Here is a 57671-nt window from a genome sequence, read left to right as displayed (position 1 = left end):
GATTAATGAGTATGGTTCAAAAGAAGCCTTCACAAAAAAAATAACTGAACTTTGTAACACTGAACCACGCTTTGATGTGCTTGGTTATGGTTTTGAAATTCATGAAATGAGCGAAATGGCTGCTGTGGATTATGGACAAGTTGCGATTTCAAATCAACCAAGCTTCCATATTCCTTATCTCTTTAACTATGCAGGTGAGCCCGCTTCTACACAGGTAGTAGTCAAACAAATTATGTCCCGCTTATTTAATAGTGGTTTTGATGGCTATCCAGGAGATGAAGATAATGGTAGTATGGCTGGTTGGTTTGTCTTTAGCTCAATGGGCTTTTACCCAGTGACTCCTGGTAGTGGTGAATATGTTAGAGGAATCCCGTTATTTGACTCTGTTGAAATCCAGTTAGCTAACGGAAAAAAAGTTAGCATTACGACGGAAAATAACAATCCACAATCGAATTTTGTGGCTGATTTTAAATTAAATCAGTCTGAGTATCAAAAATTATTTATTACTCATGACGATTTAATGGCTGGAGCAACTCTTGATATTAAACTTGGCTTAGCTCCTGTTTATCGCGAGTATTCAAAAGATGAGTTGCCTTTTTCTATTCAGAAATAAAAGACGGGCTAGTTCTATACTTTTTGTTTAACATAAAGCCGTATAAAATCTACTTTTCTCAATGCAGATTTTATACGGCTTTATTTATTTAGTTTTAAATTAGTAAAAGATATGCGCTATGCTTAGAATACGAACTGAAAGCCATTCAAAATAATAAAAAACATAAAATCGCTATTTATGAAAATGGATTTCATGCTATTTTGTCCATTTTAAAGATTTTGTCCTAGCCTCTTCTTGAATTCAGTCATTCATTTATCGAGAACGATAATTATTTTATTCGAAAACTTAACCAATTGCAGGATGTTTTTCTTTAAATACAGCCACTGCACCGACTAAGTTGGCATCATTCTTATGCGTACACGGTACAATTACTGGTAAAAAGTCCTTTAATTCTTTTTCCTCAAATCGAGTTTGAATGCGTTGGTTAATTTCTTTAAACAACTCTTCTTTTTCAGAAATCCCACCGCCAATCACAATCATTTCAGGATCTAACGTAAATTGAAGATTGAATAAACCTAAACTTAAATAATGGTAAAATTCATGGACGGCTTCAACCGCATCTGTCTCACCTTTTTCAGCTAAATCAAAAACTTCTTTGCCTGTAAAAATGGAACCTTTATGTTCAGAATAACGTTTTGCCATATTGGCTGCTGTTCCTAAATCACTGAAGCTGCGCCCATCATCCAACACCATAATGCCAAATTCACCACCATACAAATGTTTGCCTTTATGAAGTTTTCCATCAACAATCACTGCGCCGCCAATTCCTGTACCAATCACAACAAATAAAATATCCTTTTTGCCTTTTGCTGCTCCTTGCCAAATCTCTGCTAAAGCCGCACAATTCGCATCATTTTCGATTGTAACAGGCAACTCCAATAGTTCTTCAAAAGCAAGTTGGATTGGAAAATGATGAATATATGGGATAGCACTAATTCCGCCTATTTCCCCTTTCTCCGTATCTACTGACCCAGGTGCGCTAATGCCTACACCTGTCAGTGTAAATTCATTCCGTAATGTATTTTTCACCTCTATTAATTTTGCTTGTAATTGTTCCCAAGTATCTGGTGTTGGAAAATTACTTTGTGCCATTAACTCCCCATCCGACCACACACCGTATTTAACTGCTGTTCCACCCATATCAAATGCTAAAATAGCCATGTTCGAAACCTCCTTCGTTTATTCAACAAGTTCTTTTTAATTATAGCTTTTTTATAGTGAATGCGCTATCTTTTAGTAGATAAATAAATGAAACTATTTTCAAAGTTCTTTACCTATAATCAAGAAAATACAAAACAACTAATCAATTTAAGAAATCAAATTGGATATTTGACAAAAATTCTAGGCAACTTTATATTCGTTGCCTAGAATTTATTTTGCTACTCTTCTATTCAGGTTTAACCTTATTTCCAACGATAACTAATAATCTCATACGGCAAGGCTGTTGACTTCACCTCACCGGTGATTGGTTCTTCTAACAAATTACATAATTCAGCTATTTGATTAGCAATTGCTAATCTAAACTCAGCAGGTTCACCGGTTAAATTATATACCCGTGTGACAATATCTGTCCCATTTTCTTTGCGTTTAAAGGCAGTTAATGCTACATCCTCACCGGCTACAACAGCATACTGATGATTTGTTGGTAAGTCACCTGTATGCAACGTTGTTTGATAGCTACTAAATGGAACTTGTGCTGCCATCGCTTCGTGGTAAGTTCTTGTACTATCTTTGGCACCATGGAAAGAAACCCCATATTGAACAACTGATTCTCCCAAACATTGGGCTTCTGGCGTTGGGAAGTAGCCCCAATCACCTAATTCTCCAACGGCTCTTAGCAGTGTCACTGCAATAGTTGTTCTGTCATTTAAAATTTCATATTCATTTAGACCAAAGTTTGCAACTGTGACACCAGTATTTTCATTATGAACATTAACAAAAGCATGTTGATGTTGTGGATTGGTAGGATTTTGCCAAGCTGGATCTACTTTATTTGGTCGTTCTGCCACTTCGTATATACTATCAGCATAATGAACAGCGGTCTCAATACCCGTTGGAAATAAAACACGTAAACGGTGGTCACGCATTTGGTTATCAAAGCTTGTTGTAAATTTTAATTGCTGACTTCCTTTTTCTAATAACACTTTAGTTTTCAGCTGAAGTGTCGCCGTTTCTTTTGAACGTTCTGCTTGGCGGTATCTAAACTCAATCACCGCTTTTTGTTCCTCAAGTAGCAAATCTTCCATTGCTACAGGGATTTCTAGCTCATGGATGATTTCAATTTCTCCATAATTAGCCGAATTATGCAAGATGTTTACTTTTGCTTGGCCATCTTTAGAGAAAATCCCTTGATCATTGTTCGGTTTTTTAAAGATATATTCATTGCCTAGGTCCCCCACATCTTCAAAGTTCAATAAATCAACGTAGGTTTCTTCTGTCACTTTGTCAAGAACGGTTAGTAAACCATTTTTAGCAACTTTAACGTCTAAATAGTCATTTTCTAATTGATAACCATTGTCAGAAATGATTGGTTTTTCAGTTGTATCGGATGTTTCGCCATAAACTAGTGCGAAGGTTTCCCATGATAGTGGCGCCATCTGCTCCATTATTAACTGTACGGTTACGTATCGAGCCATGAAAGGTTGTCTGAATTTATCTTTTGGTAAATCGTAGCCGAATTCTACTCCTTCATCAATGATTTCTGCTGAAACCTCTTCGCCAGCAGCATTTTTCACGATAAAGTTTGGTAGTGTCTCTGTTTTTAATTGGTGATAGAGTTCATCTGGCTTTCCTTCACTAAAAGGCAGGCGTTTAATTTCTAAACGGACTTCCATCAAACCGGTCTTCTTAGAGCCACTTGTATTAAAGACTACAAATGGAATAGCTTCTTTGTCTGAAAATTCGGCTGTTTGGATTGAACGAACTAATTTTTCAGCGGCTTCGGCAGCCACATATTTTCCAACTTCATGGGCTTTCTCAAATCGTGTCACCATTTCACGATGGACTTCATCGACACTGCAACCACAGATACTATCATGAGGATGGTTCTGCATCAATGTTTTCCAGGCATAATTTAATGTATCATGAGGATACTCTCCGGTGGATTCATATGCCATCGTAGCCAAAGGTTCAGCAATATTTTCTAGTTGGCGTGAAACTAAGGTGTTCCATTGTTTTAAATAAATGCGTGCAGATGCCGTATTCGCTAGTGTGTACCAACCTTCTGTTTCTTGTGAGGTAAGTTCTCCAGTTACGGTACTTAAATCTGCTGGTAAATCAGCACGCATTGCTGATATATATTCGTCAAAACCAGTTTGGACAAATTCAATATCTGGATAAAGTTCATTAGCAGTTCGGATTGCTGCAGATAGATTTTTTTGCACAGGCTGATGATCGCATCCGTTCATCATCAATAGATGATCGGTGGAGGCATAGGTTTCGGCATCTTTTAACTTCCAATCCCAGAATTTTTTAGCGGCTTCTTTTTCAACTGGGATTTCATTACCATTACTGTACCAATTAGCAAATAATAATCCTAGAATTTTAGAGCCATCTGGACCTTCCCACCACATTTCTGAATATTGTGAAGCATATTTTTCATCATTGATCACGACATTATTGAAGCCTGTTGGTTTAACACCGCGTCCAAAGGCTGCCACATCAAAGCCAGCTTGTAACATCATTTGTGGTGTTTGTCCCATATTGCCAAAGGTATCTGGGAAGTAACCTAATTGAACTGGCACACCCCATTTTTTACTTTCTTCCATCCCGACTAACATATTGCGGGTATTAGATTCACTACTAGTTAAGAAAGAATCTTGTAGAATGTAAAATGGTCCGATACGCAATTTACCTGCTGTAATATATTTTTGTAAAAGATCACGTTTTTCAGGGCGAACTTGTAAATAATCGTCTAAAATAATCGTTTGACCATCTAAATGAAAGCTATCAAAATCTGGATCTGTTTCAAATAATTCTAGCAAATCATCCATCAATTCCACTAAACGCATGTGGTGTTGCTCGTAGGCCATATACCATTCACGATCCCAATGGCTATGGGCAATAATACTTACTTTTTTCATTTTATTACTCCTCCACTATTTTTCTATTTTTATATCAAAGTAGTCCATAACTAATTCACAAAACATCATGTTCGCCCAAGAAAACCATTCTCTAGTATAATTGTCTGGATTATTCACATCAAAGCCTTCGTGCATCAAGTTTGTGCCTGCATCAGTTGCCACTAGTGTATTTAAAATGCGCTCTTTAGTCGCTTTATCATTAGTCGTTAAGCCTTCCATTGCCATAGCAATTGGCCAAACATAGTTTTCTGGTGTATGTGAACTTCCAATTCCCTTCGCAAATTCACCTTCATAGTAGAACGGATTTTCTTTGCTTAACAAGGTCTTTCTAGTCGCTAAATAGGTTTCTTCTTCTTTCGAACAGTAGCCTAAATACGGTGCTGCAATTAGGTTAGGCACATTAGAATCGTCCATAATACTATAATTTCCTAGTCCATCTACTTCATAGGCATAAATTGTTTCACCAGCTTTATTTTTAACTAGCGCGTATTTTTCAATGCCTGCCTGTATTTCTGCTCTTAGTTTTTCAATTCTCGGAACTAGCGTTTCTTCTTTTAAAATGTCGGTGTAAATTTCTTTTAAATAGTCTAATACAACGACCGCAAACATATTTGATGGAACTAAATAGTGATAAATACAACGGTCATCGCTTGGTCTAAATCCTGACCAGGTCATACCTGTGACCGCAATTGGCGAACCCTGACCCTCACGAACAAGTGTATCTTCTTCACGAGTTGTATCTCGTACAAATTGATAGTCAGACTGTTCATGGTTTTGTTCTGTTTCCCAAACTTCTAAGACATTTTTAACGGCTTCGTCAAAGGTTTGATTAAATTGTTCTGTCCGTCCAGTCGCTTTCCATAATAGGTAGCTTAATTGAAGCGGATAGCACAGAGAATCAATTTCATATTTTCGTTCCCAAATCCAAGGATTCATTTTTGTATGATCGTCTTGGTGCCCAGCATTATTGGCTTCTTCATTAAATGCATTTGCATAGGGATCTAAATTGATATAACTCAATTGTTTTTCAACTAAGCCAGCAATCATGTCGCCGATGTCACTATCTTCTTTAGCAACAACTAAGTAAGGTCGCACTTGTGCAGTTGAATCTCGTAGCCACATAGCCGGAATATCTCCTGTTAAAACAAAAGTTGTTCCATCTTGATGACGGTTGACGGTTGTTAACAATGTATTGGCAAAGCAGGCATTGAAATTTTCAGCCCAACGTGGATAAGTCTCGCACTTTTCTGTAATCGTATTCATTAATTTTTGGACGGATGTTGGTATTTCTGTATAAACCATAGTATTCGCTCCCCTAAATAATTATTTTTAATAGCTCATTTTAAATTACAAAGCAATTATATGATATACCATTTTGAAATGCTATACTTTTTTCTTTTTTCTATTTTTTATCCTTATTTACCTCTAATTTGTTACTACCTAGACTAAATACATCCGCGATATTTACTGAATTTAATGTCTATATCACTTTTAATCATTCGGAATAAATGGTATATTTAAATATATAACTATATCATTTGAACAGGCCAATTCTTTTGAGCCAACTCCTCGAGAAAAAGATAAAAATTCGAGAGGACAAAAAGCGTCCTATCAATTTTTCCTATTTTCTTATCGGAGCTAAATGGCTCAACAAACTTTTTATTAAGGAGTCGAATGAAATGAAAAAAGAACCACTTTATCAACTTATATATGAGCATTTGAAACAAGATATTCTTAATCAACGATACCCATTTGGGAGTCAAGTTCCAACAGAAAAAGAATTAACGTCTACCTATCAAGTCAGCCGAATCACTGCGAAAAGAGCCTTAACTGAATTAGAAAGTGATGGGTTTATTCAAAGAACGCCTGGTAAAGGGAGTTTTGTCAGCTATCAAAACCAGCTCATTCCGACAACCTATGAGATTGCCTTTATGTTGCCTTTCTCTCAAGCTGCGGGTCTCGAGCGCTATGTACAAGGAGCAACGGATTATTTAGATAGCACACCTTATAGATTAACCATTCATTCAACTGAAGGAAATCGACAACGACAACGCGAATTACTCGCTAGTTTAACCAAAGAAAAATGGGATGGTTTAATTATTTATCCTGAAAATCTTGGAAATTCACTTGATTTAGTCGTTCAATTACAATTAGATGCATTTCCGATTGTCCTATTGGATAAAAAATTAGAAGGAACGACCATTCCTACTGTGACTTCAGATAACTTTTCTGGTGGTTTTTTAGCGGCACAACATGCAATTGCCTTAGGACATACAAAGATTACGTATTTATCCACAGTGGATTTATTAGAAAACACCTCTGTTCGAGACCGTTATTTGGGCTATTTAAACGCCTTACATGAACAGCGTTTACAAGATTATTCGGCTAATTTTGGTGGTCAACCGCTGTTACGTTCGCTTGAGACTGTTGCTGTTCAAGAATATTTAAAAGAAGTAAAGCGATCTGGCGTTACTTGTATTATTGCCGAAAATGATGTTGTTGCTTTGCGCCTTTTATCTGAAGCAAAGAAATTAAAGGTGAACATTCCTGAGGATATTTCGCTGATTGGGTTTGATAATATTCAAATGACGGATTTGGTTTCTCCACAGCTAACTACTATTCAACAAGATTTTTATCAAATCGGCTATTTAGCAGCTGAGTCCTTGTTGACTCAAATAAATCAACAACAAAATAGTGGAAAACATTTATCTAAAATTGTACCTATTGAGTTGATTATTCGTGAATCGGTTAAGGACTGTCTGTGAATATTGCTTCCATACATTTATATCGCGTGTTTTTATCTTCAAATAGGTCTAAATAAAAATAGGATCAATCTATGTATTCACATAGTTGATCCTATTATTTGTTTCTATCGAGAGATATTTATCTACCCCTCTTAAATTATCCTTCGTACTATTAATAATTCTTCTAGTACATATAATTGAATACCTTGTATAACTTCATATCACTTACTACAGTTCCACTCAATCCTATGATTTCATAAATAGATTTATACACTTCTTCTTGAGCATCATTAAATAAAAGAGTACACTTGAGAAATTACAGAACCTTATTAAATTTATAATTCAATTCTGCTATTATAAATGCTTTTTAAATAAAACCTGAAACATCATTTCAAAAACTTCATATAAATTAATTTTTTGGGAAAATTACTAAGAAGATAAAATAATACTATTAACAAAAGTCCAACACTCAAAGATAGTAGTAAAATTCCATTGTTAAAAGTAATAGAAGGATTAGTAATTGGGTAAAATCCATTTCCTCCCATTATAATAAGAGATATATCAATATAACTTAAAATTATGAAAGGTTTTACATTCTCACTTAAAAAAGTATTCAATAAATCATACTGTCCTAATATCAACGGAAGAATTATTAAAGAAATATTTAATATTAAATTGCTTGACAATAATGATACAAAAAGAGCTAGCAACCCAATGAAAATTAAAAACAAAAAAAGAAAGGTAAAAACTTTAAGTAAAAAATCACTAGTAGAAATAATACTAACATCACTATTATTTTGTATAGTTGCGATTGGATATCGGCTTGCACCTAGTCCATTTTTCACTCCTACAATAGAAAGTACAAGTGTAAAAACACTAGCCATATTCACTATTACTGACAGCATATTCGCTGAAAATTTAGTGAAAAAAATTTGTAAATATGATTTAGGAGAACTGTTATAGACCATGAAATTATTTTTTCTGTAATCAAGATTAAAGATGTAAACTATATCCTGAATAATTCATACTTTTAATTAAAACCATGTGAAACTGCCTCACGGCAGCTTACAATTACTTTTTCATCTTCACCCGTTAAGTGATGAAAAAAGAACCCCTTTCTGCTATGGTTAAAGTGACTAAACCAACCAAAAGAAAGGAGTTCTTCTAATGACTAGCTTACACAAAAACCAAGTAAAATTCAATTCAAATATCACTATTTCTCATACAGGTGGTCAATTATCGAGTGATTCGGGTCTCGTCCTAGTGAAAGAGCTGATGAACACCTTCGGTTTTTCTGAACTGGCTAAGCAACACATTCACATTGAAGACGAACGAGCATATTTTACTCATGACAACTTATCCATACTTGAGCAGTTCATTATGCAATTAATTGCTGGTTACTCAGCTGATTCTGCAGCTAATCTCCTGAGACAAGATCCTGTGTTTAAAGCTGTTTTAGATAGGAAAGAACTCGCTTCTCAATCTTCACTTTCTCGATTTTTAGATCGACTATCTGAGGAGAATATCCATGAACTTCAAGCTTTGAACCAAGAACTTATTGATAAAGCACGCCTCATCCGTAATGATACGGAATTAATCATTGATTTAGATTCGACCCATTCAGATACATTTGGTCACCAAGAACAAACGGATTATAATACCCACTACCAAACCTATGGTTATCATCCATTGGTAGCTTTTGACGGATTGACTGGTGACTTCTTAAAAGCTGAACTACGTTCAGGAAATCAATATACATCAAAAGGCGTAAAGGAGTTTCTCACACCTTTATTAGAGCACTATAATCACTCTCTACCAAACACTGACATCTTGGTTCGTGGAGACAGCGGGTTCGCTACACCTGGTGTGTATGATTCGTGTGAATCAAAAAAGAGTCATTATGTTATTCGACTGAAGAATAATCGTAGACTAGGTCAAATAGCTGAGAAATCAGTACTTTATGGCGATAATCAAAAGTGGGAAGAACGAGAAGTTCAGTACTTCTCCACCACTTATCAAGCACAATCCTGGTCACAAAGTCGTCGCGTGTGTATACGCTCAACACGTGAAGCGGGCGAACTACTCTTTCGACATGAGTTTATCGTGACGAATCTATCAGAAAATGTTTCTCCTGATACCATCTTTTCTCTCTATGCCAAACGTGGCACAATGGAGAACTTCATTAAAGAAGCGAAAGCTGGCTTTTACTTTGACAAGACAGACAGTCCTCGCTTTTTGGAGAATCATGTCCGAATGATGCTCAGCTTGATAGCTTACAACTTAGTCAACTTCTTAAGAACGATTGGCTTTGAGGAAGTCCAAAAGGGAATGACCATTCATTCTATTCGATTGAAGTTTCTGAAAGTTGCTGGGAAATTAGTCCAAACGGGTAGACGAGTCTATCTCAAATTATCTAGTTATCATGTGTATCAGAATGAATTCTACAGGGTCTTTGCTCGCCTGAGGCGAGCCAGTCAATGGATCTAATCCAACAATCTAACGATTTTTTTACTGGGAAGTTATCCAGGGAGAAGTATGCTCAAAATGCCTTACACCCAAAATTTATTCCTCAATATTTTTGAACAGTGAATGTTTGAAGTAACTTTTTAGTCAAAATCAGTTGATAGGGATATTAGTGATACATATTTCAATAAAATGTACCAAAGAATTAAAGCTATGAATTATTCAGGTATATGAAAACTAATTAAAATCAAAATTATTAATACAATCTGTGGTGTTGAAAATATCATGCTCAAATAATTAATACTTCCTATGTCTTTAACATTATTACTTATTTTTTTAATATTTTTATCATTCAAATATTGCAGTATCACAACTTTAGCTTTTTGATCTACTAAAGGACCAGCATCTAATTTTCCAGCTGTCATATCTTCTAAATTTTTATTTTCGTATTTTAATTCACTGTTTACATTTTCTTTATCATTTCCATTTTTTATTGCTTTAATCATTTCTCCAAGATAACCATTAACTTCTTTTATATCCTTTATAGTCCCTGCTGCTGTTGGATCATCTTTAATATCTTCAATGGTTGTAATATTTGCTTGATAATTATTTTCATAGTACTCTAAAATATCTAACTGAGAATTTCCTATCAGAAATGGAGCAAAAATTACTAAAGCTAATACAGCAGACAAGATATAAATTGTTTTTTCTCTATAAATTTTTAATAATTCAAATTTTAACATATATTACCTCCTAACTTTAAAAGCACTATTATATTGCTCTTTTAATATTTCGTAATCTAATGATGCCTCTTTAAGTGAACCTTCAACTAAAAAAAATATATTATCACATATTTTACTTGTTTCAAAAATATTATGTGAAGATAATAATAGCGTTTTTCCTTCTTTTTTTAGTTCTAAAAAAATATTCGATATATTTTCTATATTCTCTATATCCAAACCATTCAAAGGTTCATCAAATATAATAAAATCAGCTCCACTTGCTATAGAAGCCGCTATCAAAACTTTCTGCTTCATACCTAGAGACAAAAATTTCAATTTTTTATCTTTATATTTTGTAATCCCTACAAAATCTACTATTTTATTTATGTCACTTTGATCATTCCATAACTTTGAAATAAATTTCAAATTTTCATATGCAGTTAAATTTTGAAACAATTGTTCGGCATTTTCTAAAAAAAACAAACCTCGATTAAATTCCACCCTGTTTTCAAAAGATTTTGAATTAATAGTTATATTTCCATTTTTCATCGGTAAAACATTCGCTATCAATTTAAAAAATGTTGTCTTTCCTGTTCCATTTGGTGCAACAATACAGGTAATTGTCCCTTCTTTTAATTTTAAAGAAAGATTCTGTATTAAATTTTCTTTTTTTATACTTAATGATAAATCTTCAATAATGATTCGTTCTTTCAAAACTAGCCCTCCTTTTCCCGTTACATTAAATTCTGACCCCTTAGATTATAATAGCATTAAAATTTAGTTAAAAAAAGGCTTTCATTTTAAACTGATGCACGTTATAATTTTAATAGTTATATAAATAAAATAAAAAAGGGATGTTTATTATGAAAAAGAAACTAATTTTATCTATTACTTTAATCACATTGTTTGGATTCAGCTTTCTAAGTTCTCCAGTTAGTGCAAATGAAATTGAGAGGACACGAGTCAGTACAAATGAAATTGGAAATACACAAGCTAGTGTTAAACCTAGGGCATATATAGGTTGGGTAGTGAAATATTTCCACCAATATCAAACAAGAGCAACAGGAAACTGGGCTCTTAGCCTTCACGGATATGAGTATGGAAATATCAGCGTCCGTAATGGGTATGCAGAAAATGGATATACTCACCTTGGAACAACTAGTCGTTCAACTTGGTTTACTCTGGAACATAAATTTTCTCAAAATTACCGTTTTTGGTAAAAGTTTAAAACTGGACTTGGAAATTTTCGTACTCAATGACTCTTTCCAAGTTTTTTAATTCTCACTATTATATAAATAAAGGTCAGAATAAATAGTTCAATACATTTATTTTATATTTTTATTATTCACTTTATTCTTAAGCATAACCTATCGCCAAACTCACACAAGCCATTTGGATATTATATTTGTTTAATCTACAAGAGACTTGTTACAAAATTTCTCTTATGAAGATATCCTAAAAGGGGAATAGAAGAAAAAACCAGTTCCACACAGAACTGGTTTAGTAGTTAAAAATAGAATATACTTAACTTTCATTTAAAAGATTAAATTAATCTATACAATCTTACTAAAAAAATATTTTAGTCTACTAACCCCCACAGTAAAGCTGCGGTTAACGGTAGATTCGTTCCAATTCGAACCTTTGCGCCTTTTAATTCAGTTCCTAATTTTCTGACTAGTTCGTGATCTTCTGCTAAAATGGCTTGCCATAATTGATAATCTTGTTCCATACGTTTAAACCATGGCGCAATTTCTTTTTGAAAAGTCTTATTTGGGAGTGTTTTTAATTTTTCAACAGCTTGATTTAATCCAGTTAAACTTTGATTGAGATAGTTTTTGTCACGCATTTCTAAGGCCTTTTTCAACTCTAGAGGTAAGGGCTGAATCATTCTCTTATTTTCATTATGACTAGTGAATACTTCCAAGCTTTCTACATACTCACTACCTGCATAATCTGCTAACGTTTCTTGCCATGAAGTTGTTAAATCAAAACCTGGCGCATTCCACATAAATTGCGCCATATTGCCAATAGTTAATTTAGAAAGCTCCCATTGAGACATTGGATTCGCAACAATTCCAACTACACCAAACTGATTTAAACGGTACGAACGATTGTAGTAAGGAGATAAAAATAGACGTTCTTTGTCATCTTCAAAGTCATTAACTGGCGTATTATCCCAAATGATAGTTGGATGATGAAAGATTTCTGACATTTTTGCTATATCACTAGTTGGTATTTCATGAGCTAGTGTTTCTGGACCTGTCCAAAATATCTGAACCTCTGGGGGCAGATTATCTGATAGTTCATGTAAATAAACAGAATCATAGCGTGTATCATACTCGGTTGGGCAAATGACTAACTGACAATGAGCTAACTCGTTTTTTAAATAGCTATAACTTTGTTTGATTAGATACGCATGAGCTAAACCTGGTGTGCCAAATTTTTGCTTGGCTTCCCCTTTTAAATAATAATCAATATCGTCTAGCAATAAACCAAAATGGCTGACTCCAATTTCAATCATTTGCTTTAATTTTTGTTGTAAGACCCCTACTTCATCTTCTTTGGTATACACAATATCATTCCCAGGACTAATCATATAATAAAAATCCACCAATGCATTTTGGCTGGCTACTAAAAGTTCTTCAAAATCTTCTATTTTTTCTGCTGGGTATTTTTCACGCCATAATTTCCTTTGGAGTTCATCGTCTTTTGGTGCATACATGTAGGTATTCATCTGATGCTTTCCTAGGAAATGAATACAATCTAACCGACTATCATGAGTCCACGGAATTCCATAAAACCCTTCAATAACCCCACGAATCGGAAAACTAGGCTCATGATGTATCGTCAACTCTGGCACAACGACTTGTTGATTACTTGAGTAAATAGCTTTTTCTAAAGCTTCCATACCGTATTTAAGTCCTCGTTCATTACTAGCTGTTAACTCAACCCCGGTTCCTTTCGTTATAACTAAGTGAAAAGCATCTTTTTTTAAGTTGCGATCATAGCGATGTGTAATAGCTATATCCGTTTGCTCTACTGTATCTGATGGTAACAATTCCAACAACTCTCTCTTAGCAAAGCCGCCTCCTGCAACCTCATTCGGTTGTCCGTAGCGAGTGTATTGACTATGAAATTTACCTTTTATTTTTGATTTTTGGAAAACACTATTCTCTCCTAAGTAATAGACTTCTTGATAATTTTTCAATCGTTTAAAGACTGAATTCATTTTATTTTCTCCTCCTTTATTCTATTTAATAAAAAGCTCGTTGAGTCGGCCTCCTAGTAAACGCTTTCTTTCCACCTTTATCATACTATACTCTCTGATTCCCTAGCTAGGGAAAAGTTAAACGAATCTATGTACAAACTATAGTCAATTTTCATTCAAAAAAGCTGAAACCAACTAATCGAAAGTCGGTTCCAGCTTTTCTAAGTTATTTCATCGTAGCATGCATAAAAAATTCAGAATTTTCATAATGATAATAGAGCTTTGAATAATTGAAAAGAGCGCCATTGGAAAGATACGCTTCATCAATAATCACTAAAGTCGGATCATCTTTTTTTAATTCTAGTAATGTCGCTACTTCTTGAGTTAATTTTTCTGTTCGAATAATTTTATCTGCAAAGCCAAATTTCAGCTTAACGACTTCTTTTAAGTAATGGAAAATAGATTGCTCCACAATTTCATGATTTAAATATGGAACTAAACTTTTAATATAATAGGAATGCTCCACTACAAAAGGTTTGCCGTCTAACAAACGCAATCGTTTAACAAAATAAAGAATCGTTTCAGGTGACAGTGACAAACCTTCTGGCACAAAGGCTGCATCTTTAAATTGAATTTCTTCTAAACTGACAACTTTAGTTTCAACATTTTGATTGATACCACGGGACTCTGACGTAATGCCTTGGGTATCATCTAAATTAAAATAGCCTTTTTTGGCTCTGCGCCTTAAATAAATACCGCTACCTTGAACTTGATATAGCTGTCCTCGTTCAACTAAAAAAGCAATGGCTTTACGCAACGTGTAGCGTGTTACTTGATAGGATTCAATCAGCACATCCTCAGAAGGTAATTTGCCATCTTGATCGTATCGTCCATTATTTATATCCTGTTCAAGCAATTCCACAAAAGCTTCATACTTCATTTTAACGCATCCTTTTTTATCATTGCTTTCATTTTACCATACTCTTTAGTTGAAACAAATACTCCTTTACAACGGTAGTTTAGTTCTATTTTTAAAGTATTTCACCATTACTTGAAATGACTTTTTTATACCACTCGAAGGATTTTTTCTTGGTGCGTTTCAATGTTCCTTGACCTTGATTATCTTTATCCACATGAATAAAACCATACCGTTTTTCCATCTCGCCAGTTCCAAAGCTAACAATATCAATCACGCCCCAAGGGGTATAACCCAGTAAATCAACACCATCTTCATCCACCGCTTTTTTCATTTCAGTAATATGCGCTTTTAAATAGTCGATTCGATAATCATCATTTATTGTGCCATCTGCGGCAATTTTATCGTATGCACCAAAGCCATTTTCAACAATAAATAAAGGCAAATTGTAACGCTGATAGACCGTTGTTAAGACATAGCGCAAACCAATTGGATCGATTTGCCAGCCCCAATCACTTGCTTTCACATAGGGGTTTGTCACAATCTTTTCAGGTCCAGTTTCTGTTAATTTATGCCCTGCAATTTCTTCCAGCGTTGTAATAGCTGCAGACATATAATAACTAAAGCCAATATAATCAACAGTTCCTTCTTTTAAAGATTTTAAATCTTCTGGAGTGTACTCGATATGATAGCCTTTTGCTTCCCACTCTTTCAAAGTGTACGTTGGAATTTCTCCTCGAGCATGAATATCATTATAAAAATAACGTTGCTCCATACCTTTTACCGAAGCCATCATATCCGCTGGATTACAAGAATAAGAATAAATTGGCACATAAGCCATCATGCACCCAATTTTAAATTCGGGATTAATTTGATGCCCTAATTTGACAACTTTAGCGCTAGCAATCAATTCATAAAGAGCCGCTTGATAAATCACTTCTTCTGGATTTTCACCAGCTTCGATTTTCACAGCAGAATTGGTCCAGTTATGAATTTCTTCATGCCCACCTGCTTGATTATTAATCTCATTAAAAGTCATCCAATACGTCACTTTATCTTTATAACGATTCATCACAACATCTGCATACTTCACAAAAAAATCAATCAGCTTTTTATTTCTAAAACCACCATACTCTGTATATAAATGATAAGGAAATTCAAAATGAGACAGCGTGATAATCGGTTCAATATCATATTTTAAGAGCTCATCAATTAAGTCATCATAAAATTGTAACCCCGCTTCATTGGGCTCTAAATCATCTCCATTTGGAAAAATACGACTCCAAGCGATCGATGTTCTAAAACATTTCATGCCCATTTCTGCAAATAGCGCAATATCTTCCTTGTAATGATGATAAAAGTCAATTGCTTCATGATTTGGATAATTTTTCCCTGGAATAACGCCATTGGTAATTTCGCGAGGAACACCGTTGGCACCGGCTGTCATAACATCAGCGATACTGACACCTTTACCGCCTTGATCCCAACCACCTTCAATTTGATGAGCGGCAACAGCACCACCCCATAAAAAATCTTTTTTCATGTTTTCCCTCTCCTTATATAAAAAGTTTGTTGAGCCGGTTAGCTCCGGCAAGAAAATAGGAAAAATTGATAGGACGTTTTTTGTCCTTTCGAATTTTTATCTTTTTCTCGAGGAGTTGGCTCATAAGAACTAGCCTAATAAAAAGTTTGTTGAACCGGTTAGGCTCTGCAGAAAAATAGGAGAATTTGATGTGACGCTTTTTGTCACCTCAAAATTCCTTCTTTTTCTCGAAAAGTTGGCTTATAAGAACTAAGATTTACGTTTTATTGCTTACTTTTCTTCTGCTTCAGCTAGTAAGTTCTGTTGATCTTGCTTCTTCATAAATGGGAAGTAAATAACAACAGAAAGAACTAAAATAATGACTTGAATCAAAGCTCCCTTAAATCCACCTAAAATAAAGCCAGAAATAATCGGTGGTGTTGTCCAAGGAACTTGTACATTATTAAAAGGGGTTAAAAAACCAACTGTAATCGCCCCGTAAGTAATAATTAACCCGATCAAAGGGACAAGAATAAAGGGAATTAACATGATTGGATTAAACACAATCGGTAAACCGAAAATAACTGGTTCATTAATATTAAAGAAGCCTGGTACAATTGATAGCTTGGAGATTTCTTTCATTTGTTTTGATTTTGCAGCTAATAAAGCCGCAATCAGTAAGCCTAACGTAATCCCTGTGCCACCAAATTTAACAAAATTATCAATTAATTGTGGCGTCATCACTCTAGCACCATTGGCCATCGTCAATGCTTTTCCTGATTCAACAATGCCTTGATTGGCAATTGAGTTGGCTGTCAAAATCGGTGCCATTACCCCCATAATAATATTGGGTCCATGCAAACCAGCCCAGAATAAGACAGACATTAAAAGCACAATTAGAATACCACCTACCCATGTATCCGTTAAATTTTGCATAGGCGTTTGTAGAACTTTAAAGATTAATTCCGTTAAGGATAAGTTGGCAATCATCATGCAAAGTTGATAGACAACCATTGAAATAAGAATAATAACAAAACCTGGAATTAAAGCTGCAAATGAATTGGCGACACCGACTGGAACTCCAGCAGGCATTTTAATCGTGATGTTGCGCTTCATAAAGAAACAGAATATTTTCCCAACAAAAATCCCGACTAATATTGCTGCAATAACACCATTTCCGCCTGTCCAAGCACGAGGGATAATGCCTGTCACAATTTCATTAGACTCAGTAATAGTCGAAGAAGCCGAAACAATTAAAAAGGAAACAAAAGAAAGAATCCCACATGAAATCCCATCAACTTTTTCGTTAGTAGCATAAGCATAACCGATACCAATAGCAATAACCATCGCTAAAATATCAAAAGTATTCGCTGAAACTTGGTTTAACCCAATATTCCAATTTTCTCCAAAAGTTTTTGCCATAAACGAACCATAATTTTGAAACGGTAAATTAGCAATCAGTAAAAATAGTGAGCCAACTAATGTAATCGGCATCGTTAAAACAAACCCATCTTTCAATGCTGTTATGGTTTTTGTATTAGCAAATTTTAAAAATTTATTTAATAGATTATCTAACATTCCACTCATAAAACTCCTCCTAAATATACGCATAAATATAATTCATTCGAATGACTATACAAAATAGAATACTACATTTTTTTTAACTTGTAAACCGTTTTCAGATTTTATCCCCATTTTTCTACTCCTATGAGTATGATACAATAACAAGAGAATCGTTAATAGAAAGGACACTATAATGAAAAATAAACGAATTGGAATTGTTGGAGCCGGTATTGTTGGAGCAACAACAGCCTTTTACTTAGCAAAAGCAGGCTATTCAGTGACACTGTATGATGATGGAAATGGGCAAGCTACAGCGGCAGCCGCCGGAATTATTTGTCCCTGGCTTTCACAACGACGCAATAAAGAATGGTATCAACTGGCAGCATCTGGAGCAGCTTTTTATCCACAATTGATGCATGATTTAGGGGAAGATTACTCTGACTCTGAGATCTATCAACAAGTTGGCGCGTTAATTTTCAAAAAAAATCCAGCAACGCTACTTAAATTAGAAAAATTAGCACTAAAAAGACGTGAAACCGCACCTGAAATAGGCGAGTTACAAATTCTATCACCAAGTGAAATTGAAGCTAAAATACCGCTTTTAAAAACAACTGAATCAGCTCTGTTTGCTAGTGGTGGTGCTCGTGTGGATGGTCATTTGTTAACAAAAAAATTAATTGAGATGCTACTAGATAATGGTGGGACATTTATAGCTGGTAAAATAATGCTACAACAAGCAGAAGACCACTCATTTAAGATTCATGCTCCGACTGGCGTCGAAAATTATCAACAAATTATCCTAGCTGTAGGCGCTTGGTTGCCCGAATTACTCACACCCTTAGGTTATTCTGTGGATATTCGTCCACAAAAGGGTCAATTGGCTCATTTACACTTATCCACAGTGGATAACTCACAGCAATGGCCAGTGGTAATTCCACATGGCGAAAAAGATATCATTCCGTTCAGTCATGGACATATTTTAGTTGGAGCCACTCATGAGAACGATTTAGGCTATGATTTATCTCCAACTTCACCAGAAATTAAAGCCATGATTACGGAAGCTAGCGACTTGGCTCCAGAATTATCCACAGCTGATTTAATTGAAACAAAAGTCGGAACACGAGCTTATACATCTGACTTCGCACCTTTCTTTGGTCCAATACCCGATAATCCCCAGCTCTATGTTGCTAGTGGATTAGGATCTTCTGGTTTAACAACCGGACCTTTAATTGGAAAAATGCTAGCTCAACTTGTACTGGAACAAGAAACAGCTCTTGCTGTGGAAGACTACCCTGTAAAAAATTATGTAAAAAGATAAAAAGCCTGAGAACAAGGTAATTCCTATCCCTTGTTCTTAGGCTTAAAATAAATTCCAAAGGTTCAACCCAATCACAGCTACCACTACGAATTGATAGACTTGTAAGACTCTTTTATCTGATAGGATGCCACTTAATTGCGCCCCTAAAAATCCGCCAAAAATCGCAGCTGGAATAATAAAAGAAAGTAAGCTTAAATCAAAAATTTGATAGCCTGTGGATAAACCTGTTGCAATCAATTTGGAAAATTGAGAAAACAAGATTGTGACAATAGAATAAACGGTTGCTTCTTTGATTGGAAACCCAAAACAGAGCATGAGTAATGCCACATTAATCGGTCCACCGCCAATTCCCAATAACGTTGCTAAAAAACCTAAAAATAGTCCAGCACTAAAATACCAATGAATCTTTGTAAGTTGCCATGAAGACCATTTATAGTGGGTATATACGATGGCAAACAGCAAAGAAACAATTGTTAAACTAATTTGAATTTTTTGAACGACCTGTTCATCAGAATAGATCCTTAATAAGCCCTCAAAAGTCACATTCCCAATAATACCACCTAATACAGAACCTAGCGAAAGGAATAGGACCGTTTTTGGTTTGACTGTCACGCCGTTCTTCACCTGCTTAATAGTGGAGACAATGGCCATTGTGAACACAGCTATACTAGAATAAAAAGAAATTGTCCCGACAGAGTGGGCTCCAATTGCATCTAATACTGGTTTAATTATCACTCCACCACCCATACCAGATAATGAACCCACAGTATTTGCTAAAATAATCACGATAAAATAAAGCCAGCCAATCGACATTCTTCAATCACTTCACTTTCATCTTTGCCTATTACTTAACTGTCTCTAAAGTATAGCACAATCTATTGAATTTAAAAAAAATAGAAATACCCAAGATAGGATATTTCTACTTTTTGCACAACTATTTAAGTTAAAGCAACGTCGCGTTTTTTAAATAGATAAACAGTTAACATATAAATCAAGATGCTGTATAGAAGTAATCCAATCCCTGCAGCTACTAAACTAATATCTCCAGGGATAGAATTGCCACGTCCCAATTCATTAATATTTAACAAATTAAAAACAATCCATTTTAGTGGTTCCCATTTTGGTATTAGTAGGGATAAGAATGTATTGATAATCGAACTTGAAAAGACCATTAACATCGCAATTCCTACGGCAAGAGCTTGAGAACGGAAAACTGCCGAAATCATTAATGCAACACTGATGTAAAGAACCATTAATAGATAGTTGGTTCCGGCTAAAACAAATCCAGCTTTTAAGGCGGACATTGTCCCCAACATTGTCGAGGCAGGGAGCATAAAGGACTGAACAGGAAACAGGATTGCCCCAACAATTCCAGCAGCTACCATCGTAAATAGCGTCACAAAAGCAGCAAATAATAAACAAACGATTAGTTTAGACAGAAGAATTTGACTACGTTTATGAGGTCTAGTCAGCAATAATTTAATAGTTCCATCGCTAAACTCAGAAGCAACCATCATACTTGCAACAACTACAACTAACATATTTACAATACTTAAAATTCCACCTAAACTAGAAAAGAAACTTCCAGCTGATTCACCACCATTATTGGTCGTAATTGGAGTCACACCTTTTTTCAAATAGGCTTCATAATAATCCAATTCCTTTTGTGCATAAGCAATTTCATTTGGATAATCTTCTTTCTCTTTGGCTTGTGCTGCCAGTAGATTACTTCGACTAATTTTAACGGCTTCTTCAAGATTTGTGACAGGTTTTCCATCCTCAGAATAAGTGAAAACAGGAATCCCTTTTTTAATAGTTTTCTTAACAGGCTCGCCTTCATCTCCTGCTTTTTGCTCGAAATATTCATTAGAGTTCAGGCTGTAGGCGTATTTATTTATTCCCCCGACTAATGCAACTAAACCAAAAATAATAATCAAATACACAATAAATGAGCGTCTAAAAATTAATTTGCGACTTTCATTAATAACCAAATTTATCATCGTAAACTTCCTCCTTTAGTCAATTCCAGGAAGCGTTCTTCCAACGTTGAAACATGCGGTGTAATTCCATAAAAAGGAATCCCTTTTTGAACCCCATGCTCAATAAATGCTGGAATTTGATTTTTCTCAATTTCAATCGTTAATGAATTCGCACTATGAGCAATGACTGTTAACCCCATTAAAGCAACTTCCTTTTGTAGTAGACTTTGTTCAGGAGTTTCAATCGTGATGTGTAACAGACTATTTTCTGGTTTTTCATCTGCCTTTGTTAAATCTTCAATGTGAGTTAATTTACCTTCTTCAATAATAATGATTTTATCTGCTAATAACTCCATTTCTGAAAGTAAATGGCTAGAAATTAAAATACTGGTTCCATCTTGCACAATTTCACGCATTAATTGTCTAAAATCGTGCATTCCTTTAGGATCAACCCCATTTAAGGGTTCATCTAAAATCAGTAAAGAAGGATGGTGAATAATGGCTTGAGCAATTCCTAATCGTTGGCGCATGCCTAATGAGTAGGTTTTAACTTTGTTTTGAATGCTTTCAGTTAAACGAACACGTTCCACCACTTTTTTTATTTCTTCATCTGTAATTGTTTTGCGACTCATACGAGCAAACTGTTTTAAATTCTCCCAGCCGCTAAGATACTTATAAAATTCAGGGTTTTCAATAATCGCCCCGACATCTTCCATGCATCCTTCAAAATTTCCATCTAAATCATTGGAATTAATTTTAACAGTCCCAGAATTTCTAGAAATCAGACCTGTCAGCATGCGAATAATTGTCGTTTTACCGGCACCATTAGGACCTAATAAACCGACAATTTCCCCTTTACCAATCGATATATCGACTTCTTTTACCAGTATTTTACGACCAACTTGTTTCGTTAGTCCCTTTGCAAGTAACACTTCTTCCTCCATTTAGTACATTCCTCCTTTTGTAATAAAAAGCTCGTTGAGACGTTTAACTCTGGCAGAAAAATAGGAAATGGGAGGAATGACACTTTCTGTCATTTTTACCATTTATCTTTTTTCAAAAAAGCTAACTCATAAACTCACATTGACCTTATTCTGATTTACCTACTATATTTTTTCTTTACTCCACTATCTTACTAAAAAAACGTTAAGAAATCGTGTTAATATCACTATTTTTTCATTAACATCTTAATCTAATTTTCTGCTGATTAATTTCCCTATTTTTAATTAGCTTAAATAATTACGTATTCGTTAACAACTATTATTTTTAACATCATAACATTCTTTCAAATAAAATATAAACTCTTTTTCAATACAACAAAATCCTACCTCCTTACTAGCCCCTATATCAAAAAAGAGAGCCCAACCTAATAATAATGATAGGCTGAGCTTTCTTTTTTATTACATTATTTTATTTGCTTCTCAATCATTAAGAAACGATCATTTCTTTTGGAGAACCTTCTCCTGTACTTAGAATTCGAACTTCTTGATAATACACGATTAAGGTGCTTTGATCATCCTCTGGGTCATGTTTAGTCGGAAGATCTTTTTTTGACGATTCCTCTGATTCCTCTGGATCGACTAGCCGTACAATTGTAAAGCGACCATTTGATACATGGATTTTGTCTTCGAGACTTTTTTCTGTAAACTCTGCTAAATAATCCCCCTCTGGTAATCGAACAATAATTCGTTGAGGAATCTTGTTTCCTTCATTAGATTCAATAACATTTCCTTCTTCATCGCGTATTGCCCATTCTAATCTTGAATCGGGAATTTTCTTTTTCCCAGTCACAGATTTTGGATTGTATACTCGATCAATTGTGGTAACAGATTCTGGATATCTAATAATGAAACGTCCATTTGATGTATGAGTTTCCTCTTCTGGACTAATTTCTGTATATTCAACAACATAATTGCCTTCTTCCAAATGTGCTATTTGTTCATAGGGGATTTGTGAACCTTCGCCAGAATCAACAATTTCATCACTGTCTCCTTTAATAATCCATTCCAATCTGGACTCGGCAATTTTCTTCCCACCTGTCACAACTGTCGGATTATACACTCGGTTAACCATTGTACTTGATTCTGGATAACGAACTCTAAATTCTTCCCAAACAGTATGTGTTTCTTCCTCGGGGCTTGTTTCTTTAAAACCAGCTACATAAATTGATTCTGGTAAATTTTGGATAAGTTCTTGCGGAATTTCATCTCCACTTCCATGTTCAATCACACTACCAGATTCATCTTTAATTACCCAAGTTAAGCTAGAAGTTAGAATTTTTTGTTCACCACATATAGATCTTGGGTTATACGGACGATCCATTGTAAGGCTTGCTTCTGGATAACGAATTGTAAAGGTCCCCTGAGACGTATGTCTTTCTTCTTCAGGACTAATTTCTGTAAAGTCTACCAAGTACGTTCCTTCTGGTAAATTCATAAGAATATCCTCAGAAATACTTTCCTCATTTCCCCAAGCACTTTCCCTACCTCCCATATCTGTAATCACCCATTCTACTAACGATTCTGGAATGGATTTTTCACCTACAATATATCTTGGGTTGTACGGACGGTCTATAGCTATTGTTGACTCTGGATGACGGATACTAAAGGTTCCATTTGATGTATGCGCATCCCCCTCTGGACTCGTTTCAGTAAAGTAAATAATATACTCTCCTGGTAAGAGATTAAGCAAAATCATCTGTGGCACTTCTGCTCCACTATCTGATTCAATACTAGTTCCAAAGACATCTTTAATACTCCATTCCAGTGTTGATTCTGGAATTTTTTTCTCACCCGTAATTACTCTTGGATTAAAAGGACGGTCAATCGTTGTCGTTGACTCTGGAAAACGAATATTAAATACTTTCTTAGATATATGAGTTTCGTTTTCTGGGCTAGTTTCTGTAAAAGAAATTTCGTAAGTATTTTCAGGCAATAAACGTAAAAATTCTTCTGAAAGAATCTCTCCTTCTCCACTTTCAATTAACCTTCCACTGGTTTCACTTACTTTCCACTCAAGTCTAGACTCGTCAATATTTTTTATTCCAACAATTGAGGTTGGATTGTAAGTTTGGTCCATCTTCATATCCGATTTTGGATGTCGAATCATAAAACGGGATTCACTTTGATTTTTCAATTGGTTGCCATACTTTGACTGAGCTTTTACTGTAGCATTTATTAAATACGTACTTCCAGAAAAGGTAGTTAGTATCTCGTCCTCAATTGAACTCCCTTCTCCATCTAAAACAAAATTTCCTTCTTCATCTTTTATGGTCCACTGTAATTCAGAAATTTCTGGCTCAACTACATAAGTGACTTTTTCTGGGTTAATCATTCCATGGGGGCCAACGATTTCAATAGAAACTAATAGACTTTCTTTATTCATCAAAACATAGATAGTATCTGGATTAAGCTGAGAGCCTTGTGATTTTTTTTTGCTTATTTCTGCATAATATAGCCCATCTGTATAGGCACTTAAATCAATGATATCCCCATCTACATATTCCCCAATTTCTAACTCTTCCGTACTATCGCTCGTTAAAATGCGATACGCCATTTCACCCGTATTTGTTCCTAAATAATTAACTTTCACTTGACTGCTTAGGTCAACAACAAACACATTTTGGTTGATATCGTACCCTAAAGAATGACCATCTAATGTTGTCAACAACCAACTGCCGTCTGGTGATTTCTCCCCATTACTCGCCTCATTTACTTGTTGGACCGACTCATCTATATCCTTTATGGCCTTCGCCTCTTCTGGAGCAATCGTTCGACCTAATAGAGAGTTTAGTAGTAGTACACCACCTAAATATTTTTTCTTCATACGGTTAATCGGACTCCCTTTAGTCTTATTTTATTAGCTGAAATATGATATTTATCCTCTAACTATCTTTTCTACTCATTTTCCAAATTAAGCCATAGTCTTCGATTTAGAGCATCTAATTGATAGAATTTTTGTTTATTTGTTCGCAAAACGGTCAATTCTGTAACCCCGTTCATTACAGTAGGAGTTAACAAATGCGTTAGTCTTTCCGCCTCAGATTCAGACTCTACATTAATTTCCGCCAAAGGATTCTCCCTAAAAACAAGATTTCCAAAAGTTTCAACAGACTTTGACATTCCAACTGTTGCTAACTGATTATCATTAAAGGCCCATTCCCCAATGGAGGTGACAGTATCCGGAATCTCTATTTCCGTTAATTGATTGTGTTCCAACGCTCCATTTCCAATTGAAATTAATGAATTTGGAAGTATTAATGTTTTTAATTGATTTTCACGTAGTGCTTGATATCCGATTGAGGTAATAGAGTTTGGAATTTGAAGACTAGTTAAGCCCTTATTACGAAAAGCACCATCACCAATTGAAGTAACTGGAGTTGGAGTTGTCCATCCAGCTGCTGTATTTGTAACCTCTCTGGGGATAGTAACATTTTTACCTGAACCATTGTATCCCGTTACACTTGCTTCTGAATTTCCCTCAGTGCCACTAAACCTAAAACTAAAATCTTCTCTCTTCTGGTTAGGACCTGAGACTAAATTCCAATGGAGATTTGTTTGATAACTTCCAGCACCCATTCCTGGTGGAATTAATAATCTTACACCTTCTTCTTGTGGGTTATGCATCCCAAAAGAAATAATTTGATTAGAATTAGCTTCACTTGCTGATGCAAAAATTTGACTATCTGTATTTGGAATAAAGTCACCTTCATATACGCTTATGCTATCTCCAGCAAGATGACTTTCATGTACAAAAGGAGTCATTATAATTTGTGACCCGCCTATTAATTCTCTTGTTTGTCGAACTTGAAGTTGCCAGCCATCTCTTTGAGCTTCAGGGCGTATATCTTGTATGGTTACCATGTTTAAAATATCTCTACCATCCTGATCTTTTGAAGGTAAAGCAATTAATTCTTGACCATTTCCAACTACAGTAGTTTCTCCAAAATTAAGTGATGAGGCATAACGAATAGCTAAACTTCCTTCATTAGGATTCTCTTTGTCTACCTCTAACGACGGATTAGATGGATCAATCGATGGAATTTCTATATTAACAATTTGAATTGTTGCTCTATCTGTTAATCCATTTGTTGTTTCTACGCTAATTTCAACTTCTCCTCGTCGTTTGCCAAAAACGATTCCCTCTTCATCAACTGTAGCAAGTTCTTCATTCGAACTTGTCCATTTAAGATCCGTGTTCACACTATTTTCTGGTAAGACTTTTGCTGATAACTGCTGGGTTTCCCCAGTTTTTATTGTTGCTATTTTTGGGCTTACTTCAATTGATTCAGGTACTGCAGCTACTTCAAAATTCACTTCATACTCATATTGAACCTTATTTCCTGTAGATAACGATTCTTCAACTAATATTTTCCCTATTGAGTTTCCCACAGTTGAACGATCTGGATACTCACTAAAACCAATAATTCTAACCGTTTCAAAATCAGAGTTCGTTAAAAATTCTCCTAACATACCATCTATTTCATCATTCGTTGTCCATTTTGAAATTTCACCATTACTTTTAACATTCAATAAATTAAAGTGTAGCTGTTGATATCCACTTACTGTTAATTCAAGAAAACTTGTATTTTTGTTAGTACGTAGCGGCTGTTCTTGTCCACTCACAATCTGTCTAAGACGATTGGGAGATTCTTCATGTGTCAACTCAATAATATCCCCTACTTGAGTTGACGCCACTCGAGTACCATTTGAAAATTGATTAATTGCATCGAATGGTGACACTTGTCCCGTTACACTATGAGACACATAGTTTCTCGCATCTGTAATTTTTTGAGCCCCGCTCGTTAAATTATACAAGTTAACTGAATAATATCTATTGGTAAAATTAGGATGAACTTGTGTAGACGAATTGATTGTTCCCTGGTTCGCAGTTACTTTATTTTCTGCAGGGTGATACGTATAGGCTCCAACACTTAAGTCACCCCACCCCTTAGCTAAAATCGTATCTCCCCAACGAACATCAAGAGGAACTTCTATTTCTGTACGTACTCCTAAAAAATTATGTTCTACAATTACTGTAGCTTTCCCCGTGCCGACTAAATCATTTTCAATATCTTTTAGCGTCACATTATATTCATTGGGGTTTAAAGGTATATCTCCATAAGTCACATTCGTTACAAAAGATTGAAGATCTCTTGTCGCTAAACTTTCTCCGAGCGTTACTTGCTGTTGGACGGCATTACCTTCAAATACTTTAGGCGTATACTCCATCGAAGTAAACTCAAATTGTTGTAAATTATGATACTGACCTGTTGAAGCAGAGACAATAAAGGAAAGAGCATCTAACCCAGTATGCCACGTACTAATGTCACGTTCCCAAATTTGACCGTTATAGACGATTTTCACTTTATCTTCAATCGTATCATATGCCATATAAAAATCTCTAAATTGGTTATTACTTGGAGCCGGGATTTCCAACATTGAATTTTGCTCCGTAGTTAATATAGCATTCGGACTGTGCACAAAAGCACCAAAGGCTGCGACGCGTGAACCAGTAGGATTATTAAGCCAAGGATCTGCAGCAATTCCTTCACTATTTTGATGGGAACCATTATAATACGTATCTAGTTTAAAACCAAATACATTTGGTAATTGCGCTAAGCCCATACCATTTCCATGTCGTCCAATTGAATGTACATCTCCGCTATGAAAACCAAAACCCATTCCGTCAGCTCCGCCTTGCTGTTCAGCTTTATTACCTAGGTTTACTCTACCTGTTAAATAAAAAGAACTAGCAAGATCTATTTGACTATCCATAGTAAAACTTCCTGCACTACTAGGTAAATCAGGTGTCAAAGTAACAATTCCCGTATCTGAACTATATGCTGCAGTTCCAGAAAGAGTAAAATGTTCTAAAAAATTTTCTTTTGTAACTACAATATTTTCACCAGGTCGAGGAACTGAATTCACCATACTGATGCTTTCCTTTTCAGCTGAAATATCTGCTTCCGTTATCGCCTTAAGTCCTATAGGTACATGTAGCACTCCAATTATCATAGGAACTGCTAACATACTTAACAGTGTAGCTCCAACTAACTTATTTCTTAATTTATTCATCTAGAATCATCTCCTTTTAGTGGATTAGCTATTTCACAAAAACTACATTATATAATTTAAGTTTAATTTAATTAGTTTCTCAATTTCTTTTATACATACAGGGTGAGAAAAATAGATTATTTTTTTATAGGGGGGATTCATAGCTATTGGACTATCAGTAAAAATTATTGTTGTTTCAGATATTTCTTCATTTAATGCTAACCAATTTACTTGTTTTTTTAAATCACTAGACAACTGTTTTAATATCCTGTTTTTCATAAAATCTCCATACTTTGAAATTAAGAATATATTGATTTTTACATGTTGTATTTTAGCTACTAAATTTTTCATTTCACTCTTTAATAATGACAAAGTGGATGTATCATGCAACATTAATTCAATTTTATGATTTAAAAATTTCGTCATAAAATAACGCAGCTCTTCAACTATCCTCTCTTGAGAAAACGCAGAAATAAAACTATTTATTTTTATTGAATGAAGCAGCAACGAGACACTTACTTTAACTCCATCATTCTCTTGCCATTTAATTAATTTCAAAAAATCAATATATAGCTTTCTATCAATAGATATTTCGTTAATTATTGGGATAAAGCGGCTACTTATCTGTTCAAAACTAGCACCATCTATCCTAATATCCGTTACACAATCTACAAATATCATCCAAAATATGAAATAGCATTCTGTTTCACTCCTTTGAACGTTTCCCAGTTTATGTTGTGATTCAGTAAACAATGTTTCTACTAAATTTTCATAAATAGGTTCCTCGGCTAATTTTATGATTTCGTTTGGAATCTCTTCGGTTTTTATAGTGATTTTTCTATTTTCTCTCACTTCGCATATTGCCAACCAGTATGTTAGCTTGCGAGTTTCGATTACTCCAATTCCATGCTTTTTGGTTATTATTGCTGCTCTTTCTATAATTTTTTTTTCATCACTATTCTTAAATGGCCAACCAAAACCCTCACACAATGTCCACAAAAATTGAAAATAAAACAATCTAATTTCAGATTCTTTTCCCACTAATTCTAAAGAGTTTGTATTTATAGAAATACCATACTTTTGTAGCAATCCGCTAATTTTACGCAATACTCGATAATAGGTGGTATAGCCTATTCCATGTTCGAGTAAGAACTGATGAACTTTTTTTAAATTCCCATATAAAAATAGTTCCAAAATTTTGAATTCTAGTGTTTTTTGACAAATATAAGAAATAACTGTTTGAGGAGCAAAGAAAGCTTCTCGCTCTAATTTATAATAAACAAGACTAGCATTATAATATTTTGATAATCTAATATCCCCATCCCATTTTTTTAAAATTTCTGCTAATTGCTCCAAATCAGATTGAAGGGTTTTATAAGAATACGGAAGGACTTCTAGTTTTTTTTTTGTTAGTGGTTCTTTATCAAACAGCATAGAAAACAGAAGCATTTTTCTACCTATCCCTTCACCAAAAATTTCTAATAACTTTGGTATTTCCATCTTTTCTCCTTTCTAAAAATCGAATTCAACTAGTCTTGAATTCGTTTAATTTGGTTCTTTTTTAATGCATTCCTTTTTTTTCGCTCTAAAAGCTGCTTTTTTTCTCTTCTAGCTTTTCTTTTTTCTTCTAACGCTTTTTTCTCTTTTTCTTTTTTTACATAACTATTAATTAGAACACCAAAGGATAATAATCCTATCGTTAATCCACTACCAACCAGTAGATAAATTAGCCCATTTTGCTTAGAGTCTAAATCAACCGCAGTTTTATTTAATGCCACTGCCGTTTTTTCATCAATTGTAAACTCTTCTTCCCATTCCCAATTCTCCCCATTTACAGTAGCTTGCATTTCCAGTCGGTAGTCTCCTGCGACTAGTGGAGCACTGCCTGTATGAATATAAAATGGTAATCGTGAGTTTGGTGCCATTTGAAAGTTGGATACCCTTCTATTAAACAGGGGTTCCTTTTCATTTTTTCTATACACTTGAGCATCAATTGACATGTCTGTTACAATTACAGCTTGACTATTTTGAATTTCTGCATTAATAACATTGCGATAATTGGATTGTGCAGCACTGATACCTTCTAAATTCAATATTGGTACCACTTCTTCATCTGTTTGTGAAATCATAACCGCTAATGAATATGAAAATTGATTGCTAATCTGTGTATGTTCTTCTCCAGCTTTAATTTTTTCAGAAAAATTAAGGCCTCCTAAAATTACTCCATCAAATTTCACACTTGGAAGCTTAATCGTAATTGGAACTTTTTTACTCTCATTTGCTTTTAAAACAATTAATTGTTCTACTTCACTAATTTCAGAAAATGAAATCAATAGGCTTTGATCTAAATCTTCATCTAACTGACTGTAATCAATCACACCATTTTGATTTGATTTTGCAGTAACAGCTTTAATTTCAATTTCAATTGAGCTATCTCGGTTATTAGTTAGTTCTACTTCAATATTTTGTTCTTTACCTGCTTCCATTCTTAAATTAAAATAGGAGCTGACATCATTTATCTGGTTTTCGGGAATAATAGGCGAAACCGAAAATTTTGGTGCATTATTTGCTTCAGCAAGACTCGTAGTAAAAAATGTAAACCCCACTATTAAATTAAAGATACACATTATTTTTATCATCTTATAACTATCCTTTCTTTCAAAATAAATCATTACATTTTGCCTATCTATAAAGCTATACGATGCTTTAGCCAGCTGTATCATTAATAGAGAATAGTTCACATAGCTCATATTTCTTTTTTATCAAATTAACTATAAACCATCTGTGATTTCGTAAGTATAAATCTGGCTCGTTCAGCAAGTATGTATGACTAAAAAAACAAAAAATATTTTCTTTGATTTTTTAGTGTTTATTATTTAGTGATTCTTTAGATTACCATCACACTTTAATGTTTTAATCTCAGTGCGTCATCATTCCAAATATCAATATAATCTATATGAGTTACTCCTTTAAATTTTTCATGAATAAACTCTTTTACATTGTTGATTGAATGGCATGAGCTGAATATAAGCGTTTTATGGATGAGTTTGCTCTTTTCATCCTGTTTCACTAAAAAACCAACTAAATAAATGGTACAATCTTCCCACGTATCTTCTATCCCCATCCACTTAACCTCCTTATTTTCCAGCAATATGTTCATTCGCTGTACTTGGTGTTGCTACTAAATTCCAAATGAGTGTTGCCTCATAAATTCCAACACCTACACCACCAGGAATTTGTAAAGAAACTCCACTTCCGTCAACTGATCCCATTCCCATAGTAGCAATACCACTAGGATTTCCAGTTGTTGTTGTTCCTGCAAATCTTTGTGCTTCTGTATTAACGGTTAAAGCACCATTATGCGATTTAATGTTCAATAAATCTTGATTGATTTCATGCACAAATGGATTAAAAATCAATTCTGCCCCGTCCATAAATAATTGGTTTTGTCTAACTTGTAATTCCCATCCATTTCTTTTGAAAGCAGAACGCATATCTTGTACAGTAACTTTTGGAATTCCATCATTGTCATTCGCATATACTGTTTGATTAGATGAAGAAAAGGTAGTTGCATCAAAGTATAAATCTGATACATATCTTAAAGATAATCCCTCAATAACTGGATTTGTATTTTCCAAATCCAAAATTCCATCTTCTGGGTTTATTGCTGGAATATCAGGTTGAATTAATGGCGATACTTCCACAGAAAGACTTGGGAGCTCTGAACCATCCACAATTGCATAATAAGAACCACTATCTGACTCTTCTACTTCTGCAATTCTAAACTGTTGTTTTGTTTCTGTTGGTAATGCTTGGGCATCCTTAAACCATTCAACATTTGGAATAAACTCTTCCCATACAAATGCTTCTAAATTATCTAATTGATACCTATTTTTTGATAGCACACTAAATGAAAGCTCATCTCCTACCATCAGATTATTGATTAGTTGAGTATCGTCAGAATAACGTGGCTCATCCACTGTTAATAGGGTTCTTCCCGTTACGCCCCTGATAATATTTGGTGATAGCTCTCTCTGATAATGAACTAAACTACTTTCTTCTACATATATTTCTTTTAATGGATTTTGTGCAAAAACTTGAGCTCCTAATCCAGTTATTTCTCCTTCAAAAGTTACTTTCTCTAAAGAATTATTTTCAAAGGATCTAAGGCCTAGGTGAGTGACTGTTTTAGGAATAGTGACCTCAGCTAAATTATTTGAATGAAAAGCTAAAGTCTCAATCTGCTGAATCGTATCTGGAATAACGATGCTAGATAGATTATTTAATCCAAAAACTTGATTTTCAAGTCTAGATACTCCACTACCTATATAAAGTTCAGTCAAGTTATTTTCTAGAAAAGCTTGTTGTCCTATGCTTTTTACAGTATCTGGAATAATCAACGTACTTAATTTGTTTTTGTAAAAAGCTGCTTCCCCTATTTCTGTAATACTTCCAGGAATCAAAACATTCGTTAATCCTTTATCCATAAATACACGGTCATCAATCCCTATTACTGTACTTGTAGTGGTCCAACCCGCTTCACGATTCACAGCTGTACTAGGTATTTCTATCTCTGTATCTGTCCCATGATATCCCGTAACAATTGCTGTGGAGTTCCCATCTGTTCCAGAAAATGCAAAAGTAAACTCTTCAACAATTACACTACTTACTGCTCTTAATCCATTAATAGTTTCAGCATAAATTTCCGCTTCTCCTACTGATTTACCTGTAATAACACCATTTTGATTTACTGTAACTACCTGATCATTATCACTCCACCAAAATATACTTGTATTGTCTAATTCATTTATATTTGGTGTAAAATCTATAGCTAAACCAACAGAATCATTGGGTAGCATTCTTACTGAATTAGGAATAATTTCGATATTTGTCGGTAAATTTACTGGTGGTATGTTTGCTACGGTAGTTTGTACTCTAGCTGATCTAAATCTGCCTAAAATATTTTGTCCTGAAGTTACCATATGAACGTATCTATCATCATTTAAATAACTTATGACTGGGCTGTCTCTGCCTGTTTGTGTGGCAATAAATTGTACATTAACCATTCCAAATTGATAATTTTCACTAATGCTTTCTATACTAACCAAGCTTGTAAATATTGAATCTAAACTAATAGAGACAGTAGCAGAATCTAAGTTTGTAAATATTGGACTATCCACTTCAGAAGAGATCATCGTACTTCCAGCCCCTTGAGTTTTATATTCAAACTGCATCATGTTGCTTCCACTTGAAGAAACAAATGCTTTACTAGCATATATATACCCTGCTGTGATTTGATTACCTCCTGGTCTATCAACAAATTTCCCACTATCCATCTTTATTCCAATTCCAAATTCTGCTCTTCCATGACTATCAAGATTAGTTGTTTGACCTATTCTCAATGTTGCAAAATTATAGAATTCTCCATCATTCAATATTTGAACAGCCGCCATTTTATTATCACTATAATTCCTTATTGTAAGTTGATCCATATCACTAGTTAATTGATTATCTAATTTCCCACCATCAATTACTATTAAAGAATCAACTGTTGAACCGCTTCTAGCATTTAACGTTAACGCGCTATCCATTCTTTCTCTGCGCACAACCAATTCACCTGTTTGGGTAACTTTTATATAAGAATCATTATAAAAATTTAGCGTTCCTCCTCTAAATATAACTCTTCTATTTACTTCTAGTGCACCCTCAAAAATATCCGCACCCACACCACCACCACTTATTCTTATTTCCAAAACATTAGGGTTGGCTAATGCTGCTCTTAATTCCACTTCATTTGTTATTATAGCCACATTTGCTGGTGCTATTTCAGGCTCCAATTCTACTGAGTACTCGTCTTTAATTTGAGCTTCAATATTTGCCTCTCCTATTTCAAGAATTGGAGACTCTAATTCTCCTTCTTCATTCAAATTTGTTCCACTAAACTCTTCATTCTTAAGTCCATTAATTTCAGATTCTTCATACATCTCGAACTCTTTTTCTTCTGCCTGAATACCTTTTAAAAATGTCTGAGAAAGTGAAGGAAGTACTACAGGCATTCCTACCAATAAGACTGCTATTAAGCAATATATATTTTTTTTCATCTACTAGCCTCTCCCATTCATACTTATTTTTTCTTTCTAAAAAATTTTTCTCGATTCATTAGTACTAGAATGACAATAAAGAGAATCACAATCACTATTCCTGCAATGATTAAATACAACCTAGTATTGTCTTTTTCCAATTCAACGGCACTATTATTCATTTCTCTTGCTTTTTCATTTGTAATCGTAAAGAATTCAACCCATTTCCATTCTTCTTCGCCATTCGTTGCCTTCATATGCATTTCATAGGTTCCTGCAGACAAAGGTTGATTGTTCGTCCCAATTCCGTATGCCAAAGTTGAATTAGGTGCCATGCGCATATCGACTCTTTCTTCATGAAACAAAGGAGTAGTTTCCCCTTCTTTAAAAATTGTTGCTTCAACATCAAAATGATTAACAATGGTACTCGCTCTATTTTGAATATTTCCCACGATAAAATTACGACGATTTCGTTGCTCTACTTCAACTGATTTCAGGGATAAATCGGGTTGAACTGCATTTTCACTTTGAGCAATCATTACAGCAATTGAGTAGACAAAGCGATTCGTAATTTGATTTTCTGTCTCTGATGAATCCTTTGTTGATTCTTTTTCGCTAATGGTTAAACCTCCTAGTAAAATACCATCAAAAATCTGTTCTTTAGGTAGTTGCACTAACGCTGTCAATATTCTACTTTCCCCACGAGGAATGGTGATTTCACTTTCTTTGATACTAGTAATTTCTTTAAAATCTATTTTTAAACTGTCATCTGGCTCTTCCACATCTATGCTATAGTCGATTAATCCGTTTATATTTGTCACTGCAGTTGTTGCCTGCAACTCAACTGTTAATTCTCGTTCTGAGCTATTCGTGATTTCTACTTGTAACTCTTCTGCAGCTCCCTTATCCAATAGCAAATCAAAATAAGAAACGGATGCATCGCGTTGATTTTCAGTAAGAATTGTTTTGACTGAAAATTCAGGTGCTGTTGCAGAACTCTTTAACTCAAATCCAAACCACCCTATGATCATTAATGCTAAAAGAAATGCCCACCTTATTTTCTTATTCATTACAAATTCCCACTCCTTCTTCTAGGTATAAAGTTAGAGAGTACCTACCGACTCTCTAACTACTGTCATTACTATTATTATCAGTAGAATTCCACTATACTGGAGGCGCCACTGGGCCATCAACTAAATTCCAAGTTAACGTGGAATCATATGATCCTACACCTGTTCCTGCGGGAATTTCCAATGATACTTCTCCCATTCCAATCGATGTTGTTCCTGCTTGTCCTGGATTTGAATTGTTAGCAGACGCAAATCGTTGTGCTTGATTATTTAGTGATAATTGAGTTGCTGCTGTTACACCGTTTGTGTTTGCTTGATTTACAGTAGGATTCATTTTGATGATTCCACCACTAAATAAATCCGCATCCTGAGTTACCGTTAATTCCCAGCCATTACGTGTATCCTCATTTCGGATATCTGTAATAGTTACCATATTAGGAAATTCAACACCACCAACCGAGTCCGGATTAGCAACTAAAGTTTGTCCAGCTGTTTGATTAAAGTCTGCAGTTCCAAAGTTTAAATCTGATACATAGTTAATTGCTAAACCGTCTCCTAAATCAGGGTTCGTCTCAATCTCTGGTGGGACTGGATTTTCTGGATCTACTGGCGGAATTTCAATCTCAGTTGAATCTGGCAATTTAATTTCTGCTTGAACATCTGTTGTTGCATTGGTCGCTCCGTTATACTCAACTGCTGAAGCCATTCGAGTTGTTGCTCCCATTCCTAATACTGTTGTAGCTACTAATGCGATACTTAAATTTTTTCTTAACATACATTTCTCTCCCTATATTCTTTTATTTGGACGATCTTTTTACTTCCTTCACTCGTTCATTGTAAAGTACTGAGTACATGGTATACCCAGCATAGATAACCAAGTGCTGCCATCACTTTTCTTCTGTACATACCTTTATATTAAAGTACATTCAAGTTATCTATGACTTACAAATACTAGTATATCCAGTTAAATAATCTATAGCAATTCGCTTTTTTTATAAAAAATAGGAATAGCTACAAAGTTTAATTTAATAAGATTGATAAGGCTTTCTAAAATAGATTTTTTCCTTTCATATCGATTTAAAGCTACACTTTCTAATACTTTTATCATCAAAAAACCATCTTTTAATAATGTAACAGTTACTTTTTTTCTAATAGATAATAATTCAAATCAAAAACGTGAGGTTTTTTAAGCCATAGACGTTTTTCTTCTCACATTGCCATTTAAATAATTAACTGTTACTATATATTTATTAACTACTGGAGGGACTATCTATGAATGACTTAGGGTATAAATTACTTGTTTCAAAATCCGTTAGAAGAAAAACGACCATCCTTTCTATGCTTTCAGAATCTTCTACACCAATTCCTTTAGAGAGTCTTTGGATTGCTTGCCAATCTACTAAAGGAACTGTCCAACAAGATATTTCCCATCTCATTGAAATGTTTCCAAATGATATTGAACTTATCACGCACAATTTTTTACCTTCTTTAAAAAAAAAGGCAACTAGTAATGTGATTACAAGCTATATTGATTTACTTGCTCGAGACAATCCGCTATTTTATGTCATTGAACAAATTTTCCAAGGAAAAAAAGAAAGTATCGAGGATTATGCTGAAAGTCTTTATATTTCTGAGTCAACATTAAGAAAATTTTTAACTATTTTAAAAGATGTTCTAGCTGAATATGATTTGGTTTTGACTATGAACCCCGTTGATATTATTGGAAAGGAAATCAACATTCGCTACTTTTATTTCCAATATTTTCGTTATTCCCATGAAAGTAGTTCACTTTCTGTAAGAGACAATCAGTTTAATTTTATCCATGATACTCTTAAGAAAATATCTACTTCTTATGGATTGGTTTTAAATGTGGATTACTCTAGAATCGTTAGTTGGCTAACTATTTTTGAACAACGAATTACACTAGGGCATAAAATTAATCTAGAGCAAAAATTGATTGAAAAATATAAATATAAACCAAGTTTTTTAAAATTTGAAGCTGCTGTACGGCTACATTTCAGAAAAATAAATTTTTCGTTAGACTTGTCTGAAGAAGAACTTGTATTTGCTTATCTTACTCGGCTAGATGCCATTATCTATGAAAAAGATAAACCTTTTTTCACGGATGATGTTTTTGATACATTACAAGAATTTGACCATCTAACAACTACTTTTCTACAGTTAGCAAATTTAGATATTTGTTTAAATATAAATTTAAAAGCGATTCTGCAAGCTTTTTTATCTAATTTAACTTCTTTAACAGAGCTTTCACCTTTATTTCAATTAAATCATAACAGACTAAAGAAAATTGTTGAAACTAATCATAGAGACACACTAGATACGTGGCTAGAAATTCTCGATAATTATTCTACATTCAACAATAGTTATGACGTGGCGATTAGCCTAACTTTATTAACTGAATCTCAAGTGCAAAATAAGAAAAAAATACTGTTTGCACTAACCGGTGAACCTTCGTCCATTACGTACTATAAAGTCCTTGCTTTACAGTGCGTCCCTCGAGGAATGGAAGCTGTTTTTATTTTTAACCGCCCTTTGAATAACGCATTGTTAGAGCAACTAGATATAGATTTATGTGTTTATAATTTAACACCTTTTGAAGAGTTAACAGAATCTGAACTCTTTCGATTATCAGATATCCCACTAAATTCAGAATGGGTTGAATTACTTGCTTTATTGCATAACATTAGCCATTAGTCTATTTGAAATAAAAAACAAGCTATCTCTCCCCATAGAATTAGTTAATTCTATGGGGAGAGATAGCTTGTTTAATTAGACCTAACTCTTACAAGTTTAATTTTTAGCTTTTGAGCGTTTTTTCCAAACAAGAATAAGAATCACTAACGAAATCGCTAATAAAATAATCACACCTAATGCAATATAAAAATACAAACGCATATTATTTGTTTCAAGATCAACTGCAGTTGAGTTTAGCTCTCGTGCTTGATCTGCTGTGATTTCAAACTCTTCACTCCATTCCCATACCTCATCTTGTATTTGTGCTTTTGTGCTCATTGTATATCGACCTGCTCGTAACGGCTGATTATTTGTTTCAACCCCGAAATTAAAATTTGAATTTGGCGCCATTCTTAAATCGTTAGCCTCTCGATGAAAAAGTGGATTTTCTTGATTCTCTCGATAAATTCTAGTATCTACGCTCAAACCATTAATAATTCTTGCTGATGTATTTTGAATATGCGCCGAAATCATATTTCGCCTATTTTCTTGAGTTACATTTACTCCTTTAAAATTTAAGTCGATTGGTTGTCTTTCGTCGTTTTGTGAAATTAAGACTCCAACAGAATAAGAAAAGCGGTTAGTAATTTGTTCTTTTTTTTCACCTATTTCTTCTGCTTCAAAAATTGTAATGCCTCCCAATATAACTCCATCTATCACCTCGTTGGGCATCGAAACATGAATTGAAATATTTTTTTTAGCACCAGCTTCTATAGATACTAATGGCTCAGTATTAGCAATTTCTCCAAAATTTATTTTTAAGCTAGAATCCCTTTCCTCATCTTCACCAGGTTCTCCATAATTAATCACACCGTTCATATTGGTAGTTGCTGCATTTAATTTTATTTCATATGTTTTAGTTGCTTCAGAATGATTCTCTATTTCGACTTGAAAAGTCATCTCTTCTTTTGGTAAAAGCTTAACATCAAAATAGGAAATATTCGCTGTTCGTTGATTTTCAGGTAAAATCGCTTTTACTGAAAAATCTGCACTATTAGCTGTTACTGTAAAGGGCTGAACTACTAAAGACAAGCTGATTGTTAAAATAGTTACTACTAGTAAAAACGAATTTTTCATACACTATATTTTCCTCTCTATTTTTAAAGGACATACTAGCAAGAATGCAAGTATGCCCCATTTTTCTATTTCTCTTAATTATCCTCTAATGGTGCACTAGATAAATTCCAAGTAATTGTTGTTTTGTAGTCTCCAACTGGTGTATTAGCTGGTACACTTAATTCTACTCCATCCATTTCTGGATTCGCAAAACCAATCGAGACGATTCCTGATGGATTTTCTTGACTTTCTGTACGTGCGAATACTTGCTCCGCATTGTTTAATCTTAATCCACTTGCAGATGGTGTTTGTATCTGATACTCAGCCGCAATTGTTGGATGCACATATGGAGTCATTGTAATAAAACTTCCTGGTATAAATGAATTCGTATCTTGCTTTACAGATAATTCCCATCCATCACGATTCGCATCGTTACGAAAATCTTGAATGGTTACCATATTATCAAATGTCTCATCATTTTCATTTCTATCTTGATCCGCATAAACTACAGTTGTTTCAGTAGAAGCTGGTAAAGTCGGGAACACAAGATTCGAAATATATCTAATAGATAATTCACCAATATGAGGATTCCCTGGACCTGGATCAACTGGTGGTTCTGGATTTTCTGGATCAATAGGTGGAATTGTAGGTCCCCCATCTTCTCCAATTTCAACACTGACATTGACATCACTAATTCCTGTTTTTGCATCTGGATAGTCTGCTGCATGAGCAACCGTTCCTAACGCTGTAATTCCCATTGCTGTTAAAATAGCTGCTGATACTAATTTGATTTTCATTGATTAATCTCTCCTAATATTTTTTTCTTTCCGAATTTAGATTGAAAGGCCTTAGCAAATAGGCAAATACAACTCCCTATTAAAATACTAAACCAAACTTGAGTTCTTCGTTCCCCAGTTTGTGGCAAATTAAACTTCGGTGAAGATTTTGTGTTTTCATTTATATTTTCTTGATTATCTGAAATTCCTCCATCTATTTCTGATTCTGAGGCTTCAACGATGCTAATGGTGACTTCTGTATTGGCATTTACAGAGTCTATATAATTTGCTGCGTCAGCATAATCACTTTGCATAGATGTGCTAAAAAGTAACAATACCAAAATAACTAGATATTGTTTTTGCTTATTCACTATAGCACTCTCCCTTCTGTAATTTTACTCTGACTTTACTTTGAACGAGTGAGCTTTTTGTTAACTACGCTACAAATGGAATGAAAAACGTGTTAACACAATTGATACTACAGGTTTCACAAAAAAAGTGCGAATCGATTTTTAAAGAATATTCATTTTTTTCTACAATTTATTGTTGATTTGCTATTTTTATCAGATAAATATCTATTCATTTTTGAATATAAACTTAAATCATCTACTCACATTAGTTTTTTATCATTTAAAAAAGTTTTATTCACATATAATTCTCATTTTAAAACTGCTTTTTTAGTATTTCTGTTTATTTTATATTTTCTCAGTAGTAATTTCTTCAATAGTTTACTTTATAAAAGCACCTTAATACCCAATCTATTTTAAATAGGTTAAGTATTAAGGTGCTTTATCTATCCAATAGTCTGAATAGCTCTATTAATTTCACTTTGATTTTTCTACCAATTTACCTTGTACAACAAAGCGCCCTTTCCCGTAATCCAATCCAGAATCACAAGTAGATAAAGTCAGAATTTGATTGTTTTCAGAAATTTCTACATTTGTTGTAATAGTCGACTTTAACTTAACTGAATCTAAATAAGTAGTAAATGAACCGGGTTCTTGAAAATTAGTCTCAATATAATAGAAATCTGTAGTTGTTTCATAGGCTGCAAAAACTTCTACCGTATAACTTTTCGTTTCAGTTTCATACTCAAAAGTTGGATGCTCTTTATAAAAATCTGGATTCAGATAATTATTTATACTCGCAAACATCGAGCCGTCCTTCATATTATGTCCATAGATAATTGTATTCTTTTCATCTTCTGATTGATTTCGATAATCTTTAAAGATACTCCCAGCACGTGCAACTTCCCTTTGATAATTGTGTTTCAAATAGTACTCATTATCTAAACTTTGTAAAATTGGGTAATCAACTTCTGTACCTTCAATCGAAATCCAACCAATCATGTCTGGATTTTTTTTTTGCAATTCAACAAATGCAGGACGAAGTTGGTTGGCATCATGCGGCTCATTCTTTCTCTGCTGATAAACTGTTTGAATGTCTGATAGAATCGTTTTATTATGACTATTTTCTACCCAATAATTGATGATTTGATAGCCCGAGAAGAGCAAAATAGCAAGCATTACTAAGTTAAATACTTTACGCATCATACTTTTCCCCTCCATTTTTACCAGCGATACTTGTACTCCGCCACATTAAAAATAATAAGAAGGGGCCACCTATAATCAACATAATAATCGCAGCAGGGATTTCCATTTGTGCCATTAAATTTCGTCCTAAAGTGTCTGCAAATAAGACTAATAAACCACCTAGTAAACTAGAATAAGGAATTAAAATTCGGTAATCATTCGTTTTTAGTAAACGTCTAGCTAAATGAGGAACTAGTAATCCCACAAAAGAAATCACACCGACAATCGCCGTTGTAACTGAAGCCAAAAGTACCGCTAGTAAGGCAATAAAAAAGCGTATTTTGAGCACTGGAACACCTAAACTATATAGTGTTGTATCTTCAAGAGCTAGTAAATTGCACCACTTTGCAATAAAAAAAGTAACAAGTAAACCAATAGCAACATAACTAACTAATAATTGAACATCTCCCCAAGTTTTCATGCCAAAATTAATCGCATTACCAGCTGTTTGGCTTGATATTTGCACCATCGAACTGGTTAGAATATCATTTAATCCAGTAAAAATAGCATTAACAGCTACCCCTACAACAATTAAGTGCAACGGTTTTAGTCCAACTTTAAAACTAAAACCAAATACTAAACAACAAGCTACCACGCCTCCTAAAAAGGCAAAAAATGGCGTCCAAAAATAGAATTGTGGAGCAATCGCTAAAATAAGTAATGTGAAAAATTTAGCCCCTGCTGAAATTCCAATAATACCTGCATCGGCTAATGGGTTTCGTAAAATAGCTTGCAACAATAAACCTGAAACGGATAAAGCTGCTCCCGCAAAAAAAGCTAAAATAATTCTTGGAAAACGTAAATCTTTAATAATCAGCACTTTTTCATTTTCACCAGTAATCAGCCCTTGAATTAATTCGCTTATTGATACGTGCAAACTTCCTGATAATAATGCCCAAATAAGCGTTCCAACTAAAGCTATGACTACAAATAAAAAACCATAAACTTTATTGTTCATAAAATAGCTCCACTAATTTTGTTAATGCTGTAGGAGCATTTAACGAACCTGTCATGCCAAATAAGTTTTCATCTAAATCATAGACTCGATTATTCTTAACTGCATTAAAGTGTTTCCAATTATTGTTGGTTTTAAATTCTTCATCAAACATTTCTACTACTTCTTTAGGCATACCGTGAGCCGCCCGCAAAATAATATCCGGGTTCGCTTGCTGCAAAAATTCAGTATTAGAAGCTAAGTATTCTTGTTCTTGCCCAGTAATAACGTTTTCGCCTCCTGCTAAGCGCACTAAATCGCCAATATAAGCCTTTTCCGTCACTACTAAGTAACTACCTGGAATACCCATTAAAATTAACACCTTTGGTTTCTTATCTTGCTTAACTTTTGTTTGAGCTTTACCAACTTTTTGATCAATAGATTGCGTTAATTGTTCTGCTTCTGATTGACGATTTAATTGCTCACCTAATGTTTTAATTTCTTTTTCCATAGAAGCGATACTACGGAAATCTAAAAAGTTCGTTTTTAATTTTGCAGCTGTTAATCCATCTTCCAAATCGGTTTGGAGTGTGCTTGTTGACAAGACTAAATCTGGTTTTAGTGTGCGCATAATTTCTAAATCTGGTCCCATTGGTGAACCAACTTCCACAACATCTTTGTATTGTTTTGGCAATTCTTTTGATGTTGTAGGAATACCAACTAAAGGATAATCCAATTTAGCCATAATTTCTGCACTTGCTACTGTTGTTGCAATCACTCGTTGTTCTTTTTTTTCTTGAGTTACTGTATCATCGACTCTTGCTGAATTTTCTTTTTCATTAGGATTTTTTTCATTCCCACATGCTGCTAATAAAAGAACTAGCAAAGTTAAGACTAGCATTAGTTGTTTTTTCATTGCCTACTCCTTTGATGACAGATTAGCAAAAGTGAGTCTTAGCAATTGCTAAGACTCATTTTTATTTATTATTTTTTTAGTTGATAGCGTCGCATAAAATAACCACTTGCTAGGATAAAAATAAAACTATAGATGGCTATATTAGCCGAGTCACTCGTTTGAACATTTTTAGTCTTAGTAACGGGTTTACTTTCTTGAGCGGATGCTACATTGGCACTTAAAAAGTTAGGTTTCGCTAATTTTTCTGGCGTACCTTCATTTGCTGGTTCAACTTCTCCATTTGTCGTAGGTGACGTTGGCAACTGGACAGGTGGTGTTTGACCCGTAATGTCTTTTAGTGATGTAGCATCTAAATTAATTGAGACAGTATATTCTTCATCATAATTAAGCCCTGGCATGTCTGTAATTGTCACTCTTGTTTGAGCTTTTGTTTTTGCAAAACCATTAGCAATTGGGTATTTGACAACGCGATAGTCTTTTCCAGTATCATTGCTAACTACAGCAGCATCTGACCAAAGTCCATTTTGTTCTGTTTTAAATGTCTTAATCCAATGACTACTCTTTAAAGTCAGATAAAGATAAGGTTGTCCTTTTTCAACTTTGATAATACCTGGTTTTAATGTGTATTGATCCATCATTGACTTTTCAGATTCATCATCCTTCATAACACTAAAGTTTACACTATATTGGTGATTATTTTCTAGATTCGTTGGATCAGCTGGTTTTACTGGGTTAATTGGTTTTTCTGGATCTGTTGGTTTCTCTGGGTCTACAGGAGTTACAGGTTTTTCTGGTTCTGGAGCACTTGGAAACTCATTACTCGGAATAGCTACTGCTTGAGTTGGGTCAAATAATAAACGGAAATTGGCTTGGCCATTATACAGTTTTCCACCACCCATATCCACTTGATATGCAACATGTGCATTTAAATCTGTTGTTAAATTTGGAACATCAAATGTGACAATACGACTATTTTGCGCTTCATCTTTTGATACTATCCCTGTTTCAACTAAGCTTCCTCCAACTTCTGTTTGGAAACTAGTTACTGTTTTAGAATCATTTAAATTCATTGCGATGGTTTTTTTACCATTTTCAACTTTCAACCAAACTGGATTATCAAAGTATTTTTGCATACTGCTAGCTTTTTCTTCCGTTGCATGTTTCGCAGTAAATGGTACTTTGTAGGTTCCATCTGCTAATTCCGTTGGTTCCGTTGGTTTTTCTGGCTCTGGAGCACTTGGAAACTCACTACTCGAAATCGCTACTGCTTGAGTTGGGTCAAATAATAAACGGAAATTCGCTTGACCGTTATACAGTTTCCCACCACCCATATCCACTTGATATGCGACATGTGCATTTAAATCTGTTGTTAAATTTGGAACATCAAATGTGACAATACGACTATTCTGCGCTTCATCTTTTGATACTATCCCTGTTTCAACTAAGCTTCCTCCAACTTCTGTTTGGAAACTAGTTACTGTTTTAGAATCATTTAAATTCATTGCGATGGTTTTTTTGCCATTTTCAACTTTCAACCAAACTGGATTATCAAAGTATTTTTGCATACTGCTAGCTTTTTCTTCCGTTGCATGTTTCGCAGTAAATGGTACTTTGTACGTTCCATCTGCTAATTCAGTTGGTACAACTGGTATAGAAGGTTCTTCAATAACTGGTTCAGAAACAACAACTAGAGAAGAAGAATCAATTGTTAAGTCAACTTGATACCAGTTATCATAATTAAAACCTGGTACTGTATCTACATTAATATGCATATATGAAAAAATAATTTTATCCAATGATTCCATTTTAATTCTGACTTTACGGGTATTGTCAGCTGGATTTTCAGAAATAACTTCAACATCTTGGTACGTTCCTTGATAATTTTCTGCCGGTACTGGAGTTGCCGGGCGTTCGCCTGACTTGCTAGTAGCAAAATTTTTCCACCAACCACTATTTTTTACAGTTACATATAAATACGGTTGATTATTTTCTACTTTAATCGTTCCAGTATGATCAAGATAAGCATTAGCAGCAGAACTTTCCTTTGTTGATCCACCCGTCTGATCTTTATAAAAATTCAACTGAACTTGATATTCACCACCATCTTTTAATAGTGGTTCCTCAGCGATAGCTGTGTATGAAGGTACTAAACTAAAAAATAATAACGTGATAACCAAACAACTATTTAATTTTTTAAACATTTTTTTCATTTATAGACCTCCTATATAAAAATTTTGTTGAGCCTAGTAATTCTGGCAGAAAAATAGGAAAATTTGATGTGACGGTTTTTGTCACCTCGAAATTTTGTCTTTTTTCCTAAGAGTTGGCTCATAAAAACTAGCCTGATAGACTAGTTAATTCTCTGTGTCCCTATCGATTTTAAAATAGGAAATACAAAAAAAGTTTTTTACTTTTGGTTGTATTTATCTGTTTTATCAAGAGAATTGCCAATAAAATTTGATTTTTATTTTACTTTAGCCGTTTTTCTAAACACGAATAAACTACCTAATGCACCTATAAATAAAAGGCTATATAAATAAATGGGCGTTTGATCACCAGATTTTGGGTTAGGTACTTTTTCAGTCGTACTTGCTCCTGCCACCTCCGGAGCTTTAACGTCACCTTGTGTTTCTGTTGTTTTTTCAACTGCAGATCCAGCAATTAAAGACGCTGATTGTAAATCAAAGCTTAAATTTATTTTATATTCATGATGATAGCTTAAATCTGAATTTTCAATATCTACTTTAATTTTTGCTGCAATCGGAGCACTCAAATCACCTGTTTGAAAACTAACTTTTCGGGTATCAAGTGAGTCGTCTGTGCTAATTATTTGTTCAGATTGTAGCCCATTGCCTGCATCAACCCATAAACCTGTAATCCATTTACTATGATTAAGCTGTAACTGAATGCTTGATTGCCCATTCGCCACAACTAACGTAGCAGGTTTATCAAAATAGTCGTTGGCCATAGAAGCTGAACCTCCATCTCCTTGAACAACTGTATAATTTATTGAATAAGTTCCATCGTCTAATGCCGCAAAAGCAACTTTTGGACTTATAAAAAATGAACCTATTAATGCAAAAACAGCTAACCAAGCTAAATTTACTTTATTCATTGTACTCCTCCTTTAATAGAATGCTCATAAGAGCTGATTCATCTATATTGAGAATCATTCTCAATAGATATCAAAAAAAATTCTCTACCTTTTTTCACTGCTTCAAAGCAGCAATTTCATTATATTGAGAATGATTCTCATTGTCAATTGTTTTCGAAATATTTACTGTTTCTTATTTTGCTAAAAGAGCCTGCGCTAGATTCCAAGTGGTTCTTATGTATTTGATAGTTATTCTTAAATACGAATATATTATCAACTGTACTATTTATTAAATAAGCACGAACAAAGAAAACTTCTTTTTTTGTATAAGTTTACCTTACTTTTCAGCTAGTTTAGTTTACAATTCACTACGGAGGTAATTTACATCAAAAAAGATTATGGTGATTTTATAGCTAATAAATTTTATGAGTTTCGTGTTTAAAAAAAATGTCTCAAAAAGTTCTAGCGGATAAAATCGGGGTTTCAAAACAAACTATTTTTGTCATAAAAAAAAGGGAACTATGTCCCATCCCTACTTTTAGCATTCAGAATTGCAGAATATTTTAATGTAGAAATTACAGATATCTTTATTTATAAGAAGGAGGAAAAATAATGTATTTTATCGAAATAATCGACAACCAGTTAGGAGAAATTAACAATTTCAATATTTTTATAGGGATCACATTACTTCTTATCATCACAAGCGTTGGGGTTGTCTATTTTATTGATAAGAAAATGGGAAGTGACGAGCGAAGTGAATCTATTTTAACAAAATTCTGATTTTCTGATTAATCATTCAGTCTATTAAAGACTTTTTTGTTAGTGATATTTCGAATAAAAAACAGGCTATCAAAAAGTTACAATACTTCAACTTTTTGATAGCCTGATATTTTCAAAAATAAATAAAATTTATTTTAGCTAGTATTAAAGTTTTTCTAGAACTGTCATTTTTGCCTTCATACCAACTATAGAATCTTTTATTCCAGCTATTTCGAATGTTTTACCCGCAGTTGTTAAACCTAAGTCACCGCTATAAATTGTATACTTGCCACCCAATACTGTAGTTGTACGCTTCTGAATACCGTCAACAAAAATCGCTACTCTTTCTGCTTCACCAGTAACTGTTCCACTAACAAATGTGTCTGTTGTATAATATGAATTAATTTGAGGCGGTGCTAATTGTGATTTTTGTTGTACCACCATCTTTGTTTTAGGACCAATTGTTAATCCTAATACCACTGCTATTTCGAAAACTTTACCCGCAGTCGTTAAACCTAAGTCACCGCTATAAATTGTATACTTACCATCCACTACTGTAGTTTTACGTTTTTCAACTCCATCTACAAAAATCGCTACTTTTTCTACATCGCCACTGATTGTTCCACTCGCAGTTGTGTCTGTTGTATAGTATGGGTTAATTTGTGGAGCAGCTAATTGGACTTTTTGTTTCACTGTCATTTCTGCTTTAGGTCCCACTGTTAAACCGCTAATTCCGGCTATTTGAAACTTTTTACCTGCCGTTGTTAATCCTAAATCACCTGTATAAATCACATACTTACCACCATTAACTGCGGCTGTTCGTTTTTGAACTCCATCTACAAAAATCGCTACTTTTTCTACCGAACCAGTAATCGTTCCACTCGCATTCACATCAGTTGTGTAGTAGTCATTAATTTTAGGAACTACTAATTGGACTTTTTGTTTCACAATCATTTTAGTTTTAGGTCCAATTGCTGAACCAGCAATCCCAGCTATTTCAAATGTTTTACCTGCGGTTGTTAATCCTAAATCACCTGTATAAATTACATACTTACCACCATTAACTGCTGCTGTTCGTTTTTGAACTCCATCTACAAAAATAGCTACTTTTTCTACCGAGCCAGTGATCGTTCCACTCGCATTCACATCAGTTGTGTAGTAGTCATTAATTTTAGGAACTACTAATTGTTCTTTTTGTTTCACAATCATTTTAGTTTTAGGCCCAATTGCTGAACCGTCAATCCCAGCTATTTCAAATGTTTTGCCTGCTGTTGTTAAACCTAAATCACCTGTATAAATTATATATTTACCGTTTTTAACTGCAGCTGTTCGTTTTTGAACCCCATCAATAAAAATAGCTACTTGTTTTGCTGCTCCTCCAATAGTACCTGATGCATTTACATTTGTTGTATAATACTCATTAATTGTTGGTGCAACAAGCTGCTGTTTACTTTTTACTGTCGCTTCTGTTTTTGGTCCGACCATGATTCCATCAATTCCAGCTACTTGAAATTTTTTCCCAAGAGTAGTCAATCCTAGATCGCCTGTATAAATTACATACTTGCCATTATTAACAGCTGCTGTACGTTTTTGTACCCCATCGATAAAAATCGCAACTTGTTTCGCTGAACCAGTAATTGTTCCTGATACATTTGCATCTGTTGTATAGTAATCATTAATTGTTGGTGCAATCAATTGATTCCTTGCTTCAACAATTTTTGTTGTTTTGGGCCCTTCAACACCATCAAATAAGCCAGCTATTTGAAAACTTTGACCTGCAACAGTTAAACCTAAATCACCTGTATAGATAGTAAAGCTTCCATTAGTAACTGCAGCTGTTCTTTTCTTTACCCCATTTACATAAATAGCTACTTGTTTTGCTGAACCTCCAATAGTTCCTTTTGCATTTATATCTGTTATATAGTAGTCATGAATAACTGGAGCCACTACTTTTTCTGATGCTTTCGTAACAATAGTTGAAACTTCTGATTCTTTACCATTTAAAGTGACTTTTGCTAGAACTGTTACACCTACCGCTTGTTTAGCAATTGTAAAACTATATTTCCCAGCACTATCAACTTTACCTGATGCTAGTATAGTTCCATTTGCAGACAATGTAATTGCTCCATTTGGCTCACCTGTTCCCGAAACAAAAGTTGTAGCATTATCAATCTTAGAAATAGTTGTTTTGGCTATCTCACCATTTTTTACGATTGTCGATGCTTCAGATGTTTGGTTATTTGCTTTCACGATTGTTGTTACCTTTACACCGGTACTTTGTTTAGGCATTTGGATTGTATATTTCCCATCACTTCCAACAGTTCCTGTCGCAATTACTTGTTGATTTGCTTTAACTTCAATCAAACCATTTGGTTCACCTAATCCACTTACAGTCGTTGAGGTTGTGTCTAGATCAGAAATAGTTGTTTGAACTATCTTCTTTTCCTCTACAATCAATTCTGTAACAGCTTGAGCTTCATTACCATTTGAATTTTTCACTGTATACTGAATCGTGTAATTACCAGGTTTCGATGTATCAATATTCTTTCCATCTTCAACTGTAAACACGATCTTATCAGTTAAGTCCCCATCAATTTTGTCAGTTGCTGTAATGCCATTTAAGGGACTAAATTCTGTCCCTACTTGAACAACTATTTTATTTTGTATGCCGGCAAAAGTTGGTTTGCCCGTTACTGCACCATTGGAAATCCGCTTATAGTCTCTTAATTGGCTAAACTCTTTTTCAACAACTGGATTGTTGCAATAGATTAACCTGTAACCATCTCTAAAGTTAGATATTTCAAAACGATCTTTAATATCCCAAGTGCTATTTGGCTTTCCATTTGTGGCAGAATCTTTGATTGACCATACATTTAATTCAGAATCCTTGATAGTAATATTTCCAATACTTCCTGCTCCAAAGATAGGTTGAGCGACACTCCCCCCCATATTTAGATGCTGTAAATGATCAAAAGTAAAATTATAATTACCTTTTGAAAAGACAGCAGCTTTGGCATCTTTAGAATTGCTATTCACATTAAATATAGAACCCTTTTTTGCATTAATATTTAAAGGGATAATTGCACCATTTGGGGGAACTGCTGAATTGAATATTATATACTTTCCACTCGCTGTAAAACTTGCATTCTCTCCGATATCAATATTTCTTGCCCATGAAACAGGAATATAAGCTGGATTAGTACTAGGAATTTCAGTACTTATATCAACAATAGCATTATCTTCTAGTATCAAATCACCGGATTCATTAGTATTAGGGAACTTAATACCTCCACCAACAACAGTTAAAGTCGCATTTTTTTTGACTAAAACATTCTTCATTACATTAACCTGCGAACGAATTTCATTTTTCCCTTCAAATATATAGTCATAACTATTAGTTACATAATTTGTTATATTAGTACCAGAAAATAAGATATTATTAAATATTATTTCCTGATTTTTTTTAGTAACGCCACTAGAAATCGTACCAGCGCCAGCTTTAGTTCCGTTTATACGCCCATTCTCAAAGCGGACACTTTCTGCTCTCACATAAAGATATTGCGATCCTACATTTAAGAGGTTATCATTCAAATCAATAGTAATATTTTTATCAATATATATAACTTTAGTCACCGATATAGATTTCAATAATTTTATTTTTGATACATTGCCAAGCAAGGCATCTGTTAATTCTGTCTCTGTTGAAACTTCTTCAATCCTTTCATTCGCTAACACACTAGGAGTATTCGCTCGTGTATTTGAAGTTTCCTCACTGGTTGCCTTACTTTCCGCTTCTGGAGCCACTTGACTTTCTTCTTTTGTTGCAGTTTCTGCTTCCTTTTCAGGTATTTCAGACTCTACTTCTTCTGTAGAAATAACTGGTATTCCCTCTGTCAAAGCAGGTGCCTGTTCTCCTTCAAGTTCAGCAGAAACAGAACTATCAACTGTTTCTTCTGTTTCAACTGCATAAGCAATACTAGGTATGCTTGAACTTGCTAACATCAAAGTTAACGTACTAACTACCATCACTTTTTTTAAGCTTTTGGCATTCATTTTTAACTGTGCTAGTTCTTTATTTTTCATTATTTAATTTCCTCCGAATTTATTAATCTTTTTTATAGTTTGTTGTTTTTCTGATTCCTTATACTAATTTCCACACTACTTATCATGCCCTGGATATATACTAATAAAGTAGACAGTATTTTTAATGGTATACTGTTTATAAGTAGACACTAAAACGAAAGGAATGATTCAAATGTCCAATTACAAAAAATATGATGAAGAATTTAAGAAAAGCCTTGTTAATCTTTACCATGGAGGTAAAACACAAACTTCGTTGTGTAAAGACTATGGCGTTTCCTTTACAGCGTTATCCCGCTGGGTAAAACAATATTCTGAAGTTCAAATTGAAGATGGTTCTATCCTTACTGCTAAACAGATTAAAGACTTACAGAAGAAAAATGCTTTATTAGAAGAGGAAAACCTCATCTTAAAAAAAGCGATTGCCATCTTCACGCCACACTCAAACAACGATTAGATGCGGTTCATTTATTACGTTTTGATCATTCTATTGTGCGCCTTTGTAGAGTCTTAAACGTAAATAGAAGTACCTATTATAAACACTTTGACCCAACTCCTGCTCCTAGAACTGTTGAAAATCAACAGCTTCGACAAACCATTTTTTCTATCTATATGGATTCTAAAAAACGATTAGGTGCTGCGAAAATAAAAGTTGTTCTTGAGCGTGATTTTGGAATTTTCATTAGTGTTGGGCGAGTGTACCGATTAATGAAATCAATGGATTTGCCAAAAATGTCTACAGCTAAGCCGAAATTTTTATATGCGAAACCAAAGGTTTCTTTAGCTTACTCAAATCACTTAAACCAACAATTCAATCCGACTGAACCGAATCGAGTTTGGACGAGCGATATTTCTTACATTCCTGTTAATAAAGGGTTTGTTTATCTCTGTGTCATTTTAGATTTATTTTCCAGGAAAATTATAGGATGGCGCGTTCGTCCAACTATGGAAGCTTCTTTAGTCCTTGAGACACTTGAAACAGCTGTGAATCAAAGAAATCCCAAAGAGCCTGTTCTATTCCATACAGATCGTGGAAGCCAATACTGTGCGACTAGTGTTCGTCAATTTTTAGACACACATAACCTCGTTCCATCTTATTCCAAAGCAGCTTACCCATGGGATAATGCCGTAAACGAGTCTTTTTTTAAATATATGAAAAAAGAAGAACTGAACCGCAGAACATTTAGAACAATCCAAGAAGTTGAACAATCTTCATTTGAATATATAGAGGGTTTTTACAATTCAAAACGCCCCCATTCAGCAAACAATATGATGACCCCGAATGAAAAAGAAAAAATCTATTTTGGGTCTATCTAAATTGTATCTATTTTTGTGTCTACTTTATTGACATCTGTCCACCCTTAGATGTTCTAAGTGTTCCCTCCTATGCCTCCCTTTTTTCCATATCTACTTTCCCTCTCCTCACCTCCTCTCAATCGTTCTCTTCCAATAACAAACAATTCCCTTATCAATTGAATAGAGCGGTTGATACCCTAGTTCTTTTATTTTAGTAATATTAGCTAGAGAATTCATGATATCTCCTTTTCGAGCTAATTTAGTCTGGATACACAATTTTTTTTGACTTAGTGATTGAGAAAGAACTAGTAGTTGATTTAAAGAGGTCTTTGCTCCAGTTCCAATGTTATACACCTCACCAATCGCTTTTTCTTTTTCTGACACAAGTAATAGCGCCTGAATTACATCCTGCACATAGACAAAATCTCGGGTTTGCTCTCCATCTCCATATTTATTAAATTCAAAATATTCTGAATTTTCATTCGTTTTCAATCCTTGATTAAGAAGTGATAATACCCCTGAATAAGGAGAATTAGGATTTTGGTTCTCGCCATATACATTAAAGAAACGCACTGCTGTTGTTTTCACACCATAAAGTCGGTGATACATTAAGGTAAATTGTTCCGATGCATACTTGTCCAAGGCATAAGGACTTAGTGGTTGAACAGTATCTCCTTCTGTTTGAACAGCATGCGGGCTATCTCCATAAACTGACGCAGAAGAGGCAAAAACAAAACGCTTAAGCAATTGTTTTTGTTTTTTGACTTGTTCCAATAAAAGCAAGGTTGCATCTTGATTAATAAGATGGGTGGACCACGGAAATTCAATCGACTCTGCGACATTAGCCACCGCTGCTAAATGAAAGACATAATCAAATGTAAATTCCTTAAATAGTTGATTTAATAGCTTTTTATTTCCAATATCTTCTTTGATAAAGACGACATTTTCTGAAGGAAGTATATTTTCTCTGTGTCCCATTGAAAGATTGTCGACTACGACAACTTTTGCATAGGTACCATAATGATTCACCAAGTGTGAACCGATAAATCCGGCCCCTCCGGTAATTAAAATTGTCTCCATTTTCTTTGCTCCTATTCTTTTATTTCGATTTATCCCCAAGCCGAATAGTTTTTTCCGGGTACTGATTGTTCAAACTATTTTTAGTATCTAATATAAGCTGGCTTTTATTTGCAATTTTATTTCTATCAAAGCAATCATGATTGACTAAGAGAATAACCAAGTCATAGGTTTCCATTAATGTGTAGTCTAACTCGATTGACTCTTGTTTATAACCATGTTTATCTATAAAATATGTTGTTAATGGATCACAAAATTCTACCATGCTTCCCGCTTTTTGAAGATCATCAAAAATTTGTAAGCTAGGTGATTCACGTAAATCATTACTATTTTCTTTATAGGCCATTCCCATAAGCAGGATCTTTGAACCTTTTAAGACTTTGTTATGCTGCAGTAGAGCTTCTTTTGCTTTTGATGCCACATGTTTAGGCATTTCTCGATTAATTTCTTGAGCCAATTCAATCAAACGACTGGAATGATTGGATTTCTTCGCTTTCCAATTCAAATACATTGGATCTAATGGAATACAATGTCCACCAATCCCTGGACCTGGTAAAAACTTCATATAGCCAAAAGGCTTAGTCTCAGATGCTTGAATCGTTTCCCAAATATCAATTCCCATTTGTTCACACAAAATCGCCATTTCATTGATAAAAGCAATATTGATACTTCTAAAGGTATTTTCTAGTAATTTGCTCATTTCAGCTACTTCTGTGGAAGTTACTGGAACAACTTGTTCTACAATGCTTTGATACAATAAAGTACTGATTTCTAAAGAATTTTCTGTTGTCCCTCCGACAACTTTAGGAGTATTTTTAATTTTAAATTTTTTATTTCCTGGGTCCACTCTTTCAGGAGAATAGGCAACCATAAAATCTTGATCTGCTAAGTAGCCTTGTTGAATCAACGGTTCATGAATTAATTCTTTGGAGGTTCCAGGATAAGTAGTACTCTCTAGAATAACTAACGTTTGACTTTCCCATTCTGAATGAATCGTATCGAGTGCCTCTTGAATGTAAGAAATATCAGGTTCATAAGAATCTGTCAATGGGGTTGGTACACAAATAATGAAGCAATCAAGCCCTTTTAAAGACTCTTTTTGATTAGATACTTGAAAATGTCCAGTAGAGAAAGCCATTTGTACCGTCTCTGAAGAAATATCCAGAATATCTGATTTCCCTTGTTTTAAAAGTGCTATTTTCACTTCACTTTTATCAAATCCTGTCACATAAAAACCTGCTTCTGCGAATGATAGGGCTAAGGGCAACCCAACATAACCTAATCCGATTACACCAATCGTGGCGGTTCTATTATTTATTTTCGTTATAAATTGATCTCTCACTAGATTTCACGCTTCTTTCTTTTGATTAACTGAATTAGAGGGTCTTTACTGAGAATGAAACAAATACTGTAACTAATTACCCCAACACCTACTTGAGTCACTAGGTAAAGGCTAGTACGCTCTATTTCTATAGATCTGGATGCTCCCCACATACAGCCTCCCATTATTAAACTAAATACTACATATTTGATTAAATACTTGCCTACAAACATAAATGAAACAACTTTTCTTACTTGATATAGTTCAATTAATAACGTCACCGCAGTTCCCACGAACAAAGCTAGTGCTGGTGCTTGCGCTTTAAAATTCAACTGTAAAAAGAGAAAACAACAACTACTTGTCATGACTGCTCCAACAATTACAGCCAATGCATACTCTTTATTTTTATTGCTTACTACTAAATATTGGATTCCGATAACGTCTGAAAGCCCTTTGAACACAAAAGAAAATGAAATAATCACCAAAGGATTCATTACTTCTGAAAATTCTTCTCCCAAAAACCAAGAAACAAATTGAGGTGCCATCACTAAAACCCCAATAGTCATAGGCAATGCTAGACCACTGATAAAACGAAGTGAAAAATTTAAATATTTTTTTAAACGTTCTGTATCTCCCGTTGTATAATATTTAGACATCTTCGGCATTAAAACAGAAGTTAAGGCCGAGATAAAACTAATCGCAATTACATACAATTTATAGGCTTGATTAAAGACACCAACTTCAACAGCACCGTTAAAATTTTCCAATAAAAGTTTATTTATGGATAAAGTCAGAGTCAACATACTCGGAACAACAAATAATAATACAATTGGGGAGATGTGTTGACCTATGGTTCTTACAACAAAAGTAAATCCACCCACCTCACTTAAAGCAATACTCCCTGTTAAAAATTGTCCTAAAAAAAGAGTAAGTCCGTTAATCAAAATGTATTTCCATAAATCATTACTTGTTTGTATAAAAAGAAAAATAGCTCCTATATTGCAGACTCTCACTGCGATATTTCGCCACATAATCGCAGAAATTTTTTCTTTCCCGACAAAATACCAGGAAGTGTCCAATCCCGTACTGATTAATGTAAAAAGATAAAGAACAAGTAGAAATTGATGCTGATTAAAATAAAAAATAAAGAGTCCGTATAAAGATGTTGTTGCTCCAGTCATTATAATCTGAAAACTAAAAAGTTCAGAAAACAGCTGGTTCATATTTCGTTCATCTGTTTCAGCTATTTTTTTGCTAGCATACATCGGTAGTCCCAGTAAAATCAACAATGAAAAAAGTTGAATAAAAGAATAGAGATATGCTTCTAATCCAATGCCTTTCGGACCAAGAATTCTTGAAATATAGGGGGTCGTTACAAGTGGTGTTAGAATGGTCACGAATTGATAGACTAAAATCGAGCCATAATTCCGAAGCAATTTATGACTCATTCGCACTTACTTCCAAGGCAGCATCATAAATTTGCTCCACTTTTTTTGCTAGATGTCCCCAATTCAATTCATGTTCTATCTTAGAATTCGCCCTTATCCCCATCTCTCTTGCCTCAGCTGGATGACAGACTAAATAATTAACAGCTTCGTAAATAGCACTACTAGATTGATCTGGTATTAGCAAACCGGTTTTTTTATGCTCCAAAATATCAGTATTTCCTCCAACAGCACACGCAACAACTGGATTTCCACATGCCATTGCTTCTAGTATTCCAATACTACAACCTTCCATTAGTGAAGGTTGAACATAAATATCCGCTAAATCCAAATACTGTTTAATTTGATGATGCGCTTGTCTCCCAATAAATTTCACTTTTTCTAAGTTTATTTTTTGTTCTTCTAGCCAGTTCTTCAATTGTTGTTCCTGACTCCCATCTCCAACTAAACAAATAAACAGATTCGGATGTTCTTCTAACAATCTTGGAATCACCTGGATAAAATAAGTCATGCCTTTCACCGGCTCCATACGATTGGTGGTGACTATCACTTTATCCCCTTCTTCAATTCCTAATTCTTTTCTCAATAAGCTGAGATGTGATATCGCTTTTTGATATTCTTCAAAATTAACTCCATTAGGAATGAAAACACAGCGTTCTGAACCAAACAATTCTGCAGACATTTTTTCTACTTCGAAACTAGGACAAATAATTTTATCTGGTTGACCAATCATTTTAGTGATTTTTTTGAATTTTTTTTGCTTATACAACGTTCTAAACCATGAAAGATGGTTGGTATAGACTTCAACGCCTGTTGTTTTTACATACTGCATCATTTTTGCGTCTTTATTTAGCGTTTGCCAATGAATAATATCAATCTTTTTTTCTGCTTGTAAATCATTTATAAAGGTACTCATTCGTCTTCGATAAGTGAAATCACCAATTTTTTTTATTTTAGGAATCGGAATCCGAAAAATTTTCACTTGCTCATCCCATTCAATTTCCACTTTGTTGCTCGTTGAAAAATAGCATGTAAGTATTGTAATCTGATGGCCTCTTTTAGCCAGAGCTTGACTCAATTCATGAGTATAAACGGCTACTCCACCAATATTAGGAAAATAATCATAGGAAACGAATAGAATTTCTTTCTTCTTCATTTTAGATTGCTCCTTTAGTCGTCAAAATAGTCCTAATTGTTTTCCACAGTATTTCCAATTCAAGTTTAATGGATTGATTT

General features: G+C 34.3%; 42 protein-coding genes (2 of these 42 cut by a window edge). 8 read left to right on the top strand and 34 right to left on the bottom strand.

The window, feature by feature from the left end; translation table 11 throughout:
* Window positions 1–613 carry the final stretch of a GH92 family glycosyl hydrolase gene (locus BR77_RS13685; protein ID WP_035065376.1) on the top strand. It extends 1577 nt beyond the left edge of the window, so the window shows 613 of its 2190 coding nt (coding positions 1578–2190); its start codon lies off the left edge, out of view; the stop codon is at window positions 611–613.
* Between the two features lie 285 nt (window positions 614–898).
* Here BR77_RS13685 and BR77_RS13680 read toward each other — a convergent pair whose 3' ends face one another.
* From BR77_RS13680 to BR77_RS13670, 3 genes are all read right to left on the bottom strand, one after another.
* A complete protein-coding gene (locus tag BR77_RS13680) occupies window positions 899–1774 on the bottom strand; it encodes an ROK family protein (RefSeq protein ID WP_010054649.1) in 876 nt (291 codons plus the stop codon).
* A gap of 242 nt (window positions 1775–2016) precedes the next feature.
* Complete coding sequence (locus BR77_RS13675; RefSeq protein WP_015077446.1) at window positions 2017–4695, bottom strand: alpha-mannosidase; 2679 nt, start codon at window positions 4693–4695, stop codon at window positions 2017–2019.
* Between the two features lie 15 nt (window positions 4696–4710).
* Window positions 4711–5997: a glycoside hydrolase family 125 protein gene (locus tag BR77_RS13670; RefSeq protein WP_015077447.1), complete on the bottom strand. Its 1287-nt coding sequence runs from the start codon at window positions 5995–5997 to the stop codon at window positions 4711–4713.
* A gap of 377 nt (window positions 5998–6374) precedes the next feature.
* Here BR77_RS13670 and BR77_RS13665 point away from each other — a divergent pair, with 377 nt between their 5' ends.
* The 3 genes from BR77_RS13665 (at window position 6375) to BR77_RS13655 (ending at window position 9926) form a co-directional block, all read left to right on the top strand.
* Window positions 6375–7460, top strand: coding sequence for a GntR family transcriptional regulator (locus BR77_RS13665; RefSeq protein ID WP_035065371.1), 1086 nt, complete (start codon window positions 6375–6377; stop codon window positions 7458–7460).
* 558 nt (window positions 7461–8018) lie between these two features.
* On the top strand, window positions 8019–8402 hold the full coding sequence (locus tag BR77_RS19150) for a hypothetical protein (RefSeq protein ID WP_185751415.1): 384 nt from the start codon (window positions 8019–8021) through the stop codon (window positions 8400–8402).
* A 204-nt stretch (window positions 8403–8606) separates the two neighbouring features.
* Entirely contained in the window at window positions 8607–9926 is a 1320-nt protein-coding gene (locus BR77_RS13655) for an IS1380-like element IS1678 family transposase (RefSeq protein WP_015075518.1), read from the top strand.
* A 194-nt stretch (window positions 9927–10120) separates the two neighbouring features.
* On the opposite strand, the gene BR77_RS18790 is transcribed toward BR77_RS13655, so the two are convergent.
* Both BR77_RS18790 and BR77_RS13645 read right to left on the bottom strand, forming a co-directional pair.
* Window positions 10121–10645 carry a hypothetical protein gene (locus BR77_RS18790; protein ID WP_236700895.1) on the bottom strand — a complete coding sequence of 175 codons (525 nt, stop codon included), beginning with the start codon at window positions 10643–10645 and terminating at the stop codon, window positions 10121–10123.
* Window positions 10646–10648: 3 nt separating this feature from the next.
* Window positions 10649–11338, bottom strand: coding sequence for an ATP-binding cassette domain-containing protein (locus BR77_RS13645; RefSeq protein ID WP_016356618.1), 690 nt, complete (start codon window positions 11336–11338; stop codon window positions 10649–10651).
* 149 nt (window positions 11339–11487) lie between these two features.
* Between BR77_RS13645 and BR77_RS13640 the strand changes: the two genes are divergently transcribed.
* Window positions 11488–11844: a hypothetical protein gene (locus BR77_RS13640; RefSeq protein ID WP_015077453.1), complete on the top strand. Its 357-nt coding sequence runs from the start codon at window positions 11488–11490 to the stop codon at window positions 11842–11844.
* Between the two features lie 359 nt (window positions 11845–12203).
* Here BR77_RS13640 and BR77_RS13635 read toward each other — a convergent pair whose 3' ends face one another.
* The 4 genes from BR77_RS13635 to BR77_RS13620 form a co-directional block, all read right to left on the bottom strand.
* Window positions 12204–13853 carry a protein O-GlcNAcase gene (locus BR77_RS13635; RefSeq protein ID WP_015077454.1) on the bottom strand — a complete coding sequence of 550 codons (1650 nt, stop codon included), beginning with the start codon at window positions 13851–13853 and terminating at the stop codon, window positions 12204–12206.
* 205 nt (window positions 13854–14058) lie between these two features.
* Window positions 14059–14772 (bottom strand): GntR family transcriptional regulator, encoded by a 714-nt coding sequence (locus BR77_RS13630; RefSeq protein ID WP_015077455.1) that lies wholly within the window; start codon window positions 14770–14772, stop codon window positions 14059–14061.
* Between the two features lie 91 nt (window positions 14773–14863).
* Window positions 14864–16291: a 6-phospho-beta-glucosidase gene (locus tag BR77_RS13625; protein WP_015077456.1), complete on the bottom strand. Its 1428-nt coding sequence runs from the start codon at window positions 16289–16291 to the stop codon at window positions 14864–14866.
* A 270-nt stretch (window positions 16292–16561) separates the two neighbouring features.
* Window positions 16562–17857, bottom strand: a complete 1296-nt coding sequence (locus tag BR77_RS13620; protein WP_015077457.1) for a PTS sugar transporter subunit IIC — start codon at window positions 17855–17857, stop codon at window positions 16562–16564.
* Between the two features lie 169 nt (window positions 17858–18026).
* Between BR77_RS13620 and BR77_RS13615 the strand changes: the two genes are divergently transcribed.
* Window positions 18027–19151, top strand: coding sequence for an NAD(P)/FAD-dependent oxidoreductase (locus tag BR77_RS13615; protein WP_015077458.1), 1125 nt, complete (start codon window positions 18027–18029; stop codon window positions 19149–19151).
* A 42-nt stretch (window positions 19152–19193) separates the two neighbouring features.
* On the opposite strand, the gene BR77_RS13610 is transcribed toward BR77_RS13615, so the two are convergent.
* The 11 genes from BR77_RS13610 to BR77_RS18350 all read right to left on the bottom strand — a co-directional run bounded on the left by BR77_RS13610 (window position 19194) and on the right by BR77_RS18350 (window position 36110).
* Window positions 19194–19964: a sulfite exporter TauE/SafE family protein gene (locus BR77_RS13610; RefSeq protein ID WP_015077459.1), complete on the bottom strand. Its 771-nt coding sequence runs from the start codon at window positions 19962–19964 to the stop codon at window positions 19194–19196.
* A 125-nt stretch (window positions 19965–20089) separates the two neighbouring features.
* Window positions 20090–21151, bottom strand: coding sequence for an ABC transporter permease (locus BR77_RS13605; protein ID WP_010054630.1), 1062 nt, complete (start codon window positions 21149–21151; stop codon window positions 20090–20092).
* A complete protein-coding gene (locus tag BR77_RS13600) occupies window positions 21148–22074 on the bottom strand; it encodes an ABC transporter ATP-binding protein (RefSeq protein WP_016356619.1) in 927 nt (308 codons plus the stop codon). Before BR77_RS13600 ends, BR77_RS13605 begins: the two co-directional genes overlap by 4 nt.
* A 484-nt stretch (window positions 22075–22558) precedes the next feature.
* A complete protein-coding gene (locus BR77_RS13595; RefSeq protein ID WP_015077462.1) occupies window positions 22559–24955 on the bottom strand; it encodes a hypothetical protein in 2397 nt (798 codons plus the stop codon).
* A gap of 71 nt (window positions 24956–25026) precedes the next feature.
* Window positions 25027–28206: a lectin-like domain-containing protein gene (locus BR77_RS18355; RefSeq protein WP_015077463.1), complete on the bottom strand. Its 3180-nt coding sequence runs from the start codon at window positions 28204–28206 to the stop codon at window positions 25027–25029.
* A 42-nt stretch (window positions 28207–28248) separates the two neighbouring features.
* On the bottom strand, window positions 28249–29685 hold the full coding sequence (locus BR77_RS13585) for a helix-turn-helix domain-containing protein (RefSeq protein WP_016356620.1): 1437 nt from the start codon (window positions 29683–29685) through the stop codon (window positions 28249–28251).
* Between the two features lie 29 nt (window positions 29686–29714).
* Window positions 29715–30824: a WxLIP family cell surface protein gene (locus tag BR77_RS13580; protein WP_016356621.1), complete on the bottom strand. Its 1110-nt coding sequence runs from the start codon at window positions 30822–30824 to the stop codon at window positions 29715–29717.
* Window positions 30825–31090: 266 nt separating this feature from the next.
* Window positions 31091–31309, bottom strand: a complete 219-nt coding sequence (locus BR77_RS13575) for a hypothetical protein (protein ID WP_015077467.1) — start codon at window positions 31307–31309, stop codon at window positions 31091–31093.
* 13 nt (window positions 31310–31322) lie between these two features.
* Window positions 31323–34286: a leucine-rich repeat protein gene (locus BR77_RS13570; RefSeq protein WP_035065362.1), complete on the bottom strand. Its 2964-nt coding sequence runs from the start codon at window positions 34284–34286 to the stop codon at window positions 31323–31325.
* A gap of 23 nt (window positions 34287–34309) precedes the next feature.
* Window positions 34310–35335 (bottom strand): WxLIP family cell surface protein, encoded by a 1026-nt coding sequence (locus tag BR77_RS13565; RefSeq protein WP_016356623.1) that lies wholly within the window; start codon window positions 35333–35335, stop codon window positions 34310–34312.
* Window positions 35336–35429: 94 nt separating this feature from the next.
* Window positions 35430–36110 carry a WxL domain-containing protein gene (locus BR77_RS18350; RefSeq protein WP_015077469.1) on the bottom strand — a complete coding sequence of 227 codons (681 nt, stop codon included), beginning with the start codon at window positions 36108–36110 and terminating at the stop codon, window positions 35430–35432.
* Between the two features lie 497 nt (window positions 36111–36607).
* On the opposite strand from BR77_RS18350, the gene BR77_RS13555 reads away from it, so the two are divergent.
* The gene (locus tag BR77_RS13555; RefSeq protein WP_016356624.1) at window positions 36608–38050 is read left to right on the top strand and encodes an AcpB/EbpR/MafR family transcriptional regulator; all 1443 of its coding nucleotides are present in this window, start codon (window positions 36608–36610) and stop codon (window positions 38048–38050) included.
* Window positions 38051–38146: 96 nt separating this feature from the next.
* Here BR77_RS13555 and BR77_RS13550 read toward each other — a convergent pair whose 3' ends face one another.
* The 9 genes from BR77_RS13550 to BR77_RS13510 form a co-directional block, all read right to left on the bottom strand.
* Complete coding sequence (locus tag BR77_RS13550) at window positions 38147–39166, bottom strand: WxLIP family cell surface protein (protein ID WP_015077473.1); 1020 nt, start codon at window positions 39164–39166, stop codon at window positions 38147–38149.
* Window positions 39167–39240: 74 nt separating this feature from the next.
* Entirely contained in the window at window positions 39241–39942 is a 702-nt protein-coding gene (locus tag BR77_RS13545) for a WxL domain-containing protein (RefSeq protein ID WP_015077474.1), read from the bottom strand.
* Window positions 39939–40292 carry a hypothetical protein gene (locus tag BR77_RS13540; protein ID WP_015077475.1) on the bottom strand — a complete coding sequence of 118 codons (354 nt, stop codon included), beginning with the start codon at window positions 40290–40292 and terminating at the stop codon, window positions 39939–39941. Before BR77_RS13540 ends, BR77_RS13545 begins: the two co-directional genes overlap by 4 nt.
* Window positions 40293–40745: 453 nt before the next feature.
* A complete protein-coding gene (gene srtB / locus BR77_RS13535) occupies window positions 40746–41474 on the bottom strand; it encodes a class B sortase (RefSeq protein ID WP_016356625.1) in 729 nt (242 codons plus the stop codon).
* A complete protein-coding gene (locus BR77_RS13530) occupies window positions 41464–42471 on the bottom strand; it encodes a FecCD family ABC transporter permease (protein WP_015077478.1) in 1008 nt (335 codons plus the stop codon). The genes srtB and BR77_RS13530 overlap by 11 nt, the downstream gene beginning before the upstream one ends.
* Complete coding sequence (gene isdE / locus BR77_RS13525) at window positions 42461–43363, bottom strand: heme ABC transporter substrate-binding protein IsdE (RefSeq protein WP_016356626.1); 903 nt, start codon at window positions 43361–43363, stop codon at window positions 42461–42463. Before isdE ends, BR77_RS13530 begins: the two co-directional genes overlap by 11 nt.
* Before the next feature lie 68 nt (window positions 43364–43431).
* Entirely contained in the window at window positions 43432–45573 is a 2142-nt protein-coding gene (locus tag BR77_RS13520; protein ID WP_015077481.1) for an NEAT domain-containing protein, read from the bottom strand.
* A 254-nt stretch (window positions 45574–45827) separates the two neighbouring features.
* Entirely contained in the window at window positions 45828–46478 is a 651-nt protein-coding gene (gene isdC / locus BR77_RS13515) for a heme uptake protein IsdC (protein ID WP_035065356.1), read from the bottom strand.
* A 903-nt stretch (window positions 46479–47381) separates the two neighbouring features.
* Window positions 47382–51299, bottom strand: coding sequence for an immunoglobulin-like domain-containing protein (locus BR77_RS13510; RefSeq protein WP_016356627.1), 3918 nt, complete (start codon window positions 51297–51299; stop codon window positions 47382–47384).
* Window positions 51300–51471: 172 nt separating this feature from the next.
* Here BR77_RS13510 and BR77_RS18780 point away from each other — a divergent pair.
* A protein-coding gene (locus BR77_RS18780) for an IS3 family transposase (RefSeq protein WP_233463432.1) occupies window positions 51472–52613 on the top strand; the annotation gives its coding sequence in 2 pieces (ribosomal slippage) (window positions 51472–51718 and window positions 51718–52613; 1143 coding nt in all).
* Window positions 52614–52718: 105 nt separating this feature from the next.
* On the opposite strand, the gene BR77_RS13495 is transcribed toward BR77_RS18780, so the two are convergent.
* The 5 genes in view from BR77_RS13495 to BR77_RS13475 are tightly spaced (at most 19 nt apart) and all read right to left on the bottom strand, a layout consistent with a single transcriptional unit that may run on beyond the window.
* Window positions 52719–53672: an NAD-dependent epimerase/dehydratase family protein gene (locus tag BR77_RS13495; RefSeq protein ID WP_015077486.1), complete on the bottom strand. Its 954-nt coding sequence runs from the start codon at window positions 53670–53672 to the stop codon at window positions 52719–52721.
* A gap of 19 nt (window positions 53673–53691) precedes the next feature.
* Window positions 53692–55011 carry a nucleotide sugar dehydrogenase gene (locus BR77_RS13490; protein WP_015077487.1) on the bottom strand — a complete coding sequence of 440 codons (1320 nt, stop codon included), beginning with the start codon at window positions 55009–55011 and terminating at the stop codon, window positions 53692–53694.
* Entirely contained in the window at window positions 55011–56438 is a 1428-nt protein-coding gene (locus BR77_RS13485) for a lipopolysaccharide biosynthesis protein (protein ID WP_016356628.1), read from the bottom strand. The genes BR77_RS13490 and BR77_RS13485 overlap by 1 nt, the downstream gene beginning before the upstream one ends.
* The gene (locus BR77_RS13480) at window positions 56428–57591 is read right to left on the bottom strand and encodes a glycosyltransferase family 4 protein (protein WP_035065353.1); all 1164 of its coding nucleotides are present in this window, start codon (window positions 57589–57591) and stop codon (window positions 56428–56430) included. Before BR77_RS13480 ends, BR77_RS13485 begins: the two co-directional genes overlap by 11 nt.
* 1 nt (window position 57592) lies before the next feature.
* Window positions 57593–57671 carry the 3' portion of a sugar transferase gene (locus BR77_RS13475; RefSeq protein ID WP_010052794.1) on the bottom strand. The gene runs 557 nt beyond the window's last position, so 79 of the gene's 636 nt are visible here — the last part of the coding sequence; the start codon falls outside the window, past its right edge; it ends in the stop codon at window positions 57593–57595.

This window comes from Carnobacterium maltaromaticum DSM 20342 (assembly GCF_000744945.1).
Lineage (GTDB): Bacteria > Bacillota > Bacilli > Lactobacillales > Carnobacteriaceae > Carnobacterium > Carnobacterium maltaromaticum.
Note: the sequence above shows the minus strand (reverse complement) of the source record. Positions and strands in the feature narration are given on the sequence as shown.

Bases quoted from the DNA above. Each gene is read 5' to 3' on its own strand.
- BR77_RS13680 (WP_010054649.1), bottom strand. From the start codon at position 1,774: ATGGCTATTTTAGCATTTGATATGGGTGGAACAGCAGTTAAATACGGT.
- BR77_RS13675 (WP_015077446.1), bottom strand. From the start codon at position 4,695: ATGAAAAAAGTAAGTATTATTGCCCATAGCCATTGGGATCGTGAATGG.
- BR77_RS13670 (WP_015077447.1), bottom strand. From the start codon at position 5,997: ATGGTTTATACAGAAATACCAACATCCGTCCAAAAATTAATGAATACG.
- BR77_RS13665 (WP_035065371.1), top strand. From the start codon at position 6,375: ATGAAAAAAGAACCACTTTATCAACTTATATATGAGCATTTGAAACAA.
- BR77_RS19150 (WP_185751415.1), top strand. From the start codon at position 8,019: ATGAAAGGTTTTACATTCTCACTTAAAAAAGTATTCAATAAATCATAC.
- BR77_RS13655 (WP_015075518.1), top strand. From the start codon at position 8,607: ATGACTAGCTTACACAAAAACCAAGTAAAATTCAATTCAAATATCACT.
- BR77_RS18790 (WP_236700895.1), bottom strand. From the start codon at position 10,645: ATGTTAAAATTTGAATTATTAAAAATTTATAGAGAAAAAACAATTTAT.
- BR77_RS13640 (WP_015077453.1), top strand. From the start codon at position 11,488: ATGAAAAAGAAACTAATTTTATCTATTACTTTAATCACATTGTTTGGA.
- BR77_RS13635 (WP_015077454.1), bottom strand. From the start codon at position 13,853: ATGAATTCAGTCTTTAAACGATTGAAAAATTATCAAGAAGTCTATTAC.
- BR77_RS13630 (WP_015077455.1), bottom strand. From the start codon at position 14,772: ATGAAGTATGAAGCTTTTGTGGAATTGCTTGAACAGGATATAAATAAT.
- BR77_RS13625 (WP_015077456.1), bottom strand. From the start codon at position 16,291: ATGAAAAAAGATTTTTTATGGGGTGGTGCTGTTGCCGCTCATCAAATT.
- BR77_RS13620 (WP_015077457.1), bottom strand. From the start codon at position 17,857: ATGAGTGGAATGTTAGATAATCTATTAAATAAATTTTTAAAATTTGCT.
- BR77_RS13615 (WP_015077458.1), top strand. From the start codon at position 18,027: ATGAAAAATAAACGAATTGGAATTGTTGGAGCCGGTATTGTTGGAGCA.
- BR77_RS13610 (WP_015077459.1), bottom strand. From the start codon at position 19,964: ATGTCGATTGGCTGGCTTTATTTTATCGTGATTATTTTAGCAAATACT.
- BR77_RS13605 (WP_010054630.1), bottom strand. From the start codon at position 21,151: ATGATAAATTTGGTTATTAATGAAAGTCGCAAATTAATTTTTAGACGC.
- BR77_RS13600 (WP_016356619.1), bottom strand. From the start codon at position 22,074: ATGGAGGAAGAAGTGTTACTTGCAAAGGGACTAACGAAACAAGTTGGT.
- BR77_RS13595 (WP_015077462.1), bottom strand. From the start codon at position 24,955: ATGAAGAAAAAATATTTAGGTGGTGTACTACTACTAAACTCTCTATTA.
- BR77_RS18355 (WP_015077463.1), bottom strand. From the start codon at position 28,206: ATGAATAAATTAAGAAATAAGTTAGTTGGAGCTACACTGTTAAGTATG.
- BR77_RS13585 (WP_016356620.1), bottom strand. From the start codon at position 29,685: ATGGAAATACCAAAGTTATTAGAAATTTTTGGTGAAGGGATAGGTAGA.
- BR77_RS13580 (WP_016356621.1), bottom strand. From the start codon at position 30,824: ATGATAAAAATAATGTGTATCTTTAATTTAATAGTGGGGTTTACATTT.
- BR77_RS13575 (WP_015077467.1), bottom strand. From the start codon at position 31,309: ATGGGGATAGAAGATACGTGGGAAGATTGTACCATTTATTTAGTTGGT.
- BR77_RS13570 (WP_035065362.1), bottom strand. From the start codon at position 34,286: ATGAAAAAAAATATATATTGCTTAATAGCAGTCTTATTGGTAGGAATG.
- BR77_RS13565 (WP_016356623.1), bottom strand. From the start codon at position 35,335: ATGAATAAGAAAATAAGGTGGGCATTTCTTTTAGCATTAATGATCATA.
- BR77_RS18350 (WP_015077469.1), bottom strand. From the start codon at position 36,110: ATGTTAAGAAAAAATTTAAGTATCGCATTAGTAGCTACAACAGTATTA.
- BR77_RS13555 (WP_016356624.1), top strand. From the start codon at position 36,608: ATGAATGACTTAGGGTATAAATTACTTGTTTCAAAATCCGTTAGAAGA.
- BR77_RS13550 (WP_015077473.1), bottom strand. From the start codon at position 39,166: ATGAAAAATTCGTTTTTACTAGTAGTAACTATTTTAACAATCAGCTTG.
- BR77_RS13545 (WP_015077474.1), bottom strand. From the start codon at position 39,942: ATGAAAATCAAATTAGTATCAGCAGCTATTTTAACAGCAATGGGAATT.
- srtB (WP_016356625.1), bottom strand. From the start codon at position 41,474: ATGATGCGTAAAGTATTTAACTTAGTAATGCTTGCTATTTTGCTCTTC.
- BR77_RS13530 (WP_015077478.1), bottom strand. From the start codon at position 42,471: ATGAACAATAAAGTTTATGGTTTTTTATTTGTAGTCATAGCTTTAGTT.
- isdE (WP_016356626.1), bottom strand. From the start codon at position 43,363: ATGAAAAAACAACTAATGCTAGTCTTAACTTTGCTAGTTCTTTTATTA.
- BR77_RS13520 (WP_015077481.1), bottom strand. From the start codon at position 45,573: ATGAAAAAAATGTTTAAAAAATTAAATAGTTGTTTGGTTATCACGTTA.
- isdC (WP_035065356.1), bottom strand. From the start codon at position 46,478: ATGAATAAAGTAAATTTAGCTTGGTTAGCTGTTTTTGCATTAATAGGT.
- BR77_RS13510 (WP_016356627.1), bottom strand. From the start codon at position 51,299: ATGAAAAATAAAGAACTAGCACAGTTAAAAATGAATGCCAAAAGCTTA.
- BR77_RS13495 (WP_015077486.1), bottom strand. From the start codon at position 53,672: ATGGAGACAATTTTAATTACCGGAGGGGCCGGATTTATCGGTTCACAC.
- BR77_RS13485 (WP_016356628.1), bottom strand. From the start codon at position 56,438: ATGAGTCATAAATTGCTTCGGAATTATGGCTCGATTTTAGTCTATCAA.
- BR77_RS13480 (WP_035065353.1), bottom strand. From the start codon at position 57,591: ATGAAGAAGAAAGAAATTCTATTCGTTTCCTATGATTATTTTCCTAAT.